At 54.0% G+C, this 57,671-nt stretch carries 54 protein-coding genes, 9 tRNA genes, 1 rRNA gene and 1 other RNA gene (1 of these 65 running past the window's edge); 53 read left to right on the forward strand and 12 right to left on the reverse strand.

Going from position 1 to position 57,671, the window contains the following annotated elements; all coding sequences use genetic code 11:
* From ABID47_RS17940 to trxB, 27 genes are all read left to right on the forward strand, one after another.
* Window positions 1–95 (forward strand): 23S ribosomal RNA (locus tag ABID47_RS17940); the annotation flags it as partial.
* Between the two features lie 109 nt (window positions 96–204).
* A tRNA-Ser gene (locus ABID47_RS17945) sits at window positions 205–296 on the forward strand.
* Between the two features lie 30 nt (window positions 297–326).
* Window positions 327–403: transfer RNA gene (locus tag ABID47_RS17950), tRNA-Met, on the forward strand.
* Between the two features lie 9 nt (window positions 404–412).
* A tRNA-Val gene (locus tag ABID47_RS17955) sits at window positions 413–488 on the forward strand.
* Between the two features lie 6 nt (window positions 489–494).
* A tRNA-Thr gene (locus ABID47_RS17960) sits at window positions 495–570 on the forward strand.
* A gap of 11 nt (window positions 571–581) precedes the next feature.
* A tRNA-Asp gene (locus ABID47_RS17965) sits at window positions 582–658 on the forward strand.
* Between the two features lie 115 nt (window positions 659–773).
* Window positions 774–846 (forward strand) — tRNA-Phe (locus ABID47_RS17970).
* 8 nt (window positions 847–854) lie between these two features.
* Window positions 855–940 (forward strand) — tRNA-Tyr (locus tag ABID47_RS17975).
* 7 nt (window positions 941–947) lie between these two features.
* A tRNA-Lys gene (locus tag ABID47_RS17980) sits at window positions 948–1,020 on the forward strand.
* A 155-nt stretch (window positions 1,021–1,175) separates the two neighbouring features.
* Window positions 1,176–2,318 carry a PucR family transcriptional regulator gene (locus ABID47_RS17985; protein WP_354498813.1) on the forward strand — a complete coding sequence of 381 codons (1,143 nt, stop codon included), beginning with the start codon at window positions 1,176–1,178 and terminating at the stop codon, window positions 2,316–2,318.
* 105 nt (window positions 2,319–2,423) lie between these two features.
* Window positions 2,424–3,548, forward strand: a complete 1,125-nt coding sequence (locus ABID47_RS17990; RefSeq protein WP_076173198.1) for an ABC transporter ATP-binding protein — start codon at window positions 2,424–2,426, stop codon at window positions 3,546–3,548.
* Between the two features lie 187 nt (window positions 3,549–3,735).
* Window positions 3,736–4,677 carry an HPr(Ser) kinase/phosphatase gene (gene hprK / locus ABID47_RS17995; protein WP_076173197.1) on the forward strand — a complete coding sequence of 314 codons (942 nt, stop codon included), beginning with the start codon at window positions 3,736–3,738 and terminating at the stop codon, window positions 4,675–4,677.
* Window positions 4,678–4,689: 12 nt separating this feature from the next.
* On the forward strand, window positions 4,690–5,721 hold the full coding sequence (gene lgt / locus ABID47_RS18000; protein WP_354498816.1) for a prolipoprotein diacylglyceryl transferase: 1,032 nt from the start codon (window positions 4,690–4,692) through the stop codon (window positions 5,719–5,721).
* Between the two features lie 7 nt (window positions 5,722–5,728).
* Window positions 5,729–6,370 (forward strand): pyrophosphatase PpaX, encoded by a 642-nt coding sequence (gene ppaX, locus ABID47_RS18005; protein WP_354498818.1) that lies wholly within the window; start codon window positions 5,729–5,731, stop codon window positions 6,368–6,370.
* Between the two features lie 7 nt (window positions 6,371–6,377).
* Window positions 6,378–6,917: an acyltransferase gene (locus tag ABID47_RS18010; protein ID WP_354498820.1), complete on the forward strand. Its 540-nt coding sequence runs from the start codon at window positions 6,378–6,380 to the stop codon at window positions 6,915–6,917.
* 207 nt (window positions 6,918–7,124) lie between these two features.
* On the forward strand, window positions 7,125–8,318 hold the full coding sequence (locus tag ABID47_RS18015; RefSeq protein WP_116233112.1) for an ATP phosphoribosyltransferase regulatory subunit: 1,194 nt from the start codon (window positions 7,125–7,127) through the stop codon (window positions 8,316–8,318).
* 82 nt (window positions 8,319–8,400) lie between these two features.
* Window positions 8,401–9,033 (forward strand): ATP phosphoribosyltransferase, encoded by a 633-nt coding sequence (gene hisG, locus ABID47_RS18020; protein ID WP_076173192.1) that lies wholly within the window; start codon window positions 8,401–8,403, stop codon window positions 9,031–9,033.
* Between the two features lie 57 nt (window positions 9,034–9,090).
* On the forward strand, window positions 9,091–10,386 hold the full coding sequence (hisD, locus tag ABID47_RS18025; RefSeq protein WP_076173191.1) for a histidinol dehydrogenase: 1,296 nt from the start codon (window positions 9,091–9,093) through the stop codon (window positions 10,384–10,386).
* A gap of 3 nt (window positions 10,387–10,389) precedes the next feature.
* Entirely contained in the window at window positions 10,390–10,992 is a 603-nt protein-coding gene (hisB, locus tag ABID47_RS18030) for an imidazoleglycerol-phosphate dehydratase HisB (protein WP_089549412.1), read from the forward strand.
* Between the two features lie 2 nt (window positions 10,993–10,994).
* A complete protein-coding gene (gene hisH / locus ABID47_RS18035) occupies window positions 10,995–11,615 on the forward strand; it encodes an imidazole glycerol phosphate synthase subunit HisH (RefSeq protein ID WP_354498823.1) in 621 nt (206 codons plus the stop codon).
* A 44-nt stretch (window positions 11,616–11,659) separates the two neighbouring features.
* Entirely contained in the window at window positions 11,660–12,400 is a 741-nt protein-coding gene (hisA, locus tag ABID47_RS18040; protein ID WP_076173188.1) for a 1-(5-phosphoribosyl)-5-[(5-phosphoribosylamino)methylideneamino]imidazole-4-carboxamide isomerase, read from the forward strand.
* A gap of 100 nt (window positions 12,401–12,500) precedes the next feature.
* Window positions 12,501–13,259 carry an imidazole glycerol phosphate synthase subunit HisF gene (hisF, locus tag ABID47_RS18045; protein ID WP_076173187.1) on the forward strand — a complete coding sequence of 253 codons (759 nt, stop codon included), beginning with the start codon at window positions 12,501–12,503 and terminating at the stop codon, window positions 13,257–13,259.
* A complete protein-coding gene (gene hisIE, locus ABID47_RS18050) occupies window positions 13,256–13,957 on the forward strand; it encodes a bifunctional phosphoribosyl-AMP cyclohydrolase/phosphoribosyl-ATP diphosphatase HisIE (protein ID WP_354498826.1) in 702 nt (233 codons plus the stop codon). The genes hisF and hisIE overlap by 4 nt, the downstream gene beginning before the upstream one ends.
* A 13-nt stretch (window positions 13,958–13,970) precedes the next feature.
* On the forward strand, window positions 13,971–14,795 hold the full coding sequence (hisJ, locus tag ABID47_RS18055; RefSeq protein WP_354498828.1) for a histidinol-phosphatase HisJ: 825 nt from the start codon (window positions 13,971–13,973) through the stop codon (window positions 14,793–14,795).
* Window positions 14,796–14,960: 165 nt separating this feature from the next.
* Entirely contained in the window at window positions 14,961–15,908 is a 948-nt protein-coding gene (locus ABID47_RS18060) for a ribose-phosphate diphosphokinase (protein WP_354498830.1), read from the forward strand.
* 241 nt (window positions 15,909–16,149) lie between these two features.
* Window positions 16,150–17,877, forward strand: coding sequence for a tetratricopeptide repeat protein (locus ABID47_RS18065; protein ID WP_354498832.1), 1,728 nt, complete (start codon window positions 16,150–16,152; stop codon window positions 17,875–17,877).
* A gap of 40 nt (window positions 17,878–17,917) precedes the next feature.
* Window positions 17,918–18,865: a thioredoxin-disulfide reductase gene (trxB, locus tag ABID47_RS18070; RefSeq protein ID WP_076173182.1), complete on the forward strand. Its 948-nt coding sequence runs from the start codon at window positions 17,918–17,920 to the stop codon at window positions 18,863–18,865.
* 163 nt (window positions 18,866–19,028) lie between these two features.
* On the opposite strand, the gene ABID47_RS18075 is transcribed toward trxB, so the two are convergent.
* A complete protein-coding gene (locus tag ABID47_RS18075) occupies window positions 19,029–19,613 on the reverse strand; it encodes a LysE family transporter (RefSeq protein ID WP_354498834.1) in 585 nt (194 codons plus the stop codon).
* A gap of 119 nt (window positions 19,614–19,732) precedes the next feature.
* Here ABID47_RS18075 and ABID47_RS18080 point away from each other — a divergent pair, with 119 nt between their 5' ends.
* Window positions 19,733–20,287, forward strand: coding sequence for a helix-turn-helix domain-containing protein (locus tag ABID47_RS18080; RefSeq protein ID WP_076173180.1), 555 nt, complete (start codon window positions 19,733–19,735; stop codon window positions 20,285–20,287).
* Between the two features lie 142 nt (window positions 20,288–20,429).
* Here the strand turns inward: ABID47_RS18080 and ABID47_RS18085 are convergent, their stop codons facing one another.
* The 4 genes from ABID47_RS18085 to ABID47_RS18100 are packed head-to-tail and all read right to left on the reverse strand — an operon-like array spanning window position 20,430 to window position 23,855.
* Entirely contained in the window at window positions 20,430–21,032 is a 603-nt protein-coding gene (locus tag ABID47_RS18085; RefSeq protein ID WP_354498836.1) for a response regulator transcription factor, read from the reverse strand.
* Window positions 21,029–22,165 (reverse strand): sensor histidine kinase, encoded by a 1,137-nt coding sequence (locus tag ABID47_RS18090; protein ID WP_354498838.1) that lies wholly within the window; start codon window positions 22,163–22,165, stop codon window positions 21,029–21,031. Before ABID47_RS18090 ends, ABID47_RS18085 begins: the two co-directional genes overlap by 4 nt.
* Entirely contained in the window at window positions 22,165–22,902 is a 738-nt protein-coding gene (locus ABID47_RS18095; RefSeq protein WP_354498840.1) for an ABC transporter permease, read from the reverse strand. Before ABID47_RS18095 ends, ABID47_RS18090 begins: the two co-directional genes overlap by 1 nt.
* Window positions 22,902–23,855 (reverse strand): ABC transporter ATP-binding protein, encoded by a 954-nt coding sequence (locus ABID47_RS18100; RefSeq protein ID WP_212984823.1) that lies wholly within the window; start codon window positions 23,853–23,855, stop codon window positions 22,902–22,904. The genes ABID47_RS18095 and ABID47_RS18100 overlap by 1 nt, the downstream gene beginning before the upstream one ends.
* Before the next feature lie 288 nt (window positions 23,856–24,143).
* Between ABID47_RS18100 and ABID47_RS18105 the strand changes: the two genes are divergently transcribed.
* The 12 genes from ABID47_RS18105 to ABID47_RS18160 all read left to right on the forward strand — a co-directional run bounded on the left by ABID47_RS18105 (window position 24,144) and on the right by ABID47_RS18160 (window position 36,645).
* Window positions 24,144–25,094 carry an ROK family glucokinase gene (locus tag ABID47_RS18105; RefSeq protein WP_212969506.1) on the forward strand — a complete coding sequence of 317 codons (951 nt, stop codon included), beginning with the start codon at window positions 24,144–24,146 and terminating at the stop codon, window positions 25,092–25,094.
* Between the two features lie 96 nt (window positions 25,095–25,190).
* On the forward strand, window positions 25,191–26,090 hold the full coding sequence (gene rapZ / locus ABID47_RS18110; protein ID WP_076173174.1) for an RNase adapter RapZ: 900 nt from the start codon (window positions 25,191–25,193) through the stop codon (window positions 26,088–26,090).
* Between the two features lie 14 nt (window positions 26,091–26,104).
* Window positions 26,105–27,091, forward strand: coding sequence for a gluconeogenesis factor YvcK family protein (locus tag ABID47_RS18115; RefSeq protein WP_354498843.1), 987 nt, complete (start codon window positions 26,105–26,107; stop codon window positions 27,089–27,091).
* A gap of 5 nt (window positions 27,092–27,096) precedes the next feature.
* A complete protein-coding gene (gene whiA, locus ABID47_RS18120; RefSeq protein ID WP_116233099.1) occupies window positions 27,097–28,026 on the forward strand; it encodes a DNA-binding protein WhiA in 930 nt (309 codons plus the stop codon).
* Between the two features lie 100 nt (window positions 28,027–28,126).
* Entirely contained in the window at window positions 28,127–28,396 is a 270-nt protein-coding gene (locus tag ABID47_RS18125; protein WP_076173171.1) for an HPr family phosphocarrier protein, read from the forward strand.
* 242 nt (window positions 28,397–28,638) lie between these two features.
* A complete protein-coding gene (locus ABID47_RS18130) occupies window positions 28,639–30,177 on the forward strand; it encodes a methyl-accepting chemotaxis protein (RefSeq protein ID WP_354498847.1) in 1,539 nt (512 codons plus the stop codon).
* Between the two features lie 186 nt (window positions 30,178–30,363).
* Window positions 30,364–31,119 carry an SIMPL domain-containing protein gene (locus ABID47_RS18135; protein WP_089549403.1) on the forward strand — a complete coding sequence of 252 codons (756 nt, stop codon included), beginning with the start codon at window positions 30,364–30,366 and terminating at the stop codon, window positions 31,117–31,119.
* 285 nt (window positions 31,120–31,404) lie between these two features.
* Entirely contained in the window at window positions 31,405–32,379 is a 975-nt protein-coding gene (locus tag ABID47_RS18140; protein ID WP_279628491.1) for an ABC transporter ATP-binding protein, read from the forward strand.
* A complete protein-coding gene (locus ABID47_RS18145; RefSeq protein ID WP_212984826.1) occupies window positions 32,376–33,227 on the forward strand; it encodes an ABC transporter permease in 852 nt (283 codons plus the stop codon). Before ABID47_RS18140 ends, ABID47_RS18145 begins: the two co-directional genes overlap by 4 nt.
* Window positions 33,224–34,030 carry an ABC transporter permease gene (locus ABID47_RS18150; protein ID WP_089549400.1) on the forward strand — a complete coding sequence of 269 codons (807 nt, stop codon included), beginning with the start codon at window positions 33,224–33,226 and terminating at the stop codon, window positions 34,028–34,030. Before ABID47_RS18145 ends, ABID47_RS18150 begins: the two co-directional genes overlap by 4 nt.
* A gap of 100 nt (window positions 34,031–34,130) precedes the next feature.
* A complete protein-coding gene (locus tag ABID47_RS18155; protein WP_435530650.1) occupies window positions 34,131–35,168 on the forward strand; it encodes an ABC transporter substrate-binding protein in 1,038 nt (345 codons plus the stop codon).
* 373 nt (window positions 35,169–35,541) lie between these two features.
* Window positions 35,542–36,645 (forward strand): PdaC/SigV domain-containing protein, encoded by a 1,104-nt coding sequence (locus ABID47_RS18160; RefSeq protein WP_354498853.1) that lies wholly within the window; start codon window positions 35,542–35,544, stop codon window positions 36,643–36,645.
* 166 nt (window positions 36,646–36,811) lie between these two features.
* Here ABID47_RS18160 and ABID47_RS18165 read toward each other — a convergent pair whose 3' ends face one another.
* The 6 genes from ABID47_RS18165 to ABID47_RS18190 all read right to left on the reverse strand — a co-directional run bounded on the left by ABID47_RS18165 (window position 36,812) and on the right by ABID47_RS18190 (window position 43,232).
* The gene (locus ABID47_RS18165) at window positions 36,812–38,254 is read right to left on the reverse strand and encodes an MFS transporter (protein ID WP_354498855.1); all 1,443 of its coding nucleotides are present in this window, start codon (window positions 38,252–38,254) and stop codon (window positions 36,812–36,814) included.
* 218 nt (window positions 38,255–38,472) lie between these two features.
* A complete protein-coding gene (gene nrdF / locus ABID47_RS18170) occupies window positions 38,473–39,429 on the reverse strand; it encodes a class 1b ribonucleoside-diphosphate reductase subunit beta (protein ID WP_089549396.1) in 957 nt (318 codons plus the stop codon).
* Window positions 39,430–39,507: 78 nt separating this feature from the next.
* Entirely contained in the window at window positions 39,508–41,592 is a 2,085-nt protein-coding gene (gene nrdE, locus ABID47_RS18175; RefSeq protein WP_354498857.1) for a class 1b ribonucleoside-diphosphate reductase subunit alpha, read from the reverse strand.
* Window positions 41,579–41,938 (reverse strand): class Ib ribonucleoside-diphosphate reductase assembly flavoprotein NrdI, encoded by a 360-nt coding sequence (gene nrdI, locus ABID47_RS18180; protein WP_145027353.1) that lies wholly within the window; start codon window positions 41,936–41,938, stop codon window positions 41,579–41,581. Before nrdI ends, nrdE begins: the two co-directional genes overlap by 14 nt.
* Before the next feature lie 413 nt (window positions 41,939–42,351).
* Window positions 42,352–42,948, reverse strand: coding sequence for an ATP-dependent Clp endopeptidase proteolytic subunit ClpP (gene clpP, locus ABID47_RS18185; RefSeq protein ID WP_076173158.1), 597 nt, complete (start codon window positions 42,946–42,948; stop codon window positions 42,352–42,354).
* A gap of 209 nt (window positions 42,949–43,157) precedes the next feature.
* Window positions 43,158–43,232, reverse strand: a tRNA-Arg gene (locus tag ABID47_RS18190).
* A gap of 240 nt (window positions 43,233–43,472) precedes the next feature.
* On the opposite strand from ABID47_RS18190, the gene ABID47_RS18195 reads away from it, so the two are divergent.
* The 12 genes from ABID47_RS18195 to ABID47_RS18250 all read left to right on the forward strand — a co-directional run bounded on the left by ABID47_RS18195 (window position 43,473) and on the right by ABID47_RS18250 (window position 56,497).
* Window positions 43,473–44,510: a sugar-binding transcriptional regulator gene (locus ABID47_RS18195; protein WP_116233090.1), complete on the forward strand. Its 1,038-nt coding sequence runs from the start codon at window positions 43,473–43,475 to the stop codon at window positions 44,508–44,510.
* Window positions 44,511–44,589: 79 nt separating this feature from the next.
* A complete protein-coding gene (gene gap, locus ABID47_RS18200) occupies window positions 44,590–45,600 on the forward strand; it encodes a type I glyceraldehyde-3-phosphate dehydrogenase (protein ID WP_076173156.1) in 1,011 nt (336 codons plus the stop codon).
* A gap of 196 nt (window positions 45,601–45,796) precedes the next feature.
* On the forward strand, window positions 45,797–46,978 hold the full coding sequence (locus ABID47_RS18205) for a phosphoglycerate kinase (RefSeq protein ID WP_076173225.1): 1,182 nt from the start codon (window positions 45,797–45,799) through the stop codon (window positions 46,976–46,978).
* A 63-nt stretch (window positions 46,979–47,041) separates the two neighbouring features.
* A complete protein-coding gene (gene tpiA, locus ABID47_RS18210; RefSeq protein ID WP_076173155.1) occupies window positions 47,042–47,794 on the forward strand; it encodes a triose-phosphate isomerase in 753 nt (250 codons plus the stop codon).
* Window position 47,795: 1 nt separating this feature from the next.
* The gene (gene gpmI / locus ABID47_RS18215; RefSeq protein WP_354498864.1) at window positions 47,796–49,340 is read left to right on the forward strand and encodes a 2,3-bisphosphoglycerate-independent phosphoglycerate mutase; all 1,545 of its coding nucleotides are present in this window, start codon (window positions 47,796–47,798) and stop codon (window positions 49,338–49,340) included.
* A 202-nt stretch (window positions 49,341–49,542) separates the two neighbouring features.
* Window positions 49,543–50,829, forward strand: a complete 1,287-nt coding sequence (gene eno / locus ABID47_RS18220) for a phosphopyruvate hydratase (protein ID WP_076173153.1) — start codon at window positions 49,543–49,545, stop codon at window positions 50,827–50,829.
* A gap of 425 nt (window positions 50,830–51,254) precedes the next feature.
* Window positions 51,255–51,488 carry a preprotein translocase subunit SecG gene (gene secG, locus ABID47_RS18225; protein ID WP_076173152.1) on the forward strand — a complete coding sequence of 78 codons (234 nt, stop codon included), beginning with the start codon at window positions 51,255–51,257 and terminating at the stop codon, window positions 51,486–51,488.
* Between the two features lie 210 nt (window positions 51,489–51,698).
* Window positions 51,699–54,320 (forward strand): ribonuclease R, encoded by a 2,622-nt coding sequence (gene rnr / locus ABID47_RS18230; RefSeq protein ID WP_354498867.1) that lies wholly within the window; start codon window positions 51,699–51,701, stop codon window positions 54,318–54,320.
* A 234-nt stretch (window positions 54,321–54,554) separates the two neighbouring features.
* Entirely contained in the window at window positions 54,555–55,037 is a 483-nt protein-coding gene (smpB, locus tag ABID47_RS18235; RefSeq protein ID WP_076173150.1) for an SsrA-binding protein SmpB, read from the forward strand.
* Window positions 55,038–55,270: 233 nt separating this feature from the next.
* Window positions 55,271–55,637, forward strand: a transfer-messenger RNA (tmRNA) gene (ssrA, locus tag ABID47_RS18240).
* Window positions 55,638–56,002: 365 nt separating this feature from the next.
* The gene (locus ABID47_RS18245) at window positions 56,003–56,203 is read left to right on the forward strand and encodes a cold-shock protein (protein WP_076173149.1); all 201 of its coding nucleotides are present in this window, start codon (window positions 56,003–56,005) and stop codon (window positions 56,201–56,203) included.
* 51 nt (window positions 56,204–56,254) lie between these two features.
* Window positions 56,255–56,497 (forward strand): cold-shock protein, encoded by a 243-nt coding sequence (locus ABID47_RS18250; protein WP_308737674.1) that lies wholly within the window; start codon window positions 56,255–56,257, stop codon window positions 56,495–56,497.
* A gap of 146 nt (window positions 56,498–56,643) precedes the next feature.
* Here ABID47_RS18250 and ABID47_RS18255 read toward each other — a convergent pair whose 3' ends face one another.
* Window positions 56,644–57,387, reverse strand: a complete 744-nt coding sequence (locus ABID47_RS18255) for an NADPH-dependent oxidoreductase (RefSeq protein ID WP_354498870.1) — start codon at window positions 57,385–57,387, stop codon at window positions 56,644–56,646.
* A gap of 169 nt (window positions 57,388–57,556) precedes the next feature.
* Between ABID47_RS18255 and ABID47_RS18260 the strand changes: the two genes are divergently transcribed.
* Window positions 57,557–57,671, forward strand: the 5' end (the start) of a protein-coding gene (locus ABID47_RS18260; protein ID WP_354498872.1) for a MarR family transcriptional regulator. 374 nt of this gene lie beyond the right edge of the window; only the first 115 of its 489 coding nucleotides appear in the window; it begins with the start codon at window positions 57,557–57,559; its stop codon lies beyond the right edge, outside the window.

Genomic DNA, 57,671 nt, shown 5'->3' on the forward strand with positions numbered 1-57,671 from the left:
AAGACCCCTTGTAGACGACGAGGTAGATAGGTTGGAGGTGGAAGTGCAGCAATGCATGGAGCTGACCAATACTAATCGGTCGAGGGCTTATCCAATAAATATAAAATGTAGATTCGTTTCGTATCTAGTTTTCAGGGAGTCAAATTCCTGAATGTGTTTTGAAACCACTCTTGGTTATACAATTTGTATACCGAGGTTATGCTTGGAGAGATACCCAAGTGGCTATAAGGGGACCCTCTGCTAAGGGGTTAGACTGCGTAAGCGGTGCGAGGGTTCGAATCCCTCTCTCTCCGCCATTTGAATCACATCTTAGCAAGTTTTAGTATGGCGGCGTAGCTCAGCTGGCTAGAGCGTACGGTTCATACCCGTGAGGTCGGGGGTTCGATCCCCTCCGCCGCTACCATACATACCTGGAGGCTTAGCTCAGCTGGGAGAGCATCTGCCTTACAAGCAGAGGGTCGGGGGTTCGATCCCCTCAGCCTCCACCATCATATGCCGGTGTAGCTCAATTGGTAGAGCAACTGACTTGTAATCAGTAGGTTGGGGGTTCAAGTCCTCTCGCCGGCACCATCTAATAATGCGGGACCGTGGTGTAGAGGCCTAACATGCCTGCCTGTCACGCAGGAGACCGCGGGTTCGAATCCCGTCGGTCCCGCCATTATTATTTACTTCATCTATATGCTTGATATAGATTGAAGATGATGTTTTGCATAGTGAATTTCCACAGCGTAAAGTGGGAAGATTAAGATCACCCGCTTTATTTTTGCATGTATGGCTCGGTAGCTCAGTCGGTAGAGCAGAGGACTGAAAATCCTCGTGTCGGCGGTTCGATTCCGTCCCGAGCCACCTTATATGGAGGCTTAGCGAAGTGGCCAAACGCAGCAGACTGTAAATCTGTTCTCGTACGAGTTCGGTGGTTCGAATCCATCAGCCTCCACCAGTTGTAAGAGCCATTAGCTCAGTTGGTAGAGCACCTGACTTTTAATCAGGGTGTCGAAGGTTCGAGTCCTTCATGGCTCATCACAAAGACCATTAACCTTTCGGTTGATGGTCTTTTTGTCTTTTATGGCCTGACGATCTGATGTGCATAAGAAGTGTGGTTTTCGATTTTATATAGGAATATGGTAAGATGATTAATAAAAATGGCAAAGTGGTGGATGACATCAATGGTGGAGATGGAAACATTACGAAGCAAGTTGGAGCAGGTTGTAGGCGGAACGTTACATATCAAGGAGCTGAGCAAACAGCAGTCGGAGTCTGTTTATTTGCCTGTTACGGTATCCGGCAAGGCTCCTTTGAAGAAAGGGAAGCAGACCGAGCATAGGAGCCTCCAGGATGTGGTGATGGTGGAGGACAAGGTGTGGTTCCCGCTGTTTATCAAGAACGGGCGGGTACACGTAATTGAAGCCAATTCTGAGCTGGTCAATGATGAAGTATCCCGCTTGATCGGTGTACTGCTGTCTGCGGTAAGAGAACAAACGGGAGATGCCGTGGAAGCCCAGGGTGATGAGGAACGTGAACTTCTGAAGCTCAGTCAATGGATTCAAGAACAGCTCGACCTGGGACACGGCGATGCCGAATTGCCTGACGATTTGGAACTAAAACGTCTGCTTTCCGCAGAGATGACTCCCTTTTTGCTGACTTGTGAGAGTATCCATGCCTCCGATGTTAAGGGGAGCCAGCTGAAAAAGCTGCTGCGCAGCTACTTCGACGGAGAGGTGGTGCTTGCTGCTCTCCGCGACAACGAGTGGCTCATCTTGGCCAGAAAAGAACTGGTGGCCGGCAGTAATGACGAGAAAGAAGAGGATAACGGCGAATCGGAAACAGACATGCTCTCCGCGTTCTGTATGGGGCTCTATGAGCTGATTGCAAGCGAATGGGTTGGTGCTTTTCATTTATCCGCCGCGCCTTCGTTCATCCCCTTGAAGTCACTGCCGGGCGCGGTAGGCATGCTTCGGGAAACCATTTTCTTGGGACGGACGTTTCATGTGTCGGAGCATGTCCACTTCCCATGGGAGCTGCTGCTGGAGCGTTTAATCTACAGCATCCCGATGGAGCAGCGCCGCCGCTTTCTCGAGCAGGCAGGAGACCACGGCGTATTGTTCAGCGACAACGAGACCTTGTCGACGCTGGAGACTTTCTTTCAGCTCGACTGTAATGTCAGCGAGACGGCGAAGCGACTATATATTCACCGGAATACCCTTTTATACCGGCTCGATAAGATCAAACAAGAGACGAATCTGGACGTTAGAAGCTTTGGGGACGCGGTTTTGGTGAAGCTGACGATGCTATTGTATAAAGTGACGAAAAGAAAATAGGTTTTTTGTGCAGATTGTGTATAGCCAGTCTGCGAGATGTTGGGTAATATATAACTATCATAATGTATTCGATTTCATAACTATACACTAAGGGGGCAAATTCACATGGCAGGTGTACGTTTAGAGCATATTTTCAAAAAGTATCCGGGTTCTGACAAAGCAACAGTTATGGATATCAACCTTGATATCAAGGATAAGGAGTTTCTGGTGTTGGTAGGTCCTTCCGGTTGCGGTAAATCTACGACACTTCGTATGATCGCCGGTCTGGAAGAAATCTCTGACGGTAAACTTTACATTGGCGACCGCGTCGTGAACGATGTAGCTCCTAAAGACCGCGATATCGCGATGGTGTTCCAGTCCTACGCTTTGTATCCACACATGAACGTATACCAAAACATGGCCTTTGGTCTGAAGCTGCGTAAAGTGAAAAAGGATGAAATTGATAAACGTGTACGTGAAGCTGCGAAAATCCTCGATATCGAGCATTTGCTGGATCGTAAGCCAAAAGCTCTTTCCGGTGGTCAACGTCAGCGTGTTGCCTTGGGACGTGCGATCGTGCGTGATCCTCAAGTCTTCCTGATGGACGAACCGCTTTCCAACTTGGACGCTAAACTTCGTGGTCAGATGCGTGCGGAAATCACGAAACTGGTGAAACGCCTTGAAACCACTTGTATCTACGTAACACATGACCAGACGGAAGCCATGACGATGGGTGACCGTATCGTGGTTATGCAGGACGGCATTATTCAACAAGCCGCTTCTCCGGAAGAGCTGTACAACAATCCAAACAACCTGTTTGTTGCCGGCTTTATCGGATCGCCTACCATGAACTTTATCAACGGAACACTCAGCGAGTCCAACGGTTCTGTACGCTTCAAATCCCAAGGACTTGACGTAGAAGTTCCAGGCGGTAAAGCACAAATCCTGAAGAGCAAAGGCTACATCGGCAAAGAAGTGATCATGGGCGTTCGTCCGGAAGATATTCATGAAGAGCCTGTATTCCTGGAAGCATCTCCGAATACGATCTTCACAGCCCATGTAGACGTAACAGAAAACCTTGGTCACGAAATGCTCCTCTACCTGAGCGGATTGGGTAACGACACCGTTATCGCCCGTGTAGACGGACGTTCTACGACTCGTGAAGGCAACAGCGCTCGTTTGGCTGTCGATATGAACAAAATTCATATCTTTGACAAAGAGTCTGAGCTGAACGTATTGTTGGCTGACTAATTCCAGGCGGAATGCCTGAAGATGAAGAGCCGCCCTTTCGGGCGGCTCTTTTGTATTTGGAGCGAATAGGCCGCTGACATTGCATTCATGGGAAATATCATTTACGATGGGTACATTAGAAAATTCATGGTTTGACCGGCGGCAGTCGGCTGACAGAAGAGCCAGCTGATAGAAAGGGAGACGTGAAATGGCTAAGAAAGTAAGAGTATCTGAATTGGTCCAGCAATTTCAGCTGGAGGTCATTTCAGGGGAACACGGCCTGAGACGGGCCATCACGACAGATGATTTAAACAGACCGGGTCTGGAAATGGCAGGTTATTTTGAATATCATCCTGAGGAACGGGTGCAGCTGCTGGGACGAACGGAGCTGGCCTTTTTTGCCATGCTTACGGCAGAAGAACGGAAGGAACGGATGGAGCGCCTGTGCAGCAGCGAGGAGACGCCTTGTATTGTTGTCACGAGAGGGCTGGAAGTGCCCGAGGAATTGATCCATTTTAGCCAGGAAAAGAACCTGCCCATCCTGCGGAGCAATATGGCGACGACCATCCTATCCAGCCGGATTACCGGCTTTCTGGAGAGAAAGCTGGCGCCGACCACTACCATTCATGGCGTATTGTGCGACGTCTATGGGGTAGGCATGCTGATTACCGGCAGCAGCGGCATCGGCAAGAGTGAAACCGCACTGGAATTGGTCAAACGGGGTCACCGGCTGATCGCTGATGATGCGGTGGAAATCCGGCAGACCTCGGACTTTCAGCTGCACGGATCGGCTCCTGAGCTGATTCGCCATCTGCTGGAGATCCGCGGTGTGGGGATCATCAACGTCATGACCCTGTTCGGAGCCGGAGCAATCCGGAACAACAAACGAATTACGCTTGTCGTCAAGCTTGAGGCCTGGCAGCAGGATAAACAGTACGACCGGCTCGGACTGGATGAAGAAACGACCAAAATCATCGATACCGACATTCCTCTCGTGACCATTCCGGTACGTCCGGGACGTAACCTTGCGGTCATCATCGAAGTGGCGGCCATGAATTACCGGCTGAAGCAAATGGGTCTGAATGCGGCCCTGCAGTTTACGAATAAGCTCACAGCCACCATTGCAGAAGATATGGACGATATGGACTAGGAGAGTGGATACATGGCTACATTGCTAATTAATCCGATCGCTTTCTCGATTGGATCCCTGTCGGTTCACTGGTACGGTCTGATCCTGGGCTTGGGGGCGCTGGTTGGCCTCCTCCTGGCCATCCGGGAAGGCAGAAGATTCGGCATTATGCCTGAATTTTTCATGGACTTGCTGCTGCTGGGAGTACCGTCGGCTATTATCGGGGCGCGGATCTATTTCGTGGCCTTCATGTGGGACGATTACAAGAACAACCTGCTGGACATTTTTAAAATATGGAACGGCGGGATTGCCATCTACGGTGCGCTGATCGGAGCGATCATTTGCGCCATCATCTATTTCCGTTACAGAGGGTACAACTTCTGGCGCATTGCCGACATTTGTGCACCCAGCCTGCTTACGGGGCAAATGATCGGTCGCTGGGGCAACTATGTGAACCAGGAAGCGTACGGCGGTCCGGTGAATGAGTTTTTCCTGCGGAACAATTTGCATTTGCCTGCTTTTATCGTAGACCAAATGAACGTCGAGGGCGTCTACCACCATCCGACCTTCCTGTACGAATCGTTATGGAGCCTGGTGGGCATCATCATTTTGTTTATTCTCCGTCGTCAAAAGTTTTTGCGCGCGGCTGAATTGTTCCTTTCTTATTTTATTTGGTACTCGATCGGGCGGTTCTTTATCGAAGGACTGCGGACGGACAGCCTTGCTTTTAAGGGTCCGGAATGGCTGGCATCGATGGTTAACGGTTTGTGGAAACCGATGGAGTGGATGGGATTCGAGCATGGTGCGCTTGACCCGAACTACGGAAATGTCCGTATTTCCCAGCTGCTAGCGATCCTGATTATCGTCGTCGCCATTGTATTGATCATTGTGCGCCGTACAACAGGTCAGGCGAAGGAGCACTATCTGGATCCGATCGTCTCGACGAAAGCGCCGAAAGATACGGTGCCGGAAGCAACCGCGCTGGATCAGGATACTAAAGTAGAACCCGTTGCTACCCCTGAGCACCGCGAGGAGAACGCCGAAGTGGAGGACAAAAAGGAGTAACGACAGCATGATAGATACCGTACTGTTTGATTTGGACGGAACGATTATTGATACGAATGAATTGATTATCAGCTCGTTTATGCATGTATTGGAGAAGCACGTCCAGCCCCCCCTGACTCGGGAAGTGATCATTCCAAAAATGGGGATGACGCTGGAGCAGCAGCTCCAGTTTTTCTCGGGGAGCGAGGATGTGACCCATTTTCACCAGGCTTACAGAACGTATAACGACGCTCATCACGACGAGATGGTGCAGCCTTTTCCGCATGTGCTGGAGGTAATCAAGGAACTGGACCGGCGCGGCATTACGATGGGGGTTGTGACCACCAAAAACAAGCCGGGGACGTTCCGCGTGCTGGAGATGTTCGGGCTGGACAAGTATATGAAGGCGATTGTAACGGTGATGGACGTCGAGCATCCCAAACCGCATCCGGAGCCGGTGCTGATGGCCATCAAGCAGCTTGGAGCGGATCCGGAAGCAACGTTGATGGTCGGGGACAGCCCGGTGGATATTCAATCCGCCAAGGCGGCAGGAGTCCGGTCTGCCGGGGTTGCTTGGTCGCTGAAAGGCGAGAAGGTGCTCCGCGAGTATAATCCGGATTACATACTGCATAATATGACCGATTTATATTCCTTGGTGGAACAGGAGTAAGGCGATTGTGAGCAGAAACGTGACCCGTTACCCGGTCGAAGGCCCGAACGCGCTGTGGCAAATCTATAGAACGGTCAGCCCTTGGAAAGGGGTTAAAAATTTCATATGTATACAAGCGGCCCGGTACTGCCCGATTCTTCCGCTAAAGAATTGGATCTATCGTCACCTGCTAGGAATGAAGGTGGGAGAGCATGCCGCCTTTGGCCTGATGGTCATGGTGGACGTGTTCTTTCCGGAGAACATCACGATCGGGGACAATTCGGTGATCGGGTACAACACGACGATTCTCGCCCACGAATATCTGATTAAGGAATACCGGCTGGGACAAGTCCTGATCGGCAGCAATGTGTTGATCGGAGCGAATACGACCATTTTGCCGGGAGTCACGATTGGAGACGGCGCTGTCATTGCCGCCGGGTCCGTCGTGCACAAGAGCGTACAGGCGGGTGCCTTTGTCGGCGGAAACCCGCTGCGCGAGCTGAGACGTTCGGATTCGAAAACGGAGGAGGATGCGCATTCCTCGTCAGTGCCGGCATCGGATGAATAAAGGCAGCGGCCGCACATACGAAAAACATTCAAAAGCTTGGATTTTGAATGTTTTTTTTGTATCAAGCCGAGGCAAGGGCACGGAAGTGAAATGTATGGCAATTGACGAATCTGCCTTTTCATGTTAATATAGCCATTATTCTTTACTTTGGTAGTATGGTAGCACTTTAACGTGATGAAGAAATATAACTGTTCGAGGTGATAGGACGTGACCAAGCCGAAAGGTTTTGAAAAGCCTTCAGGCGTCCGCGATTATGTGCCTTATGCGGTCTCCAAGCTGCGCCGGATCGAGCGCGACGTGCTTGACTGCATGAGCCGCTGGGGTTACCGGCAAATCATGACGCCGACGATGGAATATTACGATACGGTAGGCGTGGCAAGCTCCACGTCGGACCGCAAGTTGTTTAAATTGTTGAATAACCGGGGCACCACACTGGTGCTTCGTTCGGATATGACGGCTCCGATCGCCCGGGTGGTCTCGTCGCTGCTGAAGGAAGAGCCTCTGCCCATCCGGCTGTCTTACCACGCGAACGTGTTCCGGGCCATTGAGGAAGAAGCCGGACGGGAAGCGGAATTTTTTCAGACCGGCGTCGAGCTCGTCGGTGACGATTCACCCGAAGCGGATGCCGAGGTCGTGGCGCTGGCCATCGAGTCTTTGAAGGCGGCGGGTGTGTCTTCTTTTAAAATCGCCATGGGCCACGTCGGGTTTCTCAACGGGTTGTTTGATGAAATCCTCCCCGGATCAACCGAGGCTCAGCAATCACTGAAAGAGGGCCTGCTCAGCCGCGACTTCGTCGGTTTCCGTAAAACGATCAGCGAGCTGGGTGTAACGGATGAACAGCGGAATTGGCTCGAAGGACTTCTCCGTCTGCGCGGAGGCCAGGAAATTTGCGATCAGGCGCTGGAGCTGAGCGGTCATCCGCTCGCAAGAGCATCCATCAGCCATTTGTGCAAAGTATGGGAGGTGCTGGAGGCATACGGTGTGTCGGAGCACGTACTTATCGATCTGACGATGATCGGAGACTTTTCCTACTATACAGGAATGACGTTTGAAGGCTACGCCTCCGAGCTTGGCTTCCCGGTCTGCAGCGGCGGACGGTACAACAATCTGCTGAAGCAGTTTGGACGGGACGTTCCGGCGACGGGATTCGCGCTGAAAACGAACCGTATTCTGGATGGCGTCAACGGCGTGCAGGAAGCGGCTGTGCTGCCTGTTCTTGTCCGTTATGATGCGGCTCATCGCAAGGAAGGCCTGGCGGAGGCGGCGAGGCTTCGTGCGCAGGGACAATCGGTTGTTACGCTGTTGATCGACGGAGATCATACCGGCCCGGATGCGGCGCAACCAGGGGCGACCAGCCAAGCTTATGGAGAGGTTATCACTTTTGGCGGGAGTTTGGGGTAAAGGGAACCTGGGGCAGGATTAGAAAAACATAAACAGCGAATTGAGATAGATAGATCAACAATTAGAAGCAGGAGGGAGAACGTTGGCAGAAACTTTAAAAGTGGCGATGCCGAAAGGGCGAATCTATAAAAAAGCGTCGGCATTATTCCGTGAAGCCGGTCTTCCGATCCCGGAAGAGGTCGATGAGTCGCGCAAACTGGTCATTCCGCTGCCGGAGCTGGACATGGAATTCATCCTGGCCAAACCGGTGGATGTGCCGACCTTCGTGGAATACGGCGCCGCGGATATCGGCATCGTCGGCAAGGATGTACTGATGGAAGAAAATCGCGATGTCTACGAGCTGCTGGACTTAGGTATCGCCAGATGCCGGATGTCCGTGATCGGTCTGCCCGACTGGAAGCCGGGCATTCAGCAGCGCGTGGCAACGAAGTACCCGAACGTGGCGTCGCAGTACTTCCGCGAGCAGGGGCAGCAGGTCGAGGTGATCAAGCTGAACGGCTCCATCGAGCTTGCTCCGTTGATCGGGCTTTCCGACCGGATCGTCGATATGGTGGAAACCGGTCAGACGCTGCGGGAAAACGGTTTGGTGGAAATGAACAGCATTTTTGAAATAACGAGCCGTCTGGTGGCCAACCGGGTGAGCTACCGGATGAAGAATGGGCAAATCCAGTCGCTCTGCGACCGGCTTCAGAAAGTGATTTCCGCTTCGGAGTAGTTCGGGATAAAACCAAGCAGAGTGGATGGCGAAGGGTTAGCAGAGGGGGAGAATGGGATGAAAATCGTACCGGTTGAGGATTTTGATCTGCGGCGGGAGGTCGAGTACGGCACGCCGGAGCAAAATGCAGCCGCCAAAAGGATCGTGCAGGACGTAAAGCAGGAGGGCGATGCAGCGCTGCTCCGGTACACGGAAGAGCTCGACCGCACGAAGCTGACGGCATCGGGACTGCGCGTGACCGAAGAGGAGCTGAAGGCGGCCTACACCAAGGTTGAGCCATCGTTCGTCGAAGCGATTTCGGCTGCGGCGCGTAATATTCGCGCGTTCCACGAGAGAGAGAAAAGAAACTCCTGGATGGATCTGCAGCCTGACGGCAGCATCTTGGGGCAAATCATCCGTCCGCTGAAGCGGGTCGGCGTCTATGTGCCGGGCGGGAAAGCGGCCTATCCGTCGTCCGTGCTGATGAATGTCATTCCGGCCCAGGTGGCGGGCGTTCCGGAGATCGTCATGGTGACACCGCCGGCAACCGGCGGAAAAGAGGGCATCAACCCGTATATTCTGGTGGCGGCCGCGGAAGCCGGCGTCCATGAAATTTACCGGGTTGGCGGTGCCCAGGCCATCGCGGCACTGGCGTACGGCACGGAGACGATCGCGCCGGTGGATAAGATCTGCGGGCCGGGCAATATTTATGTCGCGCTGGCCAAGCGGGAAGTGTACGGTGCGGTCGACATCGACAGCATCGCCGGGCCGAGCGAAATCGTCGTGCTGGCCGACGAGCAGGCCGATCCCGAATTCGTGGCAGCCGACCTGTTGTCCCAGGCCGAGCATGACGAGATGGCGTCCGCGATTCTGGTGACGCCTTCGCGGCAGCTGGCGGATGCGGTCGCTGCCGAGGTAAAGCGGCAGCTGGAGAGCCTGCCCCGCCGGGATATCGCGGCGGCTTCGGTGGAGGGCTACGGAGCCATCATCGTGGTGGAGTCGCTGAAGGAAGGCATTTCGGTCGTCAACCGGCTGGCGCCGGAGCACCTGGAGCTGATGGTCCAGGATCCGATGGCGATCGTCGGGCTGATCGAGAATGCCGGGGCGATTTTCCTTGGAGCATACAGCTCCGAGCCGGTAGGGGACTATTTTGCCGGGCCCAACCACATCATTCCGACAAACGGCACGGCCCGGTTTTCTTCGCCGGTCGATGTCGATGATTTTATTAAAAAGTCCAGCATGATCTACTACAGCAAGGAAGCGCTCCTGAAAAACGGCGAAGCGATTATGGAGCTGGCGCGCGGCGAGGGGCTGGAAGCGCATGCCCGAGCCATTGAGGTCCGGCTGAAACGAGAAATCGAAGGGAGAGACTAGAACATGACTAATCAAAGCAGTGAACGCCGTGCAAGCATCAGCCGCAAAACGAACGAGACCGATATTCAGCTGACGTTTGGCGTAGATGGCACCGGGGTATCCGAACTGGAAACGGATGTGCCGTTTCTGAACCATATGCTGGACCTGTTTACGAAGCACGGCCAGTTTGATTTGAAAGTGAAGGCCAAAGGCGACATCGAAATTGACGACCACCATACGGTGGAGGACATCGGCATCTGCCTCGGCCAGACGTTAAGGGAAGCCCTCGGCGATAAAAAGGGCATCAAGCGTTACGCGAACGTATTCATTCCGATGGATGAGGCGCTCGCTCAGGTTGTGATCGACGTGAGCAATCGACCGCATTTCGAATACCGGGCGGAGTATCCTTCCAGCCAAGTCGGAAGCTTCTCCACCGAAATGGTGCATGAGTTTCTGTGGAAGCTGGCGCTGGAGGCACGCATCACGCTGCATGTCATTGTTCATTACGGCCAGAACACGCACCATATGATCGAAGCGGTGTTCAAGGCGCTGGGGCGTGCGCTGGATGAGGCGACCAGCATCGATCCGCGGGTTACGGGGGTTCCATCAACGAAGGGAGTGCTGTAACCGTGACGATCGCCATTGTGGATTACGGCATGGGCAACCTGCACAGCGTCAGCAAGGCCGTCGAACGTCTCGGCACCGAGGCGCTTGTGACGGGCGACCGCGAAGCCATTCTTGGGGCTGACGGCGTCATCCTGCCCGGCGTTGGCGCGTTTGGCGACGCGATGGAGCACCTGCGCGAAACCGGGCTTGACCGGGTAGTTCGGGAGGCCGCTGAGGGCGGCAAGCCGCTGCTCGGCATATGCCTCGGCATGCAGCTGCTGTTCGGCAGCAGTGAGGAGCATGGCCATCACGAAGGGCTCAACCTCTTGCCGGGTCGGGTGGTCCGCTTCCCGGACGGGGAGCTGAAGGTGCCGCACATGGGCTGGAACCGGCTGCAGTTTGTGCAAAAGGACAGTCCGCTGTTCAGCGGCCTTACGGAGGGCCATGTGTACTTTGTCCACTCGTACCATGTGCTGCCGGACGAACCCGCCGATTTGCTGGCGGTAACGGATTACGGCCGTCCGGTGACCGCGATCGTGGGCCGGGGGTCGGTGTATGGCATGCAGTTTCATCCGGAGAAAAGCGGCGAGCTGGGCGTGCAGCTGCTGCGCAGCTTTTTGCGGCTGACGGGAGCGAAGGTCTAACGCCTTCTTGACCGGCGTGGAATAACAGGAAAGCGGGGAGAACGATGTCTTCATTTATCATTTATCCGGCCATCGATATTCGCGGAGGCAAGTGCGTACGGCTGGTTCAAGGGGATTATAATCAGGAAACGGTATATAACGACAGCCCGCTCGAGGCCGCCAAGGCTTGGGAAGCACAGGGCGGTGCCTATATTCATTTGGTGGATCTGGACGGCGCCAAGGCAGGGCGCCCGGTAAACGACGAGGTCATTGGAGCCATTGCCAAAGGCGTTCAAGTCCCCGTTCAAGTCGGGGGCGGACTGCGCACCCTGGATGACGTGAAGCGCCTGCTGGGCCTTGGCGTGAGCCGGGTCATTATCGGCACGGCGGCGATCGAGGACCGCGCCTTTACTGAGGCGGTGCTCGGCACTTATGGAGACCGCGTGGCGATCGGAATCGATGCGCGGAACGGTTATGTGGCGACACGCGGCTGGCTGGAGACATCGGAGGTTAAGGCAGAGGAACTGGCTAAAGAGCTGGCGGCCAAAGGAGCGGAAACGTTCATCTTCACCGATATTTCCCGCGACGGCATGATGCAGGGGCCGAACATCGAGGCCATCGTGTCACTTGCCAAAGCCAGCGGACGCACCGTGATCGCTTCGGGCGGCGTGACGGTCACCGAGGACCTGCTGAACCTCAGCGGACACCGCGGCGACGGCGTGGGCGGAGCTATCGTCGGAAAGGCGTTGTACACGGGCAGCATTCAGCTTGCGGATGCGCTGCGGCGAATCGCTGAACAAGCATAAACGTGAGGATAGAGAGAGCGGAAGCTCTCTTTTGCAGATATAAAGGGATAAACGGTAGTCAGACTACCATGTGAGTACGAAAAGAGAGGGAGCGAGGCCCATGCTGGCAAAACGAATCATTCCCTGCCTGGACGTTAAGGACGGCCGTGTGGTGAAGGGTGTTAATTTTGAAAATTTGCGGGACGCGGGCGATCCGGTGGAACTCGCGGCGCTGTACGACAAGGAAGGCGCGGATGAGTTGGTATTCCTGGACATTTCGGCGTCGGTGGAAGGACGCGCCACCATGGTGGAGGTCGTGCGGCAAACCGCAGGGGAAATCGCGATTCCGTTCACGGTAGGCGGCGGCATTTCCCATGTCGATGACATGAAGCGGATTCTGCGCGCAGGCGCGGACAAAATCGGCATCAACACGGCGGCCGTCCTGAATCCCCAGCTCGTAGCGGAAGGGGCGCGCCGGTTCGGCTCACAGTGCATCGTCGTGGCTGTAGACGCCAAGTATAACGAGGCTTGGGGCGAGTGGGAGGTCTACACGCACGGCGGACGCAAAGCGACAGGCATCCGGGCGCTGAACTGGGTGAAGGAAGCGGAAGCCCTCGGAGCGGGAGAGATTTTGCTGACGAGCATGGACGCTGACGGTACGAAGGACGGTTTTGACCTTCCTCTCACCGCAGCGGTCGCGGACGCTGTCCGGATTCCGGTGATCGCTTCAGGCGGAGCGGGAACGAAGGAGCATTTTGCCGAAGTCTTCACGCAGGGGAAGGCGGATGCGGGCTTGGCAGCTACCATTTTTCACTACAAGGAAATATCGATACCGGAATTAAAGCAGGACTTAAAGCAAAAAGGGGTTGAAATCCGATGAGCAGCAACACACAGCAATTCTCCCTGGAGCAGGTGCAGGGGCAAATCCGTTATGACGAGGCCGGCCTCGTACCCGCCATTATTCAGGACGCCACGACGCGTAAAGTGCTGATGATGGCTTATATGAACGAAGATTCGCTCAAGCGGTCGATCGAAACCGGGGAGACCTGGTTCTGGAGCCGCTCGCGGCAGGAGCTGTGGAACAAGGGAGCGACGTCGGGCAACACTCAGCGCATTGTGTCCGCCAGCTATGACTGCGATGGGGATACGCTGCTGTTCCTGGTCCATCCGAAGGGTCCGGCATGCCATACCGGCGAGGAAACGTGCTTTTACCGCGGCATTGCCGTTCCGGGACAGGAGCAATCGGCCGAAGGGGTCGGTGCGGCGGGCGAAGGAAGACACCGCTTTGCGGTGCTGGAGGAGCTCGAGCAGGTGATCGCGGAACGCGAGAAGGAGCGTCCGGAAGGCGCATATACGACCTATCTTTTTGACAAAGGCGTCGATAAAATTTTGAAAAAGGTCGGCGAGGAAACCGCAGAGACGATCATCGCAGCCAAAAACAAGGACAACGACGAGCTGCGCCTTGAGGTCAGCGACCTGATCTATCACCTTCTGGTGCTGCTGCAGGAACGCAAGCTGCCGCTGGATGATATCATGGCCGAGCTGGACCGCCGCCACGAGCGTCCCCGCCGGGATTAGGGGGGGAACCGCTATGTACATCGATTACCATACCCACCATGTCCGGTGCGGCCACGCCGTAGGCGAGCTCGAGGAATATGTGCGCCGCGCGGTTGACATCGGGCTTGGGCAGATCGGTTTGTCCGACCATATGCCACTGCTTCATGTGGACCCGGCTTCGTATTATCCGGAGATGGCGATGCCGATGGAGGAGCTTCCGCGATATGTGGAGGAGTGCCTGTCTTTGAAGGAGCGCTACCGCGGCCAAATCGACATTCGGGTCGGCCTGGAGGGCGACTATATCGAGGGCTATGAGGCGGAAATTGAGAACATGGTGAACGCATACCCTTGGGATTACATTATTGGCTCGGTTCACTTTTTGGGCGAATGGGACATTACGGATCACCGTCAGGTGCAAGGCTGGGAAGGCAAGGATGTCCTGAAGGTATACGAAACGTATTATGATGCGGTGAAAAAGGCGGCTGCTACCGGCTTTTACGACATTATGGGCCATCTGGACGTGATCAAGCGGTTCGGGTACCATCCAGGCCCCGAGGCGGCAAGGGAAGTAGAAGCGCTGGAAAACGCCGCCCTTGCCGCTGTTGCGGCCAGCGGGGTGGCGATGGAGCTGAATGCGTCGGGATTGTCCAAGCCCTGCGCGGAAATGTTCCCGTCCCGGCGCATGCTGGAGGAGGCATACCGGTTGGGCATTCCACTCACGGTGGGCTCAGACGCTCATGATCCGCTCAAGCTGGGCGAGAATCTGGAAGCCGCCCGGAACATGCTCTGGGAGGTTGGTTTCCGCGAGCTCGTTATTTTCGAAGGGCGGAAGCGCAGCCGGATTCCGCTGGAGGTATAAGCAGGCTTGTAAGTATACGGTCTGCTGCGGGCATAGGGCCGTTTGAAGTAGCGCCGATGAACAGGGACGGAAATATTTTTCCGCCGGACTCATCGGCGTGATTTCATTCCGGGAGCGAACCGATGTATAATCTAAGTATAGAAGACGGGTTATCAGGAGGGTCGTATGCAACATAAGCTGCGTATTTTTTCCGGATCATCGAATCCTGTTCTAACTGAAAAAATTTGCGATATGCTGGGTGCGGAGCTGGGCAGCGTTAAGCTTTCCCGTTTTAAAAGCGGGGAAATCTATGTGAACTATGAGGAAAGCATCCGCAATTGCGACGTCTTCCTTGTGCAGTCCCTGTCTCACCCCATTAATGAACTGTTCGTCGAGCTGCTGGTCATGATTGACGCGGCCAAGCGGGCTTCGGCCCGTACGGTGAACATTATCGTTCCTTACTACGGGTATGCCCGCCAGGAACGCAAGTCCGCACCGCGTGAACCGATTACGGCCAAAATGGTGGCGGACGTGCTGACGACGGCCGGGGCGAACCGGGTCATTACTGTTGATTTGCATGCACCTGCCATTCAGGGCTTTTTTAATATTCCCGTCGACCATCTCACGGCGCTGGACCTCATCAGCGGTCATTTGAAATCGCTTCAAATCGACCGGCCGGTCATCGTGTCGCCGGACGCCGGAAGGGCGTCCACCGCGGAGAAGCTGGCGAATCACCTCGATTCTCCGTTTGCGATCATGATCAAGAAGAGACCTGCGCATAACGAGTCCGTCATTACGCATGTCATCGGCGATGTGAAGGGACGGACGCCGATCATCATCGAGGACTTGATCGATACGGGATCGACGATCGTCAATGTAGTCGAGGGCCTGAAGGAGCGCGGGGCGTCCGAGGCGATTGTATGCGCCACGCACGGCCTGTTCTCGGGCGACGCGCTGCAGCGGCTCGATCATCCCCATATCCGGGAGATCGTGGTGACGGATTCGATCGCCATCCCGGAAGCGCGGCCGGAGAATCTGCACATCTTGACGATTGCGCCGATGCTGGCGCGGGCCACACGGATTATTATCGAGGGCGGGTCGATCGCCACTTTATTTAAGGACGCCGGGGTATAGCTGCCCCGGGGTCTTTTTGCGCTTGCGCGGGGGATAAACGCGGTCTTATCTTCAATGAATATACGTCGATGTACATTTTTTATATAGTAGATTATGGCTTAGATGCCCCTTGCATCTTATGGTATACTGTTCTGGATAGATTGAACTTAAAGTTCGGCGTATGTACTCTCTGATTCCAGAGGGGCGAAGCGGTGGCTTCAGTTCGTTCTATCCAGCAATCAAGGAGGTGCCTTGCTTAGGAATGAACGATTATCATCTGCGGGCGGAGGACCTACACCAAAAAGTAATACCCATTCAAATGGATGCCAATTTCTTTTTTGAACGAGCGGTTCGGTCTCTGGACCGACACCGATACGATAAGGCATTAAAATATTTTCGCAAAGCTGTTGAATATGAGCCGGAAAATCCGGTGAATCATTGCAATATGGCGGGTATATTATCAGAGATGGGCGATTATGAAGGATCAAACGCCGTTCTTGCGCACATTTTGGAGCATGTGGATGCGACCATGACAGAGTGTTACTTCTATATGGCCAACAATTACGCCAACATGGAGAACTTTGAGGAAGCGGAACGCGCACTGGTCACGTATTTGGAGGAGGACCCGGCCGGGCAATTTTTGGACGAAGCGGAAGAAATGATGGAGCTGCTTCAGTATGAGCTGAAGCGGCCGACCAAGCTGAGCCGGATCAAGAGCCGCGGGGGCATCGTGGAGCACGAGCGCGCGCGGTCCCTGATGGAAGAAGGGAAGTTTGCCCAGGCAGCCGAGCTGCTGGAAGGCATCGTGAAGGAAGACCCCGACTTTCTTGCGGCGCGCAACAATTTGTCCCTTGCTTATTATTACATGGGCTTGTTCCGCAAAGCCAAGGAGACCATCGGCGAAGTACTGTCCCTGGAGCCGGGAAATTTGCACGGACTGTGCAACCTGGCGGTTTTTTACCAGCATGAAGGGGATACTGAAGCTTTAGACGGCATGATGAAGATGCTGGAGGTTACGGTTCCCTTTCATCAGGAACATGTATTCAAGCTTGCGACGACGATGGGGATTCTGGGCCGGCATGAAGCGGCCTACGGTCATTTCCGCCGCCTGTTGAAGGATGACGAGCTCAACGATGATCCGAGCCTCTACCATTACACAGCGGTCGCCGCTTATAATAGCGGCAGAAGCAAGGAGGCGGCCCGTTACTGGAGCACGGCCATGAAGCTGGACCCGGAATCGGGAATTCCCCGGTTTTATTTGGACCAGCTGAAGGAGGGCTTTGGCGGAAGCGTCAAGCTCAGCTATCAATATCATCTGCCCTTTGAAGAGCAGCTTAAGCGGTGGGAGAAGGACGGGGAGGGCATGTCCGAGGAAATCAAGAACAACCCGCTGATTCGGTCTTCCTTCTCCTGGGCGCTCCGGTACGGAGATTCCGGTACCAAGCTGCAGGTCATCCGGGCTTTGGCCTGGATTGCCGATGATGAAGTCAAGGAGACGCTGATGACCTTCCTCGAAGACCCGGACGTGCTGAGCGAGCTCAAAGCTGAAGCGCGCCGGGTGCTTCGGGATCTCGGGGTTGATAGCTCTGAGCTTCCTGGCGCGGCCGTCGGGGCAGCGGCATACCGTGAAGTGGCTGCGGGTCTGCCCAAGTGGAACGGGACACTGCAGTCTGTCGTCGACAAGGCCCTGAAAAGCATGGAGACGGTGGCCGACCGCGCACAGAAAAACCATGTGCAGCAATTATGGCACCAGTTTATCAATAAGCTGCATCCCGAGACACCTCTCATCAGGCAAGCGGAGGGTTGGTCGGCGGCTCTGGAATACTTGACGGCCAAGAAGCACGGGCGCGCCCTGACTTACCAGGAGGTGGCCCAGCGCTATGGCGTTTCGGTCTCCACGGTGAGCCGCAACGTCAAGCGGATCGACAGTGTATGTTCACTGGATGAAGAAAGCGATGATATTTTCCGGCCATTTACGGAGAATATCTAAATAGACCCATTCATTTCCGTTCGAAAAGGAGGCAATTCTCATGTACAAATCCATCGTTATCGGAACAGGACCTGCCGGCCTGACGGCCGCGATTTATCTGGCACGCGCCAACATGAAGCCGCTGGTTATCGAAGGCATGCAGCCCGGCGGACAGCTGACCACCACGACTGAGGTAGAGAACTTTCCGGGGTTCCCGGAGGGCATTATGGGCCCTGAGCTCATGGACAACATGCGCAAGCAGGCGGAACGCTTCGGAGCCGAGTTTAAAACCGGCTGGGTCAACAAAGTCGATTTCTCCAAACGCCCGTTTAAGCTATCCGTGGAAGGCATGGGAGAGATTGAGGCGGAATCCGTAATTATCTCCACAGGCGCCTCGGCCAAATACCTGGGCATTCCGGGCGAGCAGGAAAACGTCGGACGCGGAGTCAGCACATGTGCGACCTGCGACGGATTTTTTTTCCGCGGTAAAAAGATCGTCGTGATCGGCGGCGGGGACTCTGCCATGGAGGAAGCCAGCTTCCTGACCCGTTTCGGTTCCAGCGTTACGCTGGTTCACCGGAGAGAAGAGCTGAGAGCGTCCAAAATTATGCAGGACCGCGCCCGCGAGAACGAGAAGATCATCTGGTCGCTCAACCGTACGCCGCTTGAAATTGTGGCCGGTGAGCACGGCGTGAAGGGACTGAAGGTCCGCAACAATGAAACGAACGAAGAAGAGCTGATCGAAGCAGACGGCGTCTTCGTGGCGATCGGCCATACGCCGAACACCAAGTTCCTCGACGGCCAGATTACGACCGACGAAATCGGCTACATCCAGGTGAAGCCGGGAACGACCGAAACGAACATTCCAGGCGTATTCGCCTGCGGCGACGTGCAGGACGTGCGTTACCGCCAAGCGATTTCCGCTGCCGGTACCGGATGCATGGCCGCCATGGACTGCGAGAAGTTCCTGGAAGGCAGCATGGTGCATGACTGGAGCGAAACGCTGTAAAGCGGACCAATACGAATATAGAAAAGGAGCCGGGGACGGCTCCTTTTTACATAAGAATGGGGGAACGGGCCGCTACCTGATCCTGCCGAGGAGAGGTTTCCTCCTGTATGCGTGCTAATTTCTGTGGATGCTATGCAGGCAGGCGTTGCGCCGGGCTCCACATTTACTCGACCAGGATGGAAACGGCGCTGTATGCGAGAAGCAGGCCCATCGCGACGTTAAACGGGGTCTGGTATGCTGACAGCCATTGCTGAAATATGGAGCCGAACATGCTCCAACAGAAGGTGCTTATCACGCTCAAGAGTGCCAGAAACAAAGAGAAGCCGATCAGGGCCAGATGGGAAGAATGGTACGGGAGAATAAAGGTGGATACGGCCGTTATGGCGTACAAAATGCCTTTGGGATTGATAAACTGCAGCAGCGCCGCCGTCAGAAAGCGGTTGTTTTTGTCCTCCCGGCTGCTCACTGCCTTCTTGTGGTGGAACATGATTTTAACGGCGAGATACAGCATGTAGGCCGCTCCAAGAATCGTCATCCACCACCGGATGCCGGGAATGAGATTTTTGAGCAGCAGATTGCAGTAACTGCACAGCAGTGCAACGACAAAAAAGCCGGCGCCAACGCCCAGACAAAATCGGATCGTTCGTCGAAAACCGTACCTGTGAGCAAACAGCATCGCCATAAAGTTGTTGGGGCCGGGGGTAAAGGTGCTTACTACAATATAGACAAGAAACGAAAATACGGGCATCTTGGGTCTCCTCCGTTTATATGTTATAATGTCCGAAAATTACGCTATAACGCATTTATGCTTCATATTGTACATTGTGATCGCTATATTGTACATAATCGATTGGAAGAGGTGTGCCCATGGAAGAAATCAATCTGATCATCGCGCGGAATTTGAAGAGCATCCGTGACAATAAAAAGCTCAGTCTGGAAAAGGTAGCCGAGCTCACCGGCGTCAGCAAGACGATGATCGGCCAAATCGAGAGGGGCGAATCGAGCCCGACAATCACAACCATTTGGAAAATCGCCAACGGTCTCAAAATTTCGTTCACGTCGCTGATTAACCAGCCCCAGCCTGACACCAAAGTGATTCAGAAAAGCGAGGTCCAGCAGCTATCTGAAGACAACGGCAAATACCGGGTCTATCCTTATTTCCCGTTTGATGAAGAGCGGCGTTTCGAGATGTATGCGGTTGAGATCGATAAAGGAGGATTTCTCGCTTCGGAATCGCATGGTGAGGGAACGGAGGAGTACATTACGGTGTACGAGGGGGAACTGACCATCCGCGTGAACAACAGCGAGCATACCATCGGGAGCGGTGACTCGATCCGGTTCAAGGCCGACCGGCCGCATACGTACCATAATTCCGGCGGCTCGCTGACGAGATTAAGCATGGTCATCTATTATCCGGCTTGAAGCTGGAAGAAGTGACGCGGGCGCAAAATCACTCGGTACCGAAAAGAGGAGAACCCAAGCCTACACCGACGGCAAAAAGACCGGCTGCATGAGCCGGTCCCCGTTCGTGTTTTTTTCAAATTATGAGGCCTTTCAGTCCTTCCTAGAGCCAACCCTTCTGTTCGGCGATCCCGATCGCTTCGATCCGGTTCTTGGCCGACAATTTGTTCAGCGTTTCGGAAATGTAGTTCCGAACGGTGCCGTGCGACAGGTGCAGCGTCGCCGCAATTTCGTTCGCTGTCTTGCCTTCCGCAATCAGCCGTAAAATGTCGCGCTCCCGCGCGGTGAGCGGGTTTTCCTGGCGGAACGAGCCGAAGACGAGCTCGGGTGAGACCTCGCGGTGGCCGGCCATGACCCGCCGGATGGCTTCGGCCAGCTTCTCGCTCGGCTCATCCTTCAGCAAATATCCGCAGGCGCCTGCTTTCACGGCCCGTTCAAAATATCCCGGCCGGGCAAACGTCGTTAATATGATGATTTTACAAGCCGCCATCTGCGTCTTGAGCCTCTCGGCGACCTCAAGCCCGGTAATAACCGGCATTTCAATGTCCAATAGGCAGACGTCCGGCTGTAATGACAGGATCTGGTCCAAGGCTTCCTGGCCGTCGCCGGCTTGGCCCACCACTTCCATATCCTCCTCCATATCGAGCAGCGAAGCGAGAGCGCCTCGCAGCAGACGCTGGTCTTCAGCGATCAGAATACGGATCATGCCGTAACACTCTCCTTCCCTTTAATAATAATCGGTACGGTAATGATGAGCTCGGTCCCGCCGGAAGAGGACAGCTTCAGCGTTCCGTCGATCAGCGCCAGCCGCTCGGACATGCCTTTCAGCCCATTGCCCTGGCTTGTAGACAGCCCGCTGTCCTCCAGACCGACGCCGTTGTCCCGAATGACCATCCGGACGTCGGAAGTTCCCTTCCGAATAGTAATAGCGCATGCCGTGGCCCGGCTGTGCTTGATAATATTGGTCGCTGCTTCCTTCAGGCACATGCTGAGGATGTTTTGCGTCAGATCGGGAATTCCGGTCAGTCGCGTATCCCCCTCCGATTCCAAGGTGATGTCAGCGCTGTGCAAAATCGAGCGCACTTCTTCGATCTCTTCCGCCACCGTCAAGGTCCTCATATCGGAAACCAGCTCACGCACCTGTCTTAAGGCCGCCCGGGAGGTCTCTTCCATTTCACGAGCTTCCAGCCGTGCCTTCTCCGGATCCTTGCCCGTCAGCCGCTGAACCAGCTGGCTTTTTAAGGTGAGCAAGGACAGCGTATGTCCCAGCGTATCATGAAGGTCACGGGCAATACGCAGCCGCTCCTCCTTTTTGACCAAAATTTCGATCTGCTCCCGGGCTTCGTTCAGCTGCAGCTCCAGCTGCTTTCGCAGATTCATGGAACGCATGCCGAAGGGGGTCATCAACATAATCATAATAAAGGGAACGAGCGTTAAGTAGTCCGATACGGTCAGATGACGAATGTTTCCCAGGATCGGGAGCAGGATGGACGCCACGAAGGCAGCGAAGGCGATCCTGAATTTCCGGTCATCCTGATAATTGCCGATAAAGTTGGCGGTAAAAAAGCCCATGAACGAATAAAAAGGGAGGTAGAGCAAAGACAGCGTCACAATAATAATCATCTGAACGGCAAGCCAGAAGGCCGTTAACCTTTCGGAGAAAAAGAGCTGGCGATACGACACGATAAAGATCGTGATCATGGCGTAGCCAAGCACCATTTTGATGCCGTGCTCATAGGCCATATTAAACAACGGAATGACCATATACACGAGCCATACATAGGGGGAAAACCCGAGCGCTCTTGGGAAAATCTCTGTTTTTCGACGTGCCAATGGCATTACACCGCTTCCTGTTTCTTTCGTATATAGGTGGATAATACCATAAACAAGATGAGATATCCCAGCAAAATCAATACCGGCTGCCAGCTGGGGGAATGACCCGCGGCAATATCCCAGGCTCCGCTTCCGAAGTTATAGGAAGGCAGCCACTTGCCGATGCTCTGCAGGATGGCCGGGAAGCTGTCGATCGGAAACCACATGCCGCCCACGATCGCCAGAATCATATACACCATGTTGCTGACACCACTGGCAGTGTCGACCCTTTTCATCGTCCCCACCAGGGTGCCCAGGGCCAGGAAGGGGATGGAGGCGAGCCATATCCACAATCCGCTGCCGATCCACTGGCCAGCCGACAAATGGACGCCGTTCATAAGAAAGCCTGCGGCAAAAATAACAATAATGGAGAACATGTGCATGACCATTTGGCCAAACATTTTTCCAAAGAAATAAATGCTGGAGGGGAGAGGGGTAATCCGCATAAAGACCGACCACCCGTGCGTGCGCTCCTGGACCATGCGGATGCCCAGCGTCATGATCGCCGAACCCATCACGCTGAAGGAAGTCATCGACATCAGGTAACGTGCCTGCCATTCGGAGGCGCCTTCAATGCCGGCATTCACGAGGCGGGTAAAAATGAAATAGAACACGATCGGCATCAGCAAGGACCAGAAGACGTAGTACGGATTCCGGATAATCCGCAGCATTTCGGCCCGGCACTGCATGAATAACATGTGCATTAGGAAACAGCCCCCTGTGTGTCGTCATTATGAATCATGATTTCAAAAGCGTCGTCAAGCCGGCCCTGCTGGGTCCGGATATCGTGGACCGGAAGTTGGTATCGGAAAATCGCGGCCAGCACCGTATCGGTGTTGTCCGCCGTGACGGTCCAGCGTCCTTCCTGACAGGTGCAATCGTGGACGCCGGGAACCGGGAGCAGGCGCTCGCGGATGTGCTGTTCGGTATCGGCACTCATCAGAGCGTGGCCCTCGAGCGACCTTGTATCGGTCGTGAAGGTCACGGAGCGGCTCGTCAGCTGGGCCGTGATCGCCTGCGGCGTGCCGTCGGCGGCAATTTTGCCGCGATTGAACAGGATCACGCGATCTGCGGCGTCCTCGGCCTCCTGCAGGTAGTGCGTGGAGAAGAGGATGGTCTTGCCCCGGTCCGAGAGCGCTCGGACCTGTTCCCAAAAGGAGCGGCGCGCGGGTGTATCCAGACCGACGGTCGGCTCGTCGAAGAACAGCAGATCGGGATTCCCCGCCAGCGCGAGTGCGAACCCGAGCCTCCGTTTCTGGCCGCCGGACAGCTTCTCAGCCCGTTTGCCCAGGTCCTCCTCGGTGAACCCGGCCAGGGCAGCCAGCTCCTCCAGCCTCATCGGCCGGGGGTAATAGCTGCGGATCAAGGCCAGCACCTCGCGCACCTTCAGGCCGTCGATCACACTGACATCCTGGAGCATCGCCCCGATGCGCTGCTTGACCTGCGGCTGCTTCGGGGTTTGCCCGAACAGCCGGACAGAGCCGCTCGTCGGCTCGAGAAGCCCCAGCATCATCGAGATCGTCGTCGTTTTCCCTGCGCCGTTGGGCCCCAGGACGGCCACGATGGATCCTTTATCAATCGTGAATGAAACGTCATCGACCGCCGCTTTGCTTCCAAAACGTTTCGTGACATGCTGCAGTTCGGCAATATGTTCCATTTTGTCATTTCCTCCTATTGATCAGATGAATCCGGATTTGATTGATCTATCGTTATCATAGACGAGGGGGCATCCCTTCGTTAGTGGACTCTGTCATGGAATGGAGGTGACAATTGTCATGTTTTTTGGCAGGGTTTTCATATAGGGGGTAGGTCCGGCAAGCCTTCTGACAGAAGCGCTGGACCCACTTTCGGGTAAGGCCCGCTTCTCTTGACCGGAGAGAGGGCTTCAATTATAGTTGGTACAGTAGGAGCAAACTATTATTGAGGAAAAAAGGTGGCTTGTAACATGTCTGAGCAAATCTACGTCGGTGTCGACTTGGGCGGAACGACCATTAAAGTGGGCATCTGCAATCAAGCGGGACAGCTGATTCAAACGTATGAAGGTCCCACGGAAACAGATAAAGGCGTCGATACGGTTATCAACAATATTGAGAAATATGTGCGCCATATCGTGGAGCAGTCCCCTTACAGCTGGGATCAGCTGGCGGGCGTCGGGGCCGGGGTTGCCGGATTTACGAACGTCCGTGAAGGGATCATCATCCTCGCGCCGAACGTAGGTTTCCGGGATGTACCGATTCGTTCCATTCTGGAGCAGAAGATTGGCAAGCCGATCAAAATAGATAATGACGCGAACGTGGCGGCCCTGGGCGAGGCTTGGAGCGGCGCCGGACGCGGCATCGACAACTGCGTATGCTATACGCTCGGAACCGGCGTTGGCGGCGGTATCATCATTAACGGCCGAATCTATCAAGGCTTCTCCGGACTTGCCGGCGAGCTGGGACATATCTCCGTCGTGCCGGATCTGGAAGCCATTCAATGCGGATGCGGCAAAATGGGCTGTGTGGAGACCGTATCTTCCGCAACGGGCATTATCCGTATGGCCGAAGATGCCGTGGAGCGTGGGGACCGCACTTCCCTGTCGATGGTTGAGAACATCGCGGCGAAGGAAGTCTTTGATGCAGCCAAAGCCGGCGACGAAGTGGCGCTGCGGATCGTGAACCGCGCAGCCTTCTACCTGGGCAAGTCCATGGCTGCAGTTGCGGCGATTCTGAATCCGGAAGTATTCATTATCGGCGGCGGCGTATCCAAGGCTGGAGACATCCTGTTTAACGAAGTCCGGGAAGTTTATGCGAAGCTGACGCCGGAACCGCTGCAGCGCGGGGTATCGATCCTTCCTGCCGAGCTTGGCAACGATGCGGGTATCGTCGGTGCGGCCGGTTTGCTGCTCCGTTCGTAAGGAGATCCTGCGAGGTCGCTCATGGGTTAAAATGAGGGGTGACCTGGGTATACCAAGTATTAACGGGCCCATATTCCATAAGGGAGGGGAAAGCTGATGCTGGAGGAGAATAATACTGCGTCGGCCATGGCCACCCTGATTATTATTACAGGCATGTCGGGGGCGGGTAAATCCTTGGCCGTACGAAGCTTGGAGGATTTGGGATTTTTCTGTGTGGATAATTTACCGCCGGTGCTCATTCCCAAATTTGCGGAACTGATTGAACAATCGAAGGGGAAAATCGCCAAGGTGGCGCTGGTCATTGACCTGCGCGGCCGGGAGTTCTTTACGGCCTTATCCGAATCATTGAATTATATTAAGGACCATTTCACGATTCATTGCGAAATTCTGTTCCTGGAGGCGACCGATTCGGTCCTCGTGCAGCGTTACAAGGAGACCCGCCGGCGGCATCCGCTTGCGCCGGAGGGCATGCCGCTGGACGGCATCCGGCTGGAGCGCAAAATGCTGGAGGAGCTCAAGAGCTCGGCCACAGTGGTGCTCGACACGAGCAATATGAAGCCGGGACAATTGAAGGACAAAATTATCTCGAGATTTTCCCACTTGGAAAGCAATACCCTTTCGGTCAACGTAACCTCATTCGGATTTAAGTACGGTATTCCGATCGATGCCGATCTGATCTTTGACGTCCGCTTTCTTCCGAATCCCCACTATGTGGATAGCCTGCGTCCACACACCGGTCAGGACAGCGATGTGTATGACTATGTCATGAAGTGGCCTGAAACCCAGGCTTTTCTGACGAAGCTGCTGGATATGCTGCATTTCTTGATTCCCCAATACCGTAAGGAAGGCAAGAGCCAGGTAATCATCGGCATCGGCTGTACCGGCGGGAAGCACCGCTCGGTGGCGATCGCCGAGTACCTGGGCAAAATGCTGGGAGCCAGCGAGACCGAGACGGTCTCCGTCAGCCATCGGGATTCCGAACGTGATCGGCATTAAAGAGAGTGGAAGTGATGACAGTGGCAGAACAAAGAAGTGACCGTCCGCGGATCGTCGTGATGGGCGGGGGCACCGGACTGTCGGTCATGCTCCGGGGACTGAAGGAAATGCCGCTAGACATCACGGCTGTCGTTACCGTAGCAGATGATGGAGGGAGTTCGGGCATTCTTCGCAGCGAGCTGCAGATGCCCCCTCCCGGGGACATCCGGAACGTCCTGACGGCACTGGCCGACGTGGAGCCGCTGCTGTCGGAAATGCTGAGATACCGGTTCTCCAGCGGCTCGGGCCTGGCCGGGCACAGCCTGGGGAACCTGATTTTGGCGGCCATGACCGACATCAGCGGCGATTTTGTAACGGCTGTGCGCGAGCTCAGCCGCGTTTTTGCCGTGCGGGGGCGGGTGCTTCCGGCGGCGGGCGAAGCCGTAATCCTGAACGCAGAGATGGAGGACGGCTCCATTGTGACCGGCGAGTCGAAAATTCCGGAAGCCGGCGGGCGAATCAAGCGGGTGTTTCTGGAGCCGGCCCATGTCGAGCCGCTTCCGGAAGCGACCGAGGCCATCCGGGAGGCGGATGCCATCCTGATCGGCCCGGGAAGCCTATATACGAGCATTCTGCCGAATCTGCTCGTTCCGAAGCTGGCCGAAGCGGTCATGTCGTCGGACGCGATCAAGATTTTTGTGTGCAACGTCATGACACAGCCCGGGGAGACGGACGGCTACACCGTAAGCGACCATCTTCAGGCGGTATATGACCATGTCGGCAAGCATCTGTTCGATTATGTCATCGTGAACAGCGGTGAGATTCCGCCCCAGGTGCAGGACAAATATGCCGAGAAGGGCGCGAAGCCGGTGGAGCTCGATTACGACGAGGTCACCAGTCTTGGCTATAAAGTCATCGCCGATACGCTGGTCCTGTTCCGGACCTATCTGCGCCATGACGCCGACAAGCTGAGCCGGCATATTTACCAGCTGGTTCAAAATTGGATTAAACGAAAGAGGTGAGTCCCGTGTCGTTTGCGGCGCTGACTAAAAAAGAACTGACCATGATCGAAGCAGAGCCCTGCTGCGAAAAGGCTGAATTGTCGGCACTGATCCGGATGAACGGGGCCGTCCAGCTTTCCAATAAAAAGGTGATTCTGGATATATCGACAGAGAACGCAGCTATCGCCAGACGCATTTACACATTGATCAAAAAGCATTTCCAGGCGCATACCGAGCTTCTCGTGCGTAAAAAAATGCGTTTGAAGAAAAATAATGTGTACATCGTACGTATTCCTGCACAGGTTCAGGAAATACTGAAGGAGTTGAAGATTGTCTCCGAGGGCTTCCTGTTCACCTCGCATATCCATCCGGATCTGGTCCGCAAACCATGCTGCAAAGGGGCGTATTTACGCGGTGCCTTTATGGCAGGGGGCTCCGTGAACAATCCGGAAGGGTCGTCATACCATCTTGAAATCGCCTCGATGTATGAGGAGCACTGCCAGGCCCTTGTAGACCTCGCCAATGAATTTCATCTGAACGCCCGTTGTATAGAGCGCAAGAAGGGGTTCATACTGTATATTAAGGAAGGCGAGAAAATCATTGAATTTTTAAGCCTGATTGGGGCCCATCAGGCCTTGTTCAAATTCGAGGACGTACGGATCATGCGGGATATGCGGAATTCGGTCAACCGGATCGTGAACTGTGAAACCGCGAATTTGAACAAGACAATCGGGGCCGCCGTCCGGCAAATCGATAACATCAAGCTGCTCCAGAAGGAAGTAGGCCTTGATAATCTGCCGGACAAACTTCGGGAAGTGGCCGAAGTGAGATTGGCCCATCCCGATATGAACCTGAAGGAAGTCGGTGAACTGCTGAAGGGCACCGTCAGCAAATCCGGTGTGAACCACCGGCTGCGCAAGATTGACGAAATGGCCGAGAAGATTCGTGGCGGCTGAGCCTTTTTTCTTCTAGTTTCCTTCATGGTATAATGGTATAATGTTATAAAATGTGTTGTGTGTGAGCTATACAGATTGATCTAATAGGGGGTAAGTTTCCATGACAAAGCACCCGGTAGTTGTCCGTTTGAAAACGGGTCTCCATGCCAGACCGGCAGCATTGTTCGTCCAAGAAGCGAATAAGTACTCGTCTGAAATTTTCGTGGAAAAAGATGATAAAAAGGTGAATGCCAAGAGTATCATGGGAATTATGAGCCTTGCCATTAGCTCGGGTACGGAAGTAAACATCAGTGCTGAAGGTGCGGACGCAGAACAGGCTGTAACCGCTTTAGTCAACTTGGTGGGCAAAGAAGAGCTTGAAAACCAATAATAAACAATTATAGAATAGGCCCTGCGGCTGCGAATGATGCGGCGCTGAGGCCATTTTCTGCACAAAGCAGTCCGTTTCTCCTTGGGGAGGGCGGGCTGTTTTTTGCTGTCTGGCGGGATCTGGGACGATTTGGCTCTTATAAAAATAAATCTGCCATCCGATATCATAGCTATAGCCGTTCATGCAAGCGGCGGCAGCGGGGAAGCCCGGATGCATTTATTTTGATAAAGAGGGGTCAACGTATGGGGAAATGGAACAGTACCACAACCAACACAGATGATGCTGAAGGATCGGGGAAACGACGGAGGCTGACGATCGTAGAGCGGGACGTGATGGGCAGAAACCGGATTCTGCTGATCGCGATTCTGATCTCCACGCTGATGGCCGTGTCCACGGTCAAGCTGGGAAGCTTCGATAATCTGACGAGTCTCAACAACTTAAGCTTCTTGATTGATTTAGTGGTCCTGCTGGTGATGGTGTACAGCCAAGTCCGGCGTAAGCTGATTCATCAGGCGGCCGTTATTGCCATTACAGGGGTGGCGCTGACAGTCCTCATTCAGGCGTTGGATTCCACCAGCCCGAGCAGCTTGTTTTCCATATACTATTTGCTCGTGTTGGCGCTGATCACCTTGCGTATTATATTAACCTCGATCACGATGCTGTACGGCTTGGGGTTGATGCTCTACCTGTGCCTGCAAAAGGCTGATGAGGTTCAGCTCGGAACCGGTTCGAAGGACGGACCTTTAACGGTCATCATTATGTATGCGCTTGTATGCGTCATGGTGTTCCTGCTGCTGCGGGTGACCCGGTCCTTGATGAACAATATGAAAGCGGCAAGCGATCAGACCGAGCGGCTGCTGGCTGAGCAGAAGGAACAAAAGGAACACGTACTGGGCAGTGTGGCTGCGGTGACCGGCAGCATCGACGACTTGACGCAGGCCGTCGAGGATAATACCGCCTCGTTCCAGCAGATGAACGTCGCCTTTCAGGAGATATCGGGCGGGGCATCATCCCAGGTGGATTCCACCTATGCCATTAACGAGTCCATTAAGCGGATGAACGAGATGATCAAGCAGATGTCCAGCTCGACGGATACGCTGCTGAGCCAGACAGGTACGGCGAACCGGCTGTCGGAATCCGGCAAGGACAAAGTGGAGCAGCTGAACGAAGCGATTATCGAATTCAAGGAAGAAATCGGCGCCATGTCGCAGGATATCCAGAGCTTGACCGGAAAGGTTCATGAAACGACGCAGTTCAGCCAGACCATTCAGGAGATTGCGAACCAGACCAACCTGCTGTCGCTGAACGCCAGCATTGAGGCGGCACGGGCAGGCGAGCATGGCCAAGGTTTTGCCGTGGTCGCCAGGGAAATCCGCAAGCTGGCGGAGAATGCCTCGGACTCGGCGGAGAAAATATCGCTCCAGCTTCACAGCTTCTCCGAGCTGATGAGCGACACCCTGATGCGGATGGATCAGGTTGCGGAGCGGATGCAGAAGAGCAGCGAGATGACGCATGAGACGTACGAAGCATTTGAATCCATAAAAGAATCGGTGGCCGGACTGCTCCAGATTTCCGACGGGTACCGCGGATTGCTTCACGAAGTGGAGACGTTCTCGGGTTCCATTGATGAGTCCACTTCGCATCTCGCGTCGGTGAACGAGCAAACGTCGGCTACGCTGCAGGAGCTGTCGGCCACATTGCAGTCCCTCCTTGGCAACAATGAGCAGAGCCTGGCCGGCATTAAGGAAGCGCAGAGCCACTTGAAATCGATCGTCAGCTGACCGTTTCATAGGCAGAAGATTATTTTTCTAACATGTGCAACATTTGACAGTCCCCTACGTCTAGTAGACAAATACAGTTGGAAGGTGAGGGCGGCAGCGCAGGCGGTTTGACCTACAGGCTGCGTCCGTGCTTGCGCTTTCGGCTATATGGATACACTGGAAGTATATAAAGGGAGGCTGAAGGTAATGAAAACATGGCTGAAACCGGTAGGTTCCGTGCTGATCGCAGGAGCGCTCTTGGCTGGAGGCGCGGGCGTCACCGGACTGGGTGGCTCGACCACCGTCTATGCGGACCAGGATGTACAGCGCAATGTCATCAATGTTGTGGGCAAAGGTGAGATTTCGGTCAAGCCGGATATCGCATACTTGTCGATCGGTGTGGACTCGCAGGCGGCAACGGCACAAAGCGCGCAAAAGGCAACGGCAGACAAAATCCAAAAGATCACCGCGCTGCTGAAGACGACGTGGAAAATCGAAGACAAAGATATCAAGAGCACCACGTTCTATGTGCAGCCGAACTACACCTACAACGAGAAGGACGGACAAAAAGTGACGGGTTATACGGCCCACCATACGCTGCAGGTATCGTACCGCGACCTGTCCAAGGTTGGACAGCTGCTTGACGCCGCTTCCGGTGCGGGTGCCAACAACATTGAAAGCGTACAGTTCTCCGTTGAGAACCGCGACCAGTATGAGGCACAAGTGATTGAGAAAGCGATGGCTAACGCTGATCTGAAAGCGGGCGCCATTGCCAAGGCCGCCAAGCGCCAGCTGGGAGTGGTTCTGGTCGTGAGCCAGGGCGATGCGCAGAACCCGATCATTTATGCCGAATCTTCCATGACCAAAATGGATGCGGCAAGCAGCGCCGGCAACGCCACCTCGGTGGAGCCTGGCGAAGTGAAAGTATCGACGCAGCTGAGCGTGCAGTACGAAATGAAATAAGCACGGGCTGAATTGGTCCGAGCCAAGCCGCCGTTTCGGGGACAGACGTCCCTTGAAGCGGCGGCTTTTTGCGCAGAAGTGGGTCCCGATCCCCCCCTTTTCCAGCGGGAAAACACAGAAAGGTATTGTACCAAGGGTCAAAAAACGTTATAGTGAATATGCGAAAATTTGTACATGCAGCAACAGTTTAAACAACTTCCGTTGAATCGTAGCGGGGAGAAATAATTTACCGAAAAAGCCATACCCATGGATATGGCTTTTTTCTTAGTAATGGATAAGGGGTTGATGCATATGATTGAACTTGTCCAGATTGAGAAGCAATTTGAAGGACAAGTTGTCGTGCATCCGCTGTCACTGAACATTGAAGAAGGGGAATTCCTGACTCTGCTCGGGCCTAGCGGCTGCGGTAAGACGACCATACTACGCATGATTGCCGGATTCGAACAGCCGACTCACGGCGAGATTATTCTGGAAGGGCAGAACGTCACGAAGCTTCCGCCTAACCAGCGTGATTTGAACCTGGTGTTCCAGCACTACGCGCTGTTCCCGCATATGACCGTCGGAGACAATATCGCCTTCGGTTTGAAAATGAAAAAGCTGCCCCAGGCAGAGCAAAAAGCACGGGTTGCTGAAGCCGTCCAGATGACGCAGCTAACCGCGCTTACTTCGCGTTATCCGCATCAGCTGTCCGGCGGACAGCAGCAGCGGGTGGCCATCGCGAGGGCGATCGCGAACAAGCCCAAAGTGCTCCTGCTCGACGAGCCGCTGGGCGCGCTCGACCTGCAGCTGCGCAAGAGCCTGCAATCTGAGCTGAAGCATCTGCAGCGCTCGCTGGGCATTACCTTTGTGTATGTCACGCACGACCAGGAGGAAGCAATGATGCTGTCCGACCGGATCGTGATCATGAACAGCGGCAAAGTCGAGCAGATCGGCACGCCGAAGGACATCTATGCCGCGCCGAAGACGCTTTTCGCCGCGACCTTCGTCGGGGAGAACAACATTTTCAGTTCCGGTTCGGAGCTGTTTGCCGTACGGCCGGAGAAGCTGCGTCCAAAACGGGAAACCGAAGGGGTCCGCAAGACCGGAGTCATTCAGGATGTGCTGTATCTTGGCAACGTTCATAAGCTAACCGTCCAGCTCGATGGCGAACCGATGATGGTAACGATCGCTCTGGACTTCGAAGATGAGATCGTTTGGAAGGTTGGGCAGCGGATCGGGGTGGACTGGAATCAGCGGGATGAGGTGGTCATCGGGGCATGAGACGATCCAAGCTGCTGATTACGCCGGTTCTGCTGTGGCTGGCACTGTTTCTGCTCGTCCCGATGGTGATCGTCGTGGTCATGTCATTGATGAGCCGCGACACACTGGGCAATGTTGTCTTTCATTTCTCGCTGAACGGGTATAAAACCTTTTTCGACTCTCTGTATCTCGGCATCTATTGGGATACGTTAGTGCTGTCGGTGGTGACGACCGTCGTATGCTTGTTGGTCAGCTACCCGCTCGCTTATTTTATTGCCAATGCCTCTCCCAAGGTGCAGACCTGGGGACTGGTGCTGATCACGATTCCGTTCTGGATCAACTTCCTGATCCGGACGTACGCCTGGGTGCTGCTGCTGCGCACGCAGGGCGTGGTGAATACGCTGCTGATCCATTTTGGATGGATTCAGGAGCCGCTGCAAATGCTGTATACCAAAGGCGCGGTGCTGCTTGGCATGGTCTACAACTTCATTCCGTTCATGGTGCTGCCGATTTACGTCGCGCTGGAACAGATGGACAAGCGGCTGCTGGATGCGGCCAGCGACCTGGGGGCTACCCGCTGGAAAGCGTTCCGGCACATCACGCTGCCGCAGAGCAAGTCCGGGATCATGACCGGCTGCGTCTTGGTCTATGTCTCCACGACGGGGATGTTTGTCGTCACGGATATTCTTGGCGGTGCCAAGTCGACGATGATCAGCAACATCATCCAGCAGCAGTATCTGGGGGCGCGCAACTGGCCGTTCGGCTCGGCGCTGTCCGTGATTTTCGTCATCACGTCCCTCATTCTGATCCTGCTGTTTAACCGGGCGATGCAGTCCCGGGCGGACCGAGCGAAGGAGGGGAGAGCATGAAGAAAAAAAGTCATCCCCTGCTGGGGATTCACTCCGTGCTGATGATGATCTTTATTTATGTGCCGATCCTGCTGATTATTATTTATTCATTTAATAACACGAGGCTCAGCGGGGACTGGGAAGGATTTACGTTCGACTGGTACGCCTCGCTGATGACCGATGACCACGTGCTTGAAGCGCTCATGAACAGCTTGACCGTCGGGATCGTATCCACGATCGTAGCGACGCTGCTTGGAACCGTGGGCGCCTTGTCCCTGCGGGGGCTTGGCCGGCGATGGAAGGGCAGCATGAACGGACTCATGTACCTGCCCGTCATTATTCCCGACATCATCATGGGGCTGTCGCTGCTGGTGCTGTTCAACCAGATGCATGTTCCGCTGGGTAAAGCGACGGTTATCATCGCCCATATCACGTTCAGCATGTCGTACGTCTATGTCGTGGTGACGGCCCGCCTTGCGGGAATGGGCAAGCAGCTGGAGGAGGCGGCCGCCGACCTTGGCGCCACCCCTTGGCAGACGTTCCGCCATGTAACGTGGCCGCAAATTTTCCCGGGCGTCATCTCGGGGGCGCTGATCGCGTTTACGATGTCGCTGGACGACTTTATGGTCAGCTTCTTCGTAGCCGGGCCTAGCTCGACTACGCTGCCGATTTACATCTACGGCCAGGTGAAGCGGGGAATCTCGCCGGAAATTAACGCACTCTGTACGCTGCTGATCGTGGTGAGCGTCGTGCTGATTTTGCTGGCGCAGTTTTTCCTCAACCGCGGCAAGGGCCAGAAGAAGCATAAAATGCTGCCGATTTAACGCAGCTGCAAGATATGGAACTATTGATTGAGCTACAAGGATATGGACTACACGCTATAAGGAGAAAGAGAGGAGATATGTTACTGTGAAAAGAAAGGGTATCGCCGGTCTCGTACTGGCTGGGGCACTCGCCCTCGTGTCGGTTGCATCCCTGGGAGGATGCTCATCTTCCAAGGAGACGCTTCATATTTACAGCTGGGCTGACAATTTTGACGAGCAGGTGCTCAAGGACTTCGAGAGTAAATTCAACGTCAAGGTTACGTATGACAACTATGCGAACAACGAGGATTTGCTGGCCAAAATCAAGGCGGGCGGCGGCGGATACGATCTGATCCAGCCTTCGGACTACATGGTCCGGACGATGATCGAGAACAATTTGCTGGAACCGCTGGACAAGAACAACATTCCAAACTTCGAGAACATTCAGGAATCGCTGAAGAACCCTGATTTTGACCCGGGCAATAAGTACTCGATCGTATACACTTCCGGCGTAACGGGTATCGCGTATAACAAAAAATACGTGAAGGACACCATCGACAGCTGGGAGGATCTGTGGGACCCGAAATACAAGGGCAAGGTCCTTCTGCTGGACGACAACCGCGAAGTGATTGGCATGGCCTTGAAGAAGCAGGGGCACTCGAACAGCTCCCAGGATGAAGGCGAGATCAAGTCGGCCGTGGACGACCTGAAGAAGCTGCTGCCGAGCGTTCTTGCTTTCGACACGGATACCATCAAGCAGAAGATGATTCAGGAGGAAGGCTGGATCGGAACGGTATGGTCCGGCGACGCGGCTTTTATCGCGAAGGACAATCCGGATGTGGAATATGTCGTGCCAAAAGAGGGCGGGACGATCTTCTCGGACAACTATGCGATCCCGAAAGGGGCCGAGCATAAGGAGCTTGCCGAGAAGTTTATCAACTACATGCTCGATCCGCAGGTCAGCGCAAAGAACTATGAGTCGATCGGATACAGCGATCCGAACACCAAAGCGATGGAGTTCCACAGCGAGGAGTACCGGAACAACCATATGATCAACCTCTCCGAAGAAGAGCTGGGCCGGACGGAATGGCTCGGCGACGTAAAGGATACCCTGCAGCTCTATGACCGTTATTGGACGGAGCTGAAGAGCGGACGGTAGTAAGCAGAGGCCTTACAACGACCGAGAATATCGTTTAAGAACAATAGCCCTGTTTCGGGATCCATGCTTAAGCTGGCTTCCGGAACGGGGCATTATTTATATTTCGTGAGCTTTTTAAGTTCTGGCGCGATGCTGGTGTCCTACGATGGGGGACTTCATGATCGCAAGGCCTGTGGCTGATCGGATGAAGGAACACAAAGTTAACGTAAAGGTTAAGAGAGTTATACTTTTGGCTGGCGTAAACGACAATACTGTAACCCCGGTTGTAAACAAATCGGCTGAGGTCTTTTTTATAATAGGGAAGTGGTGAATTTGGGTAATAAATCATATGACTAGCACAAGCAGCAATGTTTGGAGAGGAGATTGGATAAGGATGAACAAGGGAATGAAATGGGGAGCCGCGGTGCTGGCCGCAGGCGTATTGATCGGAAATGCCGGCGTGTTTGGGGGATCGCAGGTGTCGGCTGCAGCCTCAAAGCCGGTCGTGAAGCCGGCCGTACAGCCGGGAGTGGCGTTAAAATATAACGGCAAGGTGCTATCGCTGCAGGGGAAACTGGTTGACGGGGTCACCATGATTCCGGTGTCCATTTTGCGCGATGCCGCCGGTCTGCCGCTGTCTTATAATCCGGGTATCAAGACGTACACTGTCGGATCCGGGGTAACGAAGCTGAACCTGGAGGTTTCCGACTACGGGGTCAGCGCTTATATCAACGGAAGCTATGTCGGGGACAATTCGAACAGCTACGATGGAAAATTGATCGACGGCAAGCTGTACGTTCCTTTCAAGCTGCTGAACGACTATATGGGCTTCCAGGGCGTGTATAACGCGTCTTCCAAGACGTTGAGCCTGTCCAAGCGTCAGATGAACCAGGTGGCAATCTCCACCGAACTCATCAAGGCGAGCGACGCCAATGCAACGATTCTGATCCGTTATCCTCAGTTAAGCGGGCTGGCTAATGCGGATGCCCAGGAGGCGATCAACAAAGTATTTAAAGACAAGGCGGAAGCGTTCGCCACAGAAGCCAAGGCCAAGGCGAAAAAGCGCGACGCGAAGGTGGAGCACCCGTATGAGTTCGACGGAACGTTCCTGGTTACTTATAACCGCCAAGGCGTCCTGAGCATCGTGACGGATTCTTATGAATACACAGGTGGAGCTCACGGGATGACGGCCCGCGAAGGGTTTACGTTCTCGCTGAAGGACGGCAAACAGCTGACGCTGGACAGCCTGCTCCACAATTCGGTCGACGCCAAGACCAAGCTGGACAAACTGCTGAAGCAAAAAGCGACCAAAGACGGCTTCACAGACGGCTTCAACGGGCTGAAAAAGGACGCGGACTTCTATGTGAAGGAAAGCGGATTGACGATCTTCTTCCAGCAGTATGAAATCGGGCCGTATGCCGCCGGCTTCCCAACGTATACGTTCAATTTCAGCGACCTGCTGCCGAAGGGGACGGATCCGTTCGAAGCGGCGAAATAATGGAGTCGATGCAGCTGAAATGATGTAAGCTGAGTCAGATGATATAGAAAGATTTATCCCAACGGGGAGCCGGTCAACGGTCCTCAAGGGATGATTTAATGTTGCCAAACCCCCGTTAAACCTATAACGGGGGTTTGGTTGTTTTTGCTGGACGGGCCACAGTCGGTCATATTTTTCGTTTGCGGGGCAAAAACAGGGCGACAAGCGCGCCGAGGAGAATGCCGAGCGCCGCCAGATAAATGGCTGTCCGATTACCCCCAGCCAATGCTTGGCGAAAAGCTTCACCCGTCAGTTGATGCGTACCCGAGTTCGCGATGGCGATCAAGATGGCAAGCCCGATGGCATTGCCGATGTTTAAGGTGGTCGAGGCCATCCCGGACGCGACGCCTTGATCCTCCGGGGCTACGCCGTCTGAAGCTGTGATCCACATGGCGGTCCAGGTGATGCCCTGGCCGATCCCAGAGATAACGAGGCCCGGAACGATCATCAGATAGCTGCTATCCGTGTATGCACCTAATGGAATCAGTATGGTCCCAACAATTCCGATGATCATGCCGATAAGCAGCGTGCTTCGCGCCTCCAAACGGGTCGCCAGCCGTTCGCCGAGCTGGGTGCCTGCAGCGATCGCCAAGGAAGGGATAATGAAGGCAAGCCCGGTTTGCAGAGCACTGTATCCATGCACATTTTGAAATAAGGTTGTCAGGAAGTAAGGTAAGGCACCAAACGTCCCCATGTAGATGAATGTAATGACCATGCTGGAAGCCAAGCTGCGGTTACGGAAAAGATGAATCGACATTAAAGGAGCGGTACTGCGTATTTCGATCAGGGCGAAGATCGACAAGAGGATCAGGGAAAGGGCAGCACATATGATCATTTCCGTGGAGGCCCAGCCCAATTCGGGTCCTTGGACAAGAACATATACCAAGAGAGTGGCGCCTGCGGTTACCGTGGCGGCGCCGGGAACATCGAAATAGCGCTTTTGCTTCCGCCGTTTATCGCGTGGAATAACGAACAGCGCGGCTAGTGCAACGATTCCTGCTAATGGAACATTCACCAAAAAGACCGCTTCCCAGCCGAACGCATTCGTCAATACGCCGCCCAGGATCGAGCCAATCGTCAGGCCGCTGGCTCCGGCCCCGCCCCATACGGCAAGAGCGCGGTTTCGGCGCGGACCTTCCTCAAACAATCGGTTGATCAGCGATAACGTGGCCGGAAACAGGAACGCCGCTCCGATACCCTGGATGGCACGGGCTATAATGATGACGAGCGGGTCCCAAGCCAAGCCTCCCAATAGCGACGAAAGGGCGTAAAGGACCAACGCAAAAATAAACATTCGCTTTTGTCCCAGCATATCGGCAGCACGCCCTCCAAGAAGCAGGAAGCCCCCGCAGAAAACCGTGTAAGCACTGACCACCCATTGCAGGGACTGTTCCGAGAAGCCAAGGCCATGTCCGATCTCAGGCAAAGCGACGAAAACGATATTGATGTCGAGCCCGTAAATCAGCTGTGCTAGAGCAAGCAGTGCCAAACTCCATCCCATGCCCCGCTGCTTGACGGAAGCCATTTCGGATGTAGAGCCGCTTAGCCGAGTTTGTTGATCGGTAGACATTCGTAGTTCACCCCTATAATTCAAATTATTTTGAAATGATTGGATCGGGAACATTATATTTCAAAATAATTTGAAATGTCAACAAGAGAATTGCGCTGCTGTGGATACGACAATCCAGAAAAAATCCCCTCTGAGCAAACGGCAGTGCGCTTCCTGCACTTGCCTGCTCAAAGGGGACTTTGTTATGGAGCGGAGCTCCTTCTGTTTACTTGCCTGAACTATACGTCAAACACGAAGTCGTCGTCGGACAGCGGCTCGATGTTGATCGCGCGGACGTAGCCGTTGCCTTTTTTCGAGAAGAAATCATGCTGCTTGGTGTGGGTGCTGATGCCATTGAAGACGATCGGGTTGATCGGCTCTTCCGGGAAATGCGGCTCGAAGCCGAGATTCATCAGCGCTTTGTTGGCGTTATAGCGGACATAGGTTTTGACTTCCTCCTGCAGTCCGATCGGGCTGTACAGATCATCCGTATATTTCACCTCGTTCTGATACAGCGTCTCAAGCAGCTCGTACAGCTCCCGGCGCAGCTCCTCCTGCTCTTCGAAAGAGAACTCCTGGAACAGCTCCTGGGCCAGCGTGCCGACGTACAGGCCGTGAATGCTCTCGTCGCGGATGATCAGGTCGATGATTTCGCCGCTGCTGGTCATTTTGCCCTGGCCGGCCAGGTAAAGCGGGTAGAAGAAGCCGCTGTAGAACAGATAGCTTTCCAGGAAGACGGAAGCGGCCATCGCCTTGTACAGATCGCGCTTGGTTTGAATGTTCGCGTACCAAGATTCGATGCTCTTCGCTTTGAACTGCAGCTGCTCGTTGTCCTCCACCCAGCGGAAAATGGCGTCGATCTCTTCCGTCGAGGCGAGCGTGGTGAAGATGCTGCTGTACGATTTGGCGTGGATTTGCTCCATCATCGACATGAAGCCGAGCACGGCTTTGCGCTGCAGGCCTTCCACATGCTCCAAAATTTTCGGCATGCCGACGCCGCCCTGCAGCGTATCCAGTAGCGTCAGTCCGCCCAGCACATGCTTGTAGGCGGTGCGCTCCTCGTCGGTCATTTTGATCCAGTCCATTTTATCGTCGGATAAGGGGATTTCGTCGTCGGTCCAAAACTGCATGATGTTCTGCTGCCAGAACATGAGCGTAAAATCGTCGTCGGGCCGGTTCCAGTTTACTGCTTTCATCAGACCATTGCTCCTTTTATAGAAGAAGGCGACAGGGGCTGTTCAAGCCCCCGCCGTCGCCTTGCGTAATATTCGAATTTAGACAGCGCAGCTGGTGCATTCTTCGATGGACAATTTTTTTGTCCGGGTGTAGTACAGCGATTTGAGCCCTTTCTGGGCGGCGTAAATATAGAAACGGGACAATTCCCGGGTCGATACGGTGCTGTTGACGTGCAGCACGGTGGAAATGCCTTGGTCCACATGCTGCTGGATTTCCGCGATCATGTCGATCAGGCGGAACTGGTCGATATTGTAGGCCGATTTATAATACCACTGCGTTTCCGCGCTGAGGAACGGCATCGGGTAATATGTCGTCGAGTTCGCGTAGGTACGCGTTTCGATATGCTCGACGATTGGCATGACGCTGGACGTCGCGTTCTGGATGTACGAGATGCTCTGCGTCGGCGCGATCGCCAGACGGTAGGCATGGTACAGTCCGTGCTTCTGTACAAGCGCCTTGAGCTGCGCCCAGTCCTCAGGGGACGGGATCTCGATGCCTTCAAACAGCTGCTTCACGCGTTCCGATTGCGGCCGGAAGTCCTTTTCGAGGTAGCGGTCAAAATAGGTACCCTTCGCGTACTCGGACTTGTCGAAGTCCCGGAACGTTTCGCCGCGATCGCGCGCGATTTCCATGCTTTGCTCCAGCGAGTAGTAGTTCATCATCATGAAAAAGGTGCTCGCAAACTCGCGCGCTTCCGCGCTCTCGTATGCGATTTTGTTTTTGGCCAGGTAACCGTTCAGGTTCATGGCTCCAAGGCCGACGGAGTGCAGCTCCTTGTTGGCGAGACTCACGCCCGGCGCGTTCTCCACGCGGGAGTGATCGCTGACGACCGTAAGGGCCTCGATGCCGACACGGACCGATTCCTTGATTTTCCCCTGCTCCATCACGTTCACGATGTTCAGCGAGGCCAGGTTGCAGCTGATGTCCCGGCGGATCACATCGTCGACACCGTAGTCGTTAATTTCCGAAGTCTCCTGCAGCTGGAAAATTTCTGTGCACAGGTTGGACATTTTGATCTGGCCGACATCCTTCAGCGCATGCACCTTGTTGGCGTTCGATTTGTTCACGATGTACGGATAACCGGACTCGAGCTGAATCGAAGCGATTTTCGTCAGCATGTCACGGGCGCTCATGACGGTTTTCTTCGTCACCTGGTCATTGGTGAGCAGCTCGTCGTACATTTCGTCCATGTCGAGGTCGTCCAGATGCTTGCCGTAGGCTTTGTATACCGAGTAGGGGCCAAAGACCACAAGCGGCTTGTTCTGGGCGGCGAGCTCGTAAAATTTGTTCGGGACAATCAGCCCGATCGACAGCGTCTTGATGCGCAGCTTCTCATCGGCGTTGATTTTCTTCGAATCGAGGAACTCGATGACATCCCAGCCGAAAATGTTATAGTATCCGGCACCCGAGCCTTTACGCTGGCCCATTTGGTCGGCATAGGAGAACGCGTCCTCCATCAGCTTCAGCACCGGCATGATGCCTTTGGCCGCTCCGGCCACGCCTTTGATCGGTTCGCCGCGCCCACGCAGCTTGGACAAATTGACGGCGACGCCGCCGCCGATTTTGGACAGCTGCATGCAGGTGCCGAGCACGTAGTTGATCGAATTGAGCGAATCGTCCATTTCCAGCAGGAAGCAGGAGACCAGCTCGCCGCGGCGGCTTTTGCCGGCATTGAGGAAGGTCGGGGTCGCTGGCTGCAGCCGCTGCTCGATCATCGCTTCGGCGATACGGAGCGCTTTACCGATATTCCCTTCGCCCAGGTACAGCGCCACGATGGCGACGCGGTCCGGGTACTGCTCCAGGTACTGCTTCTTGTCGTTGGTTCTCATCGCATAGTCCTTGTAGAACTTCGAGATCGCCATGTAGGACTGGAACTGGAAGTCGCTGCTCGCCGTCAGGTTGAACACGGACTCGACTTCGTCGTAGGTGTAATGCTCAAACACGTTTTCATAGTAGTCGTTGCTAATAAGGTAATCCAGCTTCTCGCGCAGGGAGCCGAATTTCATTGTATCGCGCTCCACTTCCTCCATAAAGGCGGCAACCGCCTCCCGGTCTTTTTCCAATTGAAAGTAACCGTCCGATCCGCGCTGCATAATTTCGTTGTTGAGTTCAATATGCTTCAATGCTCCGCACCCTCTCTTTGAAAATCTCCGTATCCCGCATCGTTCCCGAAAGCTCAAACTTGGTGATGACCGGCACATGGTACATCTCCGATATCGTATCCGCGCTCTTGGCGAAACGAGGCCCCCAGTTCCGGTTGCCGCTGGCCGACACGCCGCGAAGCATGCGGTTGTTCTTCGACAGGAAGTTGGACACTTTCTCGGGCACCTGCCCAAAACCTGTTGTATACGTTACGAGCACGTAAGGCTCATTCACCTGCTCCTGCTCTTCGATCGGAATGGCTCTCATGTTCAGCTTGTTGATAAAGCGTCTGACATTGCCGGTCTTGGAATCATAGACGATTAGCATGATCCTTCACTCCTGAATAATGTTCTCTGCCGTGGTAATGGGCGCAAAAAAAACGTCTATTGACGTCATTGTAGATAACCACACCACATATCGTGGTCGTTATTCTTGTGATCACAGAATGGTTCATGAAATCCCTTCATCCTAGAACTACACCGATAGACTGGGATAGAGGGAAATTATGTTATATATACTATGCCGCTGACAATCAATATGTAGATGGTTTAAAGCGGGTATTAAGAATAATACATCAATATATTGATGTGGTCAAGCCTGTGAGAATCATGTTCATGGGCGGCTTGCAGCCTGCTTGACGCCTTGAAAAATCAAAAAAACAGGGAGCCCCCCCGGCGATCCGTAAGCGGATCGATTCGGGGAGATTCCCTGTTTTTCTTCGGTTCCAAAGCCGCAAATATTTACACGCCTTGGATTGGAGTGCTTTCCAGAACTTTATCGATCAGTCCGTATTCCTGCGCTTCAGCTGCGCTCATGAAGTAGTCACGGTCGGTGTCTTTCTCGATGCGCTCCAGCGGCTGTCCGGTACGTTCGGACAGAATGCGGTTCAAGGTGTCGCGCATTTTCAGAATGCGGCGGGCGCGGATTTCGATATCCGTAGCCTGGCCTTGCGCACCCCCGAGCGGCTGGTGGATCATGATCTCACTGTTCGGCAGGCCGAAGCGTTTGCCCTTGGCGCCGGCGTTCAGCAGGAACGCGCCCATGGAAGCGGCCAAGCCTACGCAGATTGTAGATACGTCCGGTTTGATGAACTGCATTGTATCGAAAATCGCCATACCGGCCGTAATGGATCCGCCGGGGCTGTTAATGTACAAATGGATGTCTTTCTCCGGATCTTCGGCTGCGAGGAACAGCAGCTGGGCGATGATAGAATTGGCGACCACGTCATTGACTTCGGTGCCCAGGAAAATGATGCGGTCTTTCAGCAAACGGGAATAGATGTCGTAAGCCCGTTCACCGCGGTTGCTTTGTTCGACGACCATAGGAATATAACTCACGTGGAAAACCTCCCTTAATTGGCTCAAAATAGGTCATTCTATACATACTGTTACCGTATTAACCACATGATAAACAATTTCAAACAAAAAGTCAAAGAAAGTCAAACTCAAGGTAAAAAAAATAGCCATCTGATTGGCTGTGGTACGTTTGGTTAAAAACATAACGTAGAACGGTTGCCGTTCTGCGTTCTCTTCTATATGAAGAAAAATGGCGCGCCCGCGAGGAATTGAACCTCGATCTCAGGCTTCGGAGGCCTACGTCATATCCATTGGACCACGGGCGCAAAATTCAATAGCAAGAGTTATTATATGATAGCTTGCCTCAAAATGCAAGGGTTAAGTTATTAAATTTTTTGAATCAGGAAAATGCTGTATAGGAGGAAAGGCTGATGTGAATTATAGTCAGTGGACTACTTGCAACCAGCGCCATTATTGAGTAGAATAGTGGTGGGACTTAAAACGTTGACCCGGGACATTTTAGGGCCAGGGGAGAGAGGGAAGCGAAGTTGCAGGAGTGGAAAGAAATGCGGGATATATTAGAGATACAAAAGCAGCTTCTGCCTGATCTCGTGGACGTTCTCAAGACCAGATATACCATTCTTCATCAGATCATGCTGTCGGAGCTGATCGGCCGGAGAACGCTCGCTGCATCCCTGCATATGACCGAGCGGGTGCTGCGGGCCGAGACGGATCTTCTCAAGTCCCAGGGCCTGATTGAGATCGAGAGCTCTGGGATGAGGGTCAGTGAGGCGGGAAGCAAGCTGCTTGAACAGATGGAGCCGATGGTGAAAGTGCTGTTCGGCCTCAATGATCTTGGCGAGAAGATCCGCCAGACGTACGGCTTGCGCAAAGTCGTGGTCGTGCCCGGGGATTGCGAATCGTCGCCGCTCACGAAGCGTGACTTGGGACGCGCGGGTGCCAAAGCGCTGCTTGGCGTCATGAACCAAGGGGACACCGTAGCGGTGACTGGAGGCTCAACGCTCGCCGAAGTGGCGGAGCAGTTGACGCCGCAGGCGGCCGTACCGATGAAGAACAGCTGGTTCGTGCCAGCTAGGGGCGGACTTGGCGAAAGCGTGGAGTTTCAGGCGAACACGATCGCATCCACCATGGCCAAGCGCGTCGGCGCGCAGTACCGGCTGCTGCATGTGCCGGACCTCCTGAGCGATGAAGCGTATCAGTCGCTGGTGCAGGACCGCAACATCCAGGAGATCGTCCAGGCGATCAGGCACTGCCGCATCATCATGCACGGCATCGGGGACGCGATGGAGATGACCCGCCGCAGAAGGCTGGATCCCGCCGCCGTGGAGGAGATCCGGTCGGAAGGAGCCGTAGCCGAATCCTTTGGCTACTATTTCAATGAACAAGGCGTTGTCGTTCATAAAATGATGACTTTGGGGCTGCGGCTGGAGGACATTATGCGGACCGAGACCGTCATCGGCATTGCGGGCGGCCGAAGCAAGGCCAAAGCGATCCATGCGGTGCTCAAATTCGGCCACGAGGACATTCTGGTGGTTGACGAAGCGGCCGCTATCGAAATCTGCCGGGAAATTGGCAGCGAGTAAACAACATTCCTTTTGATGTCATGACAGGTATTTACCTGTTTTGAATAAATAAAATACGAACTTTTGGGAGGACTATTCAATGAGTGTAAAAGTAGGCATTAACGGTTTTGGACGTATCGGACGACTCGCTTTCCGCCGTATTCAAAATGTGGAAGGCATCGAAGTTGTAGCCATCAACGACCTTACTGACGCTAAGATGTTGGCCCATCTGCTCAAATATGATACAACGCAAGGCACTTTCAACGGAGACATCGAAGTTCACGACGGCTTCTTCAAAGTGAACGGCAAAGAAGTTAAGGTTCTGGCGAACCGTAACCCTGAAGAACTTCCTTGGGGCGATCTTGGCGTAGACATCGTTCTCGAGTGCACAGGCTTCTTCACAACGAAAGAAGCTGCTGAGAAACACCTGAAAGGCGGCGCTAAGAAAGTTGTGATCTCCGCTCCGGCTACAGGCGACATGAAGACGATCGTATACAACGTTAACCACGAAACACTGGACGGAACTGAGACAGTAATCTCCGGCGCATCTTGCACAACGAACTGCCTGGCTCCTATGGCCAAAACGCTGAACGACAAGTTCGGTATCGTTCAAGGCTTGATGACAACGATCCACGCTTACACTGGCGACCAAAACACCCTGGACGCTCCGCATCCAAAAGGTGACTTCCGTCGTGCGCGTGCAGCTGCAGAAAACATTATTCCTAACTCCACTGGCGCTGCAAAAGCGATTGGTCTGGTTCTTCCAGAACTGCAAGGCAAACTGGACGGTGCCGCTCAACGCGTACCTGTACCAACAGGTTCCCTGACTGAGCTCGTTACAGTTCTGAACACCAAAGTAACGGCTGACGAAGTAAACGCAGCAATGAAAGAAGCTTCCGATCCAGAAACTTACGGCTACACTGAAGACGAAATCGTATCTTCCGACATCAAAGGCATCACGTTCGGTTCGCTCTTCGACGCTACTCAAACGAAAGTGTTGACTGTTGGCGACCAACAGCTGGTTAAAACCGTTGCTTGGTACGACAACGAAATGTCTTACACTTCCCAATTGGTTCGCACATTGGCATACTTCGCTAAGATCGCTAAGTAATAACAGCCATCCCATAGCGAAAACATCCCGAGCGGAAACAGGCATCCTATGTTTCCGCTCTTTAAAATATAGAATGTATAAATTTTCAGCAGAGCTGAGCCATTCTATGATTGCAAGCTAAATGTCCTAACATGCTGAACCACGGGGCTGAGGAGACTGTCCCGTTAAAAATATGGGTGCGGAGGGAAACAATACGATGAACAAGAAGTCTGTACGTGATGTAGAAGTAAACGGCAAGCGCGTATTCGTGCGCGTTGATTTTAACGTGCCATTGGAAGACGGCAAAATTACTGACGATACACGGATCCGTGAAACGCTGCCAACGATCAACTACTTGATCGAGCATGGCGCGAAAGTGATTCTAGCCAGCCACATGGGACGCCCGAAAGGCGAAGTGGTAGAATCCATGCGTCTGACACCTGCGGCAGAGCGCCTGTCCGAGCTGCTCGGCAAACCGGTTGCCAAGGCTGACGAAGCGGTTGGCGACGCGGTCAAAGCACAAGTGGAGAAGCTGAACAACGGCGACGTGCTGCTGCTTGAGAATGTCCGCTTTTACCCTGGCGAAGAGAAAAACGATCCGGAACTTGCGAAGCAGTTCGCTGAGCTGGCTGACCTGTTCGTAAACGACGCGTTCGGCGCCGCTCACCGTGCGCATGCTTCGACCGAAGGTATCGCCCATTACCTGCCGGCTGTATCCGGCCTGCTGATGGAGAAGGAGCTTTCCGTACTTGGTAAAGCACTGTCCAATCCGGAGCGTCCTTTCACAGCGATCATCGGCGGTTCCAAGGTTAAGGATAAAATCGACGTGATCGACAACCTGCTGAACATCGCGGATAACGTGCTGATCGGCGGCGGCCTGTCCTATACGTTCATGAAGGCACAGGGCTATGAAATCGGTCTGTCTTTGTGCGATAATGAAAAGCTGGATGTCGCGCTCGGATTTATCCAAAAAGCGAAGGATCTAGGCAAAAACTTCCTGCTTCCGGTCGACATCGTCATCGCGGACGATTTCAGCGCCAATGCGAACGTCGACATCGTTGAAGTCGGCAACATCCCTGAGAAATGGGAAGGCGTGGACATCGGACCGAAAACCCGTGCCAAATATGCGGAGATCATCAAGAACTCCAAGCTCGTGGTATGGAACGGACCGATGGGCGTATTCGAAATCGATCCTTTCTCCAACGGTACACGCGAAGTGGCAGAAGCCTGCGCCCAAACCGAAGGCTACACCATCATCGGCGGCGGCGACTCGGCGGCAGCGGCAGAGAAATTCCATCTGGCTGACAAAATGGATCACATCTCCACTGGCGGCGGCGCATCCCTCGAGTTCATGGAAGGCAAGGCTCTTCCTGGCGTCGTGGCACTGAACGACAAGTAAGCAAGAAGCGCCGAAAGAGCGCGGAACGTACGGACCCGTAAGGACAAAAAAGGAGTGAAAAGTGTGAGAACACCTATCATCGCCGGCAACTGGAAAATGTTCAAAACCGTTCCGGAAGCCAAAACGTTTATCGAAGAAGTCAAAGGCAAAGCTGAAGTTGAAGGCGTGGAGAGCGTCATCTGCGCTCCGTTCACGAACCTTCCCGCTTTGGTGGAAGCTGTGAAAGGCACATCGATCAAAATCGGTGCCCAAAACCTGCATTTTGAAGATAACGGTGCGTTCACCGGGGAAATCAGCGGCGTGATGCTGAAAGACCTTGGCGTAGACTACGTCATCATCGGCCACTCCGAGCGCCGGCAATATTTTGCCGAAACCGACGAGACCGTGAACAAAAAGGTCCAAGCGGCATTCCGTCATGACCTGACTCCAATCGTGTGCGTCGGCGAGAAGCTGGAAGAGCGCGAAGCCGGCCAAACGAAGGACGTCTGCAAAGTGCAGACGGAAGCAGCGTTCCAAGGCTTGTCCGCAGAACAGGCGGCTCAAGTGGTTATCGCTTACGAGCCAATCTGGGCGATCGGAACCGGCAAGTCCTCGACTGCACAGGACGCTAACGAAGTGATCTCTTATATCCGCAGCCTGGTTGAAGGCCTGTATGGCAAAGAGGTAGCGGATCAAGTCCGTATTCAGTACGGCGGCAGCGTGAAGCCGGAGAACGTTAAAGAATACATGGGCCAAAGCGACATCGACGGCGCGCTCGTTGGCGGTGCCAGCCTGCAGCCGGCTTCGTTCATCCAGCTCGTTGAGGGGGCGAAGTAAGATGACCGCACCTAGACCCGTAGCACTGATCATCATGGACGGATTCGGGCTGCGCAGCACGGACGAAGGCAACGCGGTAGCGCAGGCCAAGAAACCGAACTACGACCGACTGATGGCGAAGTATCCGAACACGACACTGACCGCTTCCGGCGAAGCGGTAGGTCTGCCGGAAGGGCAAATGGGCAACTCCGAAGTCGGCCATTTGAACATCGGCGCAGGCCGCATCGTGTATCAGGATTTGACCCGGATTTCGAAATCGATCCGCGAAGGGGAGTTTTTCAACAACTCGACGCTGGTCGAAGCGGTGCAAGCTGCAAAGAATAACAACAAGAAGCTCCATCTATACGGCCTCTTGTCCGACGGCGGGGTACATAGCCATATCGAGCATATGTTTGCTATGCTGGACCTTGCGAAAAAAGAAGGGCTGGATGAGGTTTACATCCATGCTTTCCTGGACGGACGCGACGTGGCTCCGGATTCCGGCAAGAAGTTCATCCAGGATCTGCAAGCCAAGATCAAGGAAGTTGGCGTCGGCAAAATCGCTACGGTACAAGGCCGTTACTATGCGATGGACCGCGATAAGCGCTGGGAGCGCGTAGAGAAGTCCTACCGTGCGATTGTGTACGGGGATGGACCGAAATACACCGATCCGCTGGTTGCCGTAACGGAATCCTACAACAAGTCGGTATTCGACGAGTTTGTGGAGCCAACCGTCATCGTTGACGAGCAGGGCAACCCAGTATCGCTGGTGGAGAGCGGAGACTCCGTTATCTTCCTGAACTTCCGCCCGGACCGCGCGATCCAGCTGTCCCAAGTGTTCACGAACAAGGACTTCCGCGGATTCGACCGTGGGCCGAAGTTCCCGGAAAACCTCCATTTCGTCTGCCTGACGCTGTTCAGCGAAACGGTGGAAGGCTACGTAGCCTACGAGCCGAAGAACCTGGACAACACGCTGGGCGAAGTGCTGGTACAGAATAACAAGAAGCAGCTGCGTATTGCCGAAACGGAAAAATATCCGCACGTTACCTTCTTCTTCAGCGGCGGACGCGACGTCGAGCTGCCTGGAGAAACGCGCATTCTGATCAATTCGCCGAAGGTCGCCACTTATGACCTGAAGCCGGAAATGAGCGCTTATGAAGTGGCGGACGCCTGCGTGAAGGAAATTGAAGCCGAGAAGCATGATGCGATCATTCTGAACTTTGCCAACCCGGATATGGTCGGACACTCCGGTATGCTGGAACCGACGATCAAAGCGGTTGAAGTCACCGACGAGTGCATGGGCAAAGTAGTGGACGCCGTTATTGCCAAAGGCGGGGTAGCGATTATTATCGCCGACCACGGAAACGCCGACATGGTATTTGACGAAGCAGGACGCCCATTCACCGCTCATACGACGAACCCGGTGCCGTTTATTTTGACCGATGAGAACGTAACGCTGCGCGAAGGCGGCATTCTGGCCGACGTGGCGCCGACGATTCTCGATCTGATGCAGCTGCCGAAGCCTGCCGAAATGACCGGCGAATCGATGATCGCAACCCGCAAATAAGCGGAAAATTCGATTCCGGTGATCCGATGCGTTATAATGGCTGTAGTAGCTGACAAGCAATATAGAATGAACTCAAGAAGTTCGTGTTGCAGGGCTTGGATAAGACCGATACAACAGGGTTCTCCATTTTAAACTTGAGTTCAATCTATATCATGTGGTCTGAATAACCAATTACGAATGTGGAAAAGGAGATTAGCACAAAATGACTATTATTTCTGACGTGTACGCACGCGAAGTCCTCGACTCCCGCGGTAACCCTACGGTTGAAGTTGAAGTATATCTGGAATCCGGCGGCCATGGCCGCGCCATCGTACCATCCGGCGCATCCACAGGCGCTCACGAAGCTGTAGAGCTTCGCGACGGCGACAAAGACCGTTACCTCGGTAAAGGTGTTCTGAACGCGGTGAAGAACGTGAACGAAATCATCGCTCCTGAAGTCATCGGCATGGACGCGCTCGACCAGCTCGGCATCGACAAGCTGATGATCAAACTGGACGGAACACCTAACAAAGGCAAGCTGGGCGCTAACGCCATCCTGGCTGTATCCATGGCCGTAGCCCGCGCGGCTGCTGACGCTCTGGACCTTCCGCTGTACGTATACCTTGGCGGATTCAATGCTAAACAACTGCCTGTACCAATGATGAACATCGTCAACGGCGGCGCTCATGCCGACAACAACGTCGACGTACAAGAATTTATGGTACTGCCGGTTGGCGCTCCTACGTTCAAGGAAGCTCTCCGTACAGGTGCAGAAATCTTCCACAGCCTGAAATCCGTTCTGAAGGGCAAAGGCCTGAACACAGCAGTTGGCGACGAAGGCGGCTTTGCTCCGAACTTCACGTCCAACGAAGACGCATTGTCCTCCATTATGGAAGCTATTGAAAAAGCCGGCTACAAGCCAGGCGTTGACGTATTCCTCGGTATGGACGTCGCTTCCACTGAATTCTACAAAGATGGTAAGTACCATCTTGAAGGCGAAGGCAAATCCTACACATCCAGTGAATTCGTTGAGCTGCTCGCTTCCTGGGTCGACAAATACCCGATCATCACGATCGAAGACGGCTGCTCCGAAGACGACTGGGAAGGTTGGAAACTCCTTACCGCGAAACTCGGCGACAAGATCCAGCTCGTTGGCGATGACCTGTTCGTAACGAACACTGAGCGCCTTGAAAAAGGTATCGAAGAAGGCATCGGCAACTCCATCCTGATCAAAGTAAACCAAATCGGTACGCTGACAGAAACGTTTGATGCGATCGAAATGGCGAAACGCGCAGGATACACAGCGGTTGTCTCCCACCGTTCGGGTGAGTCCGAAGACAGCACGATCGCTGACATCGCCGTTGCAACGAATGCCGGCCAAATCAAAACCGGTGCTCCGTCCCGTACGGACCGTATTGCGAAGTACAACCAATTGCTCCGCATCGAGGACGAATTGGGCGAACTGGCGCAGTACAACGGCTTGAAGTCGTTCTACAACCTGAAAAAATAAGGCTGTACAGCCTTAAGCAAGAGCGTTCCGGGTAACTCCGGGGCGCTTTTTTTATTTAAAATTTCAGTGGCGCTGAACGATCCAATCATCGCAAGGAACACTTCCGCTAAACGTGATCTGTCTTTTTTTAAAGTTGCGTCTTATGGAGTTTTTCATTTCAAGATGGAACTGCCCAGCATAGTGATCAAAGAATCGGTGACTCCGATTTGAAAACAGTCGTGCGTCTGGGAGTGTGGCACCCTGAGCTTGTTATTGATGCCATAAACAGCGGTGCAATGCGGGTTTAGCTTGTGTTCGCAAATAGGCTATGATACAATAAGAATGCTGTTTGTGCACGCTGGGCTGCAGTCTAAGTCGGCCATAACGGAAAATGAAATTTTGACATTCATATAATTGAGATGTTAAGCCATTGGGAGGTGGAACAAATGGAAATCTTGTTGAAGGTGCTGCTCGTGATTTTCTCCATCGCGTTGATCGCGATTGTTCTTTTGCAAAAAGGGAAAAGCGCGGGTCTTTCCGGGGCCATCTCCGGTGGCGCGGAACATCTATTCGGTAAAACGAAAGCACGCGGCATGGATCTCGTGCTGCAGCGCGTGACGGTTGTCGTCGCGGCATGCTTTTTTATCCTGGCCATTGTGGTGGCCGTCGTCGTCAAGTAAAGAATAGCAGCACACCAAAACCTCCGCTCTTTTTCGATTGGAAGATGAGCGGAGGTTTTTTAGGTTGATTAAGGCTTACGGGCAGGGATGCAACCGATTAAATTCGTGTATACTAGGGTATGTGTATATTACTGGACAAATACAACAAACGAACGATTACATAGTCACTTGCGGAAGGCATTCCTGCAAGTCACCTGAGGTGATGAAACGATGATTACGGAACAGATGATACTTGATTTGATGCAGGATCCCGAATATAAACCGATGACGTATCAGGAACTGGAACAGCATTTCGCGATTGACGATGCGCTGGATTTCAAGGATTTTCTGAAAACGCTGAACGCGATGGAGGAGGCAGGGACCATCGTGCGGACCCAGTCGGAACGGTACGGCGTGCCGGAACGGCTGGATCTTCTGAAGGGCCGTCTGCAGGCCCATGCGAAAGGCTTTGCATTCCTGATCCCGGAGGACCGGGAGCATCCGGATGTATACATTGGAGCCAATGATATGAAGAGCGCCATGAACGGGGATACCGTTCTGGTGCGGGTTACGGCAAAGAGCCCGGCCGGCGGCAAGCTGGAGGGGGAAGTGGTGCGGATCGTCAACCGGGCCATTACCCAGATCGTCGGGGTCTTCCAGGGGCATGAAGCGTACGGCTTTGTGCTGCCTGACGATAAACGGATCAACCGGGATATTTTTATTCCGAAGGATGCCTTTAACGGGGCGGTCGACGGCGAGAAGGTCGTCGTCAAAATCGTCAATTATCCGGAGGGCCGATCCGCCGCGGAAGGCGAAGTGGTCGAGATTCTCGGGCATAAGGATGATCCGGGGGTCGATATCCTGTCCATTATCCGCAAGCATCAGCTGCCGGAAGCTTTTCCGGAAGAGGTCATGGCGGAAGCGGAGCAGGCCCCGGATTCAATCACCGAAGAAGAAATCGTCCAGCAGGGACGGCGTGACCTTCGCGGCAAAACGATCGTCACGATCGACGGAGAGGACGCGAAAGACCTCGATGACGCGGTGAACGTGGAACGCCTGCCCAACGGCAACTTCCTTCTGGGCGTTCATATCGCCGACGTCAGCTACTATGTCCGCGAGAACTCGGAGCTCGATAAAGAGGCGTACAACCGCGGATGCAGCGTTTATTTGGTGGACCGGGTCATCCCAATGCTGCCGCACCGCCTGTCCAACGGCATCTGCTCGCTGAATCCGCAGGTGGACCGCTTGACGATGTCCTGTGAAATGGAATTCGACGAGCATATGAAGCTCGTGAGACATGACATTTTTACGAGCGTGATCAAAACGAAGGAACGGATGACGTACAACAACGTCCGGAAGATCCTCAACGACGAGGATCCGGAAGTGACGGAGCGGTACAGCTATCTGGTCGACACCTTCAAGCTGATGAAGGAGCTGGCGCTGCGCCTGCGGGCGAGACGGATGAACCGCGGCGCGGTGGACTTCGACTTCGTCGAGTCCAAGGTGATCGTCGACGAGAACGGCAAGCCGGTCGACATCGTGAAACGCGAACGCTCGATCGCCGAGCAAATCATCGAGGAGTTCATGCTGGCGGCCAACGAAACGGTGGCCGAGCATTTCTACTGGATGAAGGTGCCGTTCCTGTACCGGATTCACGAAAATCCGGATCCGGAGAAGCTCCAGACGTTCATGGCGTTTGCGGCCAACTTCGGTCACCATGTGAAGGGCCGGGGCAACTCCGTGCATCCACGGGCGCTCCAGAGCCTGCTGGAAGACATCCAGGGCACGAAGGAGCAGAAGGTCATCAGCACGGTGATGCTGCGTTCGATGAAGCAGGCGAAATACGATGCGGAAATGTCCGGACACTTTGGACTGGCCGCCGAATATTATTCGCACTTTACGTCTCCGATTCGCCGTTATCCGGACCTGGTCATTCACCGGGTGATCCGGGAAGTGCTGGAGAACAAAGGTGTCCTGCCGGAGAACCGGCTGGAGTACCTGGCTTCCCGGATGGCAGACATCGCCCAGCAGTCCTCCGAGCGTGAGCGTGTGGCGGTGGATGCGGAGCGTGACACAGACCAGCTGAAGAAGGCCGAATACATGCTCGACAAGGTCGGCGAGGAATTCGAAGGCATCATCAGCAGCGTAACCAGCTTCGGCATGTTCATCGAGCTCGAGAACACGGTCGAAGGCCTCATCCGGCTGAGCGCGCTGACGGACGATTACTACCATTTCGATGAGGCCTCCATGGCCCTCATCGGGGAGCGCACGTCACGCGTGTTCCGGATCGGCGACGAAGTGAAGATCCGCGTCGAGCGCGTGAACATGGACGATCACACCATCGACTTCGAGATGGTGGACATGAAGCCGCGCAGCGAAGGCCGTCGCGGCGGAAGCTTTGGCGGCCGTGGTGGCGGCCGCGTGGGCAGAGGCGCCGCCATCCGTGAAGGCGGCGAGAATGGCCGCGGCGGGCGCGGTGCAGCCCGTGGCGGCGGCAAGGGCGCGCGGCCGGGCAAGAGCGCCCGCGAGGGCGGCGCCGGCGCAGCGCAGCAGGGCGCCGCGCGGGAAGGCGGCCGCAGCGGCGAAGCCAAGCGGCCAGCGAGCTTCGGCTTCGGATCCGGCAAGGGCGGCTACGGCGCCCCGGCGCCTGGCGGAAGCCAGAGCGGCAGCAGTAGCAAGCCGTCCAGCGGCCGCAAGAAGAAAACGTCGCGCAGCGGTATTTTTGTCGGGGACGGGGCGGCTGCCGCCCGCGAAGACAATGCCGGCAGCGGCGAGAGCGTCGTCCGCAAGCGCAAGAAGAAGGGTGCGGCCAAGAATGGCACAGCCGCCTTCGTGCGCAAGAAGAAAAAGTAGAAGGGTTCCTGGGTAGTATCTTTTACATCAGGCTTCGCCTGAAACGGGCGCCACACCGTGCGCCTTTTCGCCGAAATCTTGATTTTGCCCAGTCCAGTTGATACAATGGATTTCTGGTATACCGGCCGGGTTTGCGGCCTCTAGACGCTCTCGTTAGGGCGCTTGAGCTGCTTCCCCTTGTGCTGTATACCGGAAGTCCATTGTTGTTATAGCAAGTGTGGGAGGAGTGATAGCATGGGTGGTAAGAAGAGTGACGGGAAGGTCCTGGCCCAGAACAAAAAAGCTTCCCATGATTACTTCATCGAGGATACGTACGAAGCCGGCATGGTGCTGACCGGAACCGAGATCAAGTCGATCCGGAACGGACGGGCCAATATCGGGGATGCGTTTGCAACGATCCGCAATGGGGAAATTCATATTCATAACATGCATATCAGCCCGTTTGAGCAGGGCAACCGCTATAATCCGACGGATCCGACGCGGACCCGCAAGCTGCTGATGCACAAGGAACAGATCCACAAGCTGCTGGGACAGACCAAGCAGGAAGGCTATACGATCGTTCCGCTTAAGGTGTATATCCGCAACGGCTATGCGAAGCTGCTGCTTGGCCTTGGCCGCGGTAAGAAGCAGTATGACAAGCGGGAATCGGCCGCCAAACGCGACGCGCAGCGCGACATTCAGCGGGCACTCCGCGAGAAACAGAAGATCGCGCGTTAATTTGGGGTTATGTGAAGTTACAGGCAAGTTTCACCTGCGTTTCCTTCAACCTCTGTGTCATTTTGGCCGGGATGTGTGATATACTATGTATGTAAGAGGTTATGGCTTGACCGGCCTTTTACGTGATAAATGCTTCTGATCATCCTTTCTTCATGGAGGGGAAGGATGCTGGATAGATTGCTTCTTATGCCTCAACGGTTCTAATCTAATCCAATAGAAGCCCTTTTTAATAAGGGGGCGTTCTTGGATTCGACGGGGATAGTTCGAGCATGAGTAGCGGGTAGTGGGGACGCGTCCACTTTATCAACGCTAAAGCCAATAATAACTGGCAAACAACAAACTTCTTACGCTGTAGCAGCTTAATAACCTGCACACGTGCTCTCGCTCTGCATCGCCCATGTGCCGGGATGAGGGCTCAACTTTAGTGGGATACGCTGTCTAGTCTCCGCCTGGGGCTAGCTGAAGAAGACAAACAGGCTGACCCTATCGGGATCCGGTGACGGGGAGCCTAGTAGGGTGACATCAAAACTGTCACTACACCCGTAGAAGCTTATGTGGCGTTATCTTCGGACAGGGGTTCGACTCCCCTCGCCTCCATAATGAGTATCAGAAAGGCGATCCGTAATGGGTCGCTTTTTTGCATCTCCGTTTTTATTAGGATGGCTGCATAATGTCTCTTAATCAATATTTTTCTCCGCTTTAATTGTGGTTTACTAAGTATACTACCCGGGGAAGATTATACAGTGTCATACTGCAGATAAGATGAGTTCCAATAAAATGGAAGCAAAATTCAAAATAAACTTGTTATTCAACTCCAGTTGTGTTATAGTTAATTTATTGGAATTTCGACCTGAGATCACATATTGTAGAGGGTTAGATTTTGATGATGTAACCTTGTACAATATGTGATTTTTTTTGGAAACTCGAAGATCATGTAAAAAATAGAATTATGGAGGTAATTGACTATGCAACAAGGAACAGTAAAATGGTTTAATGCAGACAAAGGTTTTGGTTTTATCGAGGTTGAAGGCGGAGACGACGTATTTGTACACTTCAGTGCAATCGTGAGCGACGGTTTCAAATCTTTGGATGAAGGTCAAAAAGTTGAATTTAATGTAGTACAAGGCAACCGTGGCCCACAGGCCGAGAATGTTGTTAAACTCTAAGTTTGTAATTAGAAAGGTCCCGCACATCGTGTCGGGGCCTTTTTTTCGCTCATGATTCCAGAAGAGAAAGTGGGATGCTGCTTGTACTATTCACGGAAAAGACTGATGATCGATCTTCCTGAGGAAATGACAACGATATGGTCGTGCACCAATGAAAAGTGCAACGGATGGATGAGGGATAACTTTGTTTTTCTGATCCAACCGATTTGTGGCCAATGCAATTCCTTCATGGAGAAGAGTCAGAAAATGCTGCCTATTTTAACAAATACAAGTCCGAATCAGACGAAGCATTAAATAAAGCGAGGACCAGTGACATCACGATGGTCACGATCTATACGCGGAAAAAAGATGGCGTTATGTCCGGACAGGGGTTCGGCTGGCTATCACGTAAATGAAATCCACAACCTCATGGGGCTGTGGATTTTGCATTTCTGACGAGCCTATTTCAAATCAAACCCTTTGCTCTTAACATACTCCGTATATCCGCCCAGCGGCAAATCCCGATCCAGCTTTGAGATGAATTTCCCGGACCAGTTGGCCTTTTGTTTGTTGTTGGTTCGAGCGCCATAATATTCTCCTATTTCCCGGTCATACTCTTCGACCTGTGCTTTAAGATCACGATCATACTGGTTTTCAAAAAATACGGCGGACCGTGGCAGGCGCGGCTTTTGTTCTGGGAATTCATCGGGGACGCCTACCGCAAGACCGACCAAAGGAATGACAAAGTCCGGAAGGTCCAGCCATTCGTCCAGTTCAGGCAGAGCACTGTTAATCCCGCCAATAATAACGGCCCCGAGACCCATCGATTGAGCCGCCAAGTTGGCGTTTTGCAGAGCAAGCGCGGCACTTAGCACACTGGTTTGATAAAAATACGAGTAGCTCAGGTTGCGGCTCATTTTTTCCTGTTGGTCGGGGCCGGCGGCCAGCATTATGCGGTGAAGATCGGCGCAAAAGATAAAAAAGTATCCGCACTCCGCAATCCACGGATTTTCAGAATGCTCCGCAATTTTCTTGCGCAGTTCCTGATCGGTAACGCCGATGATCGAGAACGGCTGCATATGCGCCGAGGTTGGTGCCATTTGCGCCGCGTCAACGATGGCTTCGATTTGCTCGCCGGTTAACGGCCTATTTGTAAACTTACGGATGGAGCGATGCTGGCGGATCAATTGAATGACCTCATTCATAAAATTTCCCTCCAAATCAATGTAATGTGATTTCTGCAGAAGCTGCATGAAGACCACGTTCCAACCAAATGGTTTCCATGGAAACCACAATAACAAGGAAATGATGCTTTGTCAAATGGTTTCTGCGGAAACCATGATATAATGAAAAGAAAAAAGGTAGGCTTGCCTTATGCCTGATATGAATGATGATTTGCTTCAGCTCAAAAATCGCATCGAAAAATCCATATACCAGATCCTCGTCAGCGAAGCCGAGGATGACAGCGATCGACTCTGGCTCATGGAGC

Source organism: Paenibacillus favisporus (genome assembly GCF_040545415.1).
Lineage (GTDB): Bacteria > Bacillota > Bacilli > Paenibacillales > Paenibacillaceae > Paenibacillus_AQ > Paenibacillus_AQ favisporus.

Excerpts from the sequence above, each read along its gene's own strand:
- ABID47_RS17985 (WP_354498813.1), top strand. The coding sequence starts at position 1,176 with ATGGAAACATTACGAAGCAAGTTGGAGCAGGTTGTAGGCGGAACGTTA.
- ABID47_RS17990 (WP_076173198.1), top strand. The coding sequence starts at position 2,424 with ATGGCAGGTGTACGTTTAGAGCATATTTTCAAAAAGTATCCGGGTTCT.
- hprK (WP_076173197.1), top strand. The coding sequence starts at position 3,736 with ATGGCTAAGAAAGTAAGAGTATCTGAATTGGTCCAGCAATTTCAGCTG.
- lgt (WP_354498816.1), top strand. The coding sequence starts at position 4,690 with ATGGCTACATTGCTAATTAATCCGATCGCTTTCTCGATTGGATCCCTG.
- ppaX (WP_354498818.1), top strand. The coding sequence starts at position 5,729 with ATGATAGATACCGTACTGTTTGATTTGGACGGAACGATTATTGATACG.
- hisD (WP_076173191.1), top strand. The coding sequence starts at position 9,091 with ATGAAAATCGTACCGGTTGAGGATTTTGATCTGCGGCGGGAGGTCGAG.
- hisB (WP_089549412.1), top strand. The coding sequence starts at position 10,390 with ATGACTAATCAAAGCAGTGAACGCCGTGCAAGCATCAGCCGCAAAACG.
- hisA (WP_076173188.1), top strand. The coding sequence starts at position 11,660 with ATGTCTTCATTTATCATTTATCCGGCCATCGATATTCGCGGAGGCAAG.
- hisF (WP_076173187.1), top strand. The coding sequence starts at position 12,501 with ATGCTGGCAAAACGAATCATTCCCTGCCTGGACGTTAAGGACGGCCGT.
- hisIE (WP_354498826.1), top strand. The coding sequence starts at position 13,256 with ATGAGCAGCAACACACAGCAATTCTCCCTGGAGCAGGTGCAGGGGCAA.
- hisJ (WP_354498828.1), top strand. The coding sequence starts at position 13,971 with ATGTACATCGATTACCATACCCACCATGTCCGGTGCGGCCACGCCGTA.
- ABID47_RS18060 (WP_354498830.1), top strand. The coding sequence starts at position 14,961 with ATGCAACATAAGCTGCGTATTTTTTCCGGATCATCGAATCCTGTTCTA.
- ABID47_RS18065 (WP_354498832.1), top strand. The coding sequence starts at position 16,150 with ATGAACGATTATCATCTGCGGGCGGAGGACCTACACCAAAAAGTAATA.
- trxB (WP_076173182.1), top strand. The coding sequence starts at position 17,918 with ATGTACAAATCCATCGTTATCGGAACAGGACCTGCCGGCCTGACGGCC.
- ABID47_RS18075 (WP_354498834.1), bottom strand. The coding sequence starts at position 19,613 with ATGCCCGTATTTTCGTTTCTTGTCTATATTGTAGTAAGCACCTTTACC.
- ABID47_RS18080 (WP_076173180.1), top strand. The coding sequence starts at position 19,733 with ATGGAAGAAATCAATCTGATCATCGCGCGGAATTTGAAGAGCATCCGT.
- ABID47_RS18085 (WP_354498836.1), bottom strand. The coding sequence starts at position 21,032 with ATGATCCGTATTCTGATCGCTGAAGACCAGCGTCTGCTGCGAGGCGCT.
- ABID47_RS18090 (WP_354498838.1), bottom strand. The coding sequence starts at position 22,165 with ATGCCATTGGCACGTCGAAAAACAGAGATTTTCCCAAGAGCGCTCGGG.
- ABID47_RS18095 (WP_354498840.1), bottom strand. The coding sequence starts at position 22,902 with ATGCACATGTTATTCATGCAGTGCCGGGCCGAAATGCTGCGGATTATC.
- ABID47_RS18100 (WP_212984823.1), bottom strand. The coding sequence starts at position 23,855 with ATGGAACATATTGCCGAACTGCAGCATGTCACGAAACGTTTTGGAAGC.
- ABID47_RS18105 (WP_212969506.1), top strand. The coding sequence starts at position 24,144 with ATGTCTGAGCAAATCTACGTCGGTGTCGACTTGGGCGGAACGACCATT.
- rapZ (WP_076173174.1), top strand. The coding sequence starts at position 25,191 with ATGCTGGAGGAGAATAATACTGCGTCGGCCATGGCCACCCTGATTATT.
- ABID47_RS18115 (WP_354498843.1), top strand. The coding sequence starts at position 26,105 with ATGACAGTGGCAGAACAAAGAAGTGACCGTCCGCGGATCGTCGTGATG.
- ABID47_RS18125 (WP_076173171.1), top strand. The coding sequence starts at position 28,127 with ATGACAAAGCACCCGGTAGTTGTCCGTTTGAAAACGGGTCTCCATGCC.
- ABID47_RS18130 (WP_354498847.1), top strand. The coding sequence starts at position 28,639 with ATGGGGAAATGGAACAGTACCACAACCAACACAGATGATGCTGAAGGA.
- ABID47_RS18135 (WP_089549403.1), top strand. The coding sequence starts at position 30,364 with ATGAAAACATGGCTGAAACCGGTAGGTTCCGTGCTGATCGCAGGAGCG.
- ABID47_RS18140 (WP_279628491.1), top strand. The coding sequence starts at position 31,405 with ATGCATATGATTGAACTTGTCCAGATTGAGAAGCAATTTGAAGGACAA.
- ABID47_RS18145 (WP_212984826.1), top strand. The coding sequence starts at position 32,376 with ATGAGACGATCCAAGCTGCTGATTACGCCGGTTCTGCTGTGGCTGGCA.
- ABID47_RS18150 (WP_089549400.1), top strand. The coding sequence starts at position 33,224 with ATGAAGAAAAAAAGTCATCCCCTGCTGGGGATTCACTCCGTGCTGATG.
- ABID47_RS18160 (WP_354498853.1), top strand. The coding sequence starts at position 35,542 with ATGAACAAGGGAATGAAATGGGGAGCCGCGGTGCTGGCCGCAGGCGTA.
- ABID47_RS18165 (WP_354498855.1), bottom strand. The coding sequence starts at position 38,254 with ATGTCTACCGATCAACAAACTCGGCTAAGCGGCTCTACATCCGAAATG.
- nrdF (WP_089549396.1), bottom strand. The coding sequence starts at position 39,429 with ATGAAAGCAGTAAACTGGAACCGGCCCGACGACGATTTTACGCTCATG.
- nrdI (WP_145027353.1), bottom strand. The coding sequence starts at position 41,938 with ATGCTAATCGTCTATGATTCCAAGACCGGCAATGTCAGACGCTTTATC.
- ABID47_RS18195 (WP_116233090.1), top strand. The coding sequence starts at position 43,473 with ATGCGGGATATATTAGAGATACAAAAGCAGCTTCTGCCTGATCTCGTG.
- gap (WP_076173156.1), top strand. The coding sequence starts at position 44,590 with ATGAGTGTAAAAGTAGGCATTAACGGTTTTGGACGTATCGGACGACTC.
- ABID47_RS18205 (WP_076173225.1), top strand. The coding sequence starts at position 45,797 with ATGAACAAGAAGTCTGTACGTGATGTAGAAGTAAACGGCAAGCGCGTA.
- gpmI (WP_354498864.1), top strand. The coding sequence starts at position 47,796 with ATGACCGCACCTAGACCCGTAGCACTGATCATCATGGACGGATTCGGG.
- eno (WP_076173153.1), top strand. The coding sequence starts at position 49,543 with ATGACTATTATTTCTGACGTGTACGCACGCGAAGTCCTCGACTCCCGC.
- secG (WP_076173152.1), top strand. The coding sequence starts at position 51,255 with ATGGAAATCTTGTTGAAGGTGCTGCTCGTGATTTTCTCCATCGCGTTG.
- rnr (WP_354498867.1), top strand. The coding sequence starts at position 51,699 with ATGATTACGGAACAGATGATACTTGATTTGATGCAGGATCCCGAATAT.
- smpB (WP_076173150.1), top strand. The coding sequence starts at position 54,555 with ATGGGTGGTAAGAAGAGTGACGGGAAGGTCCTGGCCCAGAACAAAAAA.
- ABID47_RS18245 (WP_076173149.1), top strand. The coding sequence starts at position 56,003 with ATGCAACAAGGAACAGTAAAATGGTTTAATGCAGACAAAGGTTTTGGT.
- ABID47_RS18250 (WP_308737674.1), top strand. The coding sequence starts at position 56,255 with ATGATTCCAGAAGAGAAAGTGGGATGCTGCTTGTACTATTCACGGAAA.
- ABID47_RS18255 (WP_354498870.1), bottom strand. The coding sequence starts at position 57,387 with ATGAATGAGGTCATTCAATTGATCCGCCAGCATCGCTCCATCCGTAAG.